General features: G+C 71.2%; 38 protein-coding genes and 2 pseudogenes. 24 read left to right on the top strand and 16 right to left on the bottom strand.

Translation table 11 applies throughout. The features are described from left to right. Positions 1-493: 493 nt before the first annotated feature. Together ACFXDJ_RS25405 and ACFXDJ_RS25400 are read right to left on the bottom strand one after the other, a co-directional pair. A pseudogene (locus ACFXDJ_RS25405) lies at positions 494-1219 on the bottom strand (hypothetical protein); the annotation flags it as partial. A 32-nt stretch (positions 1220-1251) separates the two neighbouring features. Further along, complete coding sequence (locus tag ACFXDJ_RS25400; RefSeq protein ID WP_384663166.1) at positions 1252-1962, bottom strand: hypothetical protein; 711 nt, start codon at positions 1960-1962, stop codon at positions 1252-1254. A gap of 316 nt (positions 1963-2278) precedes the next feature. On the opposite strand from ACFXDJ_RS25400, the gene ACFXDJ_RS25395 reads away from it, so the two are divergent. After that, entirely contained in the window at positions 2279-3109 is an 831-nt protein-coding gene (locus tag ACFXDJ_RS25395) for an SAM-dependent methyltransferase (protein ID WP_384663167.1), read from the top strand. Then, positions 3106-5298: a putative bifunctional diguanylate cyclase/phosphodiesterase gene (locus ACFXDJ_RS25390; protein ID WP_384663169.1), complete on the top strand. Its 2193-nt coding sequence runs from the start codon at positions 3106-3108 to the stop codon at positions 5296-5298. The genes ACFXDJ_RS25395 and ACFXDJ_RS25390 overlap by 4 nt, the downstream gene beginning before the upstream one ends. A 1-nt stretch (position 5299) precedes the next feature. On the opposite strand, the gene ACFXDJ_RS25385 is transcribed toward ACFXDJ_RS25390, so the two are convergent. Continuing rightward, positions 5300-6376: an FAD-dependent monooxygenase gene (locus ACFXDJ_RS25385; protein WP_384663171.1), complete on the bottom strand. Its 1077-nt coding sequence runs from the start codon at positions 6374-6376 to the stop codon at positions 5300-5302. Between the two features lie 135 nt (positions 6377-6511). Here ACFXDJ_RS25385 and ACFXDJ_RS25380 point away from each other — a divergent pair, with 135 nt between their 5' ends. After that, on the top strand, positions 6512-7174 hold the full coding sequence (locus tag ACFXDJ_RS25380) for a TetR/AcrR family transcriptional regulator (protein WP_384850362.1): 663 nt from the start codon (positions 6512-6514) through the stop codon (positions 7172-7174). Next, positions 7171-7485: a hypothetical protein gene (locus tag ACFXDJ_RS25375; protein WP_384652957.1), complete on the top strand. Its 315-nt coding sequence runs from the start codon at positions 7171-7173 to the stop codon at positions 7483-7485. Before ACFXDJ_RS25380 ends, ACFXDJ_RS25375 begins: the two co-directional genes overlap by 4 nt. A 79-nt stretch (positions 7486-7564) precedes the next feature. On the opposite strand, the gene ACFXDJ_RS25370 is transcribed toward ACFXDJ_RS25375, so the two are convergent. Beyond that, positions 7565-8443 carry a LysR family transcriptional regulator gene (locus ACFXDJ_RS25370; RefSeq protein ID WP_384652960.1) on the bottom strand — a complete coding sequence of 293 codons (879 nt, stop codon included), beginning with the start codon at positions 8441-8443 and terminating at the stop codon, positions 7565-7567. A gap of 95 nt (positions 8444-8538) precedes the next feature. On the opposite strand from ACFXDJ_RS25370, the gene ACFXDJ_RS25365 reads away from it, so the two are divergent. The 5 genes from ACFXDJ_RS25365 (at position 8539) to ACFXDJ_RS25345 (ending at position 13314) form a co-directional block, all read left to right on the top strand. Beyond that, the gene (locus ACFXDJ_RS25365; RefSeq protein WP_384652962.1) at positions 8539-9243 is read left to right on the top strand and encodes a succinate dehydrogenase cytochrome b subunit; all 705 of its coding nucleotides are present in this window, start codon (positions 8539-8541) and stop codon (positions 9241-9243) included. A gap of 44 nt (positions 9244-9287) precedes the next feature. Further along, positions 9288-11240: a fumarate reductase/succinate dehydrogenase flavoprotein subunit gene (locus tag ACFXDJ_RS25360; RefSeq protein ID WP_384653010.1), complete on the top strand. Its 1953-nt coding sequence runs from the start codon at positions 9288-9290 to the stop codon at positions 11238-11240. Further along, a complete protein-coding gene (locus ACFXDJ_RS25355) occupies positions 11237-11983 on the top strand; it encodes a succinate dehydrogenase/fumarate reductase iron-sulfur subunit (protein ID WP_384652964.1) in 747 nt (248 codons plus the stop codon). Before ACFXDJ_RS25360 ends, ACFXDJ_RS25355 begins: the two co-directional genes overlap by 4 nt. A gap of 138 nt (positions 11984-12121) precedes the next feature. After that, positions 12122-12853, top strand: a complete 732-nt coding sequence (locus ACFXDJ_RS25350) for a hypothetical protein (RefSeq protein ID WP_384652966.1) — start codon at positions 12122-12124, stop codon at positions 12851-12853. Positions 12854-12942: 89 nt separating this feature from the next. Further along, complete coding sequence (locus tag ACFXDJ_RS25345) at positions 12943-13314, top strand: cupin domain-containing protein (protein ID WP_384652968.1); 372 nt, start codon at positions 12943-12945, stop codon at positions 13312-13314. Here the strand turns inward: ACFXDJ_RS25345 and ACFXDJ_RS25340 are convergent. Continuing rightward, on the bottom strand, positions 13281-14399 hold the full coding sequence (locus ACFXDJ_RS25340; protein ID WP_384652970.1) for an LLM class flavin-dependent oxidoreductase: 1119 nt from the start codon (positions 14397-14399) through the stop codon (positions 13281-13283). The genes ACFXDJ_RS25345 and ACFXDJ_RS25340 overlap by 34 nt on opposite strands. A gap of 88 nt (positions 14400-14487) precedes the next feature. Here ACFXDJ_RS25340 and ACFXDJ_RS25335 point away from each other — a divergent pair, with 88 nt between their 5' ends. Next, positions 14488-14982 (top strand): hypothetical protein, encoded by a 495-nt coding sequence (locus ACFXDJ_RS25335; protein ID WP_384652972.1) that lies wholly within the window; start codon positions 14488-14490, stop codon positions 14980-14982. 141 nt (positions 14983-15123) lie between these two features. On the opposite strand, the gene ACFXDJ_RS25330 is transcribed toward ACFXDJ_RS25335, so the two are convergent. Then, positions 15124-15339, bottom strand: a complete 216-nt coding sequence (locus ACFXDJ_RS25330) for a dodecin (RefSeq protein ID WP_384652974.1) — start codon at positions 15337-15339, stop codon at positions 15124-15126. 165 nt (positions 15340-15504) lie between these two features. Between ACFXDJ_RS25330 and ACFXDJ_RS25325 the strand changes: the two genes are divergently transcribed. From ACFXDJ_RS25325 to ACFXDJ_RS25315, 3 genes and pseudogenes are all read left to right on the top strand, one after another. Next, positions 15505-16764 (top strand): extracellular solute-binding protein, encoded by a 1260-nt coding sequence (locus ACFXDJ_RS25325; RefSeq protein ID WP_384850359.1) that lies wholly within the window; start codon positions 15505-15507, stop codon positions 16762-16764. Positions 16765-16942: 178 nt separating this feature from the next. Further along, positions 16943-17770 (top strand): GNAT family N-acetyltransferase, encoded by an 828-nt coding sequence (locus ACFXDJ_RS25320; protein WP_384652980.1) that lies wholly within the window; start codon positions 16943-16945, stop codon positions 17768-17770. Next, positions 17767-18297 (top strand): annotated as a pseudogene (locus tag ACFXDJ_RS25315) (lysophospholipid acyltransferase family protein); the annotation flags it as partial. The gene ACFXDJ_RS25320 and the pseudogene ACFXDJ_RS25315, both read left to right, overlap by 4 nt. 248 nt (positions 18298-18545) lie before the next feature. On the opposite strand, the gene egtD reads toward ACFXDJ_RS25315, so the two are convergent. Genes egtD through egtA form a run of 4 tightly spaced genes read right to left on the bottom strand, consistent with a single transcriptional unit; the run spans position 18546 to position 23189 of the window. After that, on the bottom strand, positions 18546-19649 hold the full coding sequence (gene egtD, locus ACFXDJ_RS25310) for an L-histidine N(alpha)-methyltransferase (protein WP_384652983.1): 1104 nt from the start codon (positions 19647-19649) through the stop codon (positions 18546-18548). After that, positions 19646-20458 carry an ergothioneine biosynthesis protein EgtC gene (gene egtC / locus ACFXDJ_RS25305; RefSeq protein ID WP_384652986.1) on the bottom strand — a complete coding sequence of 271 codons (813 nt, stop codon included), beginning with the start codon at positions 20456-20458 and terminating at the stop codon, positions 19646-19648. Before egtC ends, egtD begins: the two co-directional genes overlap by 4 nt. Then, the gene (gene egtB, locus ACFXDJ_RS25300; RefSeq protein ID WP_384652988.1) at positions 20458-21777 is read right to left on the bottom strand and encodes an ergothioneine biosynthesis protein EgtB; all 1320 of its coding nucleotides are present in this window, start codon (positions 21775-21777) and stop codon (positions 20458-20460) included. Before egtB ends, egtC begins: the two co-directional genes overlap by 1 nt. Beyond that, positions 21774-23189: an ergothioneine biosynthesis glutamate--cysteine ligase EgtA gene (egtA, locus tag ACFXDJ_RS25295; RefSeq protein WP_384652991.1), complete on the bottom strand. Its 1416-nt coding sequence runs from the start codon at positions 23187-23189 to the stop codon at positions 21774-21776. The genes egtB and egtA overlap by 4 nt, the downstream gene beginning before the upstream one ends. Before the next feature lie 109 nt (positions 23190-23298). Between egtA and ACFXDJ_RS25290 the strand changes: the two genes are divergently transcribed. Next, the gene (locus ACFXDJ_RS25290) at positions 23299-24129 is read left to right on the top strand and encodes a TIGR02452 family protein (RefSeq protein WP_384652994.1); all 831 of its coding nucleotides are present in this window, start codon (positions 23299-23301) and stop codon (positions 24127-24129) included. A 209-nt stretch (positions 24130-24338) separates the two neighbouring features. Then, complete coding sequence (locus tag ACFXDJ_RS25285) at positions 24339-24668, top strand: hypothetical protein (RefSeq protein WP_384652996.1); 330 nt, start codon at positions 24339-24341, stop codon at positions 24666-24668. A gap of 50 nt (positions 24669-24718) precedes the next feature. On the opposite strand, the gene ACFXDJ_RS25280 is transcribed toward ACFXDJ_RS25285, so the two are convergent. After that, positions 24719-25180 carry a type II toxin-antitoxin system PemK/MazF family toxin gene (locus tag ACFXDJ_RS25280; protein ID WP_384652999.1) on the bottom strand — a complete coding sequence of 154 codons (462 nt, stop codon included), beginning with the start codon at positions 25178-25180 and terminating at the stop codon, positions 24719-24721. 1033 nt (positions 25181-26213) lie between these two features. On the opposite strand from ACFXDJ_RS25280, the gene ACFXDJ_RS25275 reads away from it, so the two are divergent. Both ACFXDJ_RS25275 and ACFXDJ_RS25270 read left to right on the top strand, forming a co-directional pair. After that, a complete protein-coding gene (locus tag ACFXDJ_RS25275) occupies positions 26214-36233 on the top strand; it encodes a LamG-like jellyroll fold domain-containing protein (protein ID WP_384850356.1) in 10020 nt (3339 codons plus the stop codon). A 5-nt stretch (positions 36234-36238) separates the two neighbouring features. Continuing rightward, positions 36239-36841 carry an SMI1/KNR4 family protein gene (locus ACFXDJ_RS25270; RefSeq protein WP_384653005.1) on the top strand — a complete coding sequence of 201 codons (603 nt, stop codon included), beginning with the start codon at positions 36239-36241 and terminating at the stop codon, positions 36839-36841. Positions 36842-37263: 422 nt separating this feature from the next. Here the strand turns inward: ACFXDJ_RS25270 and ACFXDJ_RS25265 are convergent, their stop codons facing one another. The 3 genes from ACFXDJ_RS25265 to ACFXDJ_RS25255 all read right to left on the bottom strand — a co-directional run bounded on the left by ACFXDJ_RS25265 (position 37264) and on the right by ACFXDJ_RS25255 (position 39697). Next, entirely contained in the window at positions 37264-37419 is a 156-nt protein-coding gene (locus tag ACFXDJ_RS25265; protein WP_384653007.1) for a hypothetical protein, read from the bottom strand. 246 nt (positions 37420-37665) lie between these two features. Then, on the bottom strand, positions 37666-38361 hold the full coding sequence (locus tag ACFXDJ_RS25260; protein WP_384652953.1) for an alpha/beta fold hydrolase: 696 nt from the start codon (positions 38359-38361) through the stop codon (positions 37666-37668). Between the two features lie 82 nt (positions 38362-38443). Continuing rightward, complete coding sequence (locus ACFXDJ_RS25255; RefSeq protein WP_384652912.1) at positions 38444-39697, bottom strand: MFS transporter; 1254 nt, start codon at positions 39695-39697, stop codon at positions 38444-38446. Positions 39698-40164: 467 nt separating this feature from the next. Here ACFXDJ_RS25255 and ACFXDJ_RS25250 point away from each other — a divergent pair, with 467 nt between their 5' ends. Beyond that, positions 40165-41142, top strand: a complete 978-nt coding sequence (locus ACFXDJ_RS25250; RefSeq protein WP_384652910.1) for a LacI family DNA-binding transcriptional regulator — start codon at positions 40165-40167, stop codon at positions 41140-41142. Between the two features lie 58 nt (positions 41143-41200). On the opposite strand, the gene ACFXDJ_RS25245 is transcribed toward ACFXDJ_RS25250, so the two are convergent. Then, positions 41201-41923 carry a response regulator gene (locus ACFXDJ_RS25245; protein ID WP_384652908.1) on the bottom strand — a complete coding sequence of 241 codons (723 nt, stop codon included), beginning with the start codon at positions 41921-41923 and terminating at the stop codon, positions 41201-41203. Beyond that, entirely contained in the window at positions 41920-42759 is an 840-nt protein-coding gene (locus ACFXDJ_RS25240; RefSeq protein ID WP_384652906.1) for a sensor histidine kinase, read from the bottom strand. Before ACFXDJ_RS25240 ends, ACFXDJ_RS25245 begins: the two co-directional genes overlap by 4 nt. A 150-nt stretch (positions 42760-42909) precedes the next feature. On the opposite strand from ACFXDJ_RS25240, the gene ACFXDJ_RS25235 reads away from it, so the two are divergent. From ACFXDJ_RS25235 to ACFXDJ_RS25210, 6 genes are all read left to right on the top strand, one after another. Continuing rightward, positions 42910-43620: an ABC transporter ATP-binding protein gene (locus ACFXDJ_RS25235; RefSeq protein WP_384652904.1), complete on the top strand. Its 711-nt coding sequence runs from the start codon at positions 42910-42912 to the stop codon at positions 43618-43620. Then, positions 43617-45926, top strand: a complete 2310-nt coding sequence (locus ACFXDJ_RS25230) for an FtsX-like permease family protein (RefSeq protein ID WP_384652902.1) — start codon at positions 43617-43619, stop codon at positions 45924-45926. Before ACFXDJ_RS25235 ends, ACFXDJ_RS25230 begins: the two co-directional genes overlap by 4 nt. A 208-nt stretch (positions 45927-46134) precedes the next feature. Beyond that, positions 46135-47346: a thiolase family protein gene (locus tag ACFXDJ_RS25225; protein ID WP_384652900.1), complete on the top strand. Its 1212-nt coding sequence runs from the start codon at positions 46135-46137 to the stop codon at positions 47344-47346. Positions 47347-47533: 187 nt separating this feature from the next. Further along, entirely contained in the window at positions 47534-48973 is a 1440-nt protein-coding gene (locus tag ACFXDJ_RS25220) for an aldehyde dehydrogenase family protein (protein WP_384850353.1), read from the top strand. A gap of 128 nt (positions 48974-49101) precedes the next feature. Continuing rightward, positions 49102-49527 (top strand): thioredoxin family protein, encoded by a 426-nt coding sequence (locus tag ACFXDJ_RS25215; RefSeq protein ID WP_384652951.1) that lies wholly within the window; start codon positions 49102-49104, stop codon positions 49525-49527. A gap of 40 nt (positions 49528-49567) precedes the next feature. Next, a partial coding sequence (locus ACFXDJ_RS25210; RefSeq protein ID WP_384850350.1) for an FAD-dependent oxidoreductase occupies positions 49568-50408 on the top strand: 841 nt, incomplete at its 3' end.

Here is a 50408-nt window from a genome sequence, read left to right as displayed (position 1 = left end):
GGACTCGGGGCGACCGGCGGTTGGGGTGCGGTGCGGTGCGTGCCGGGCTGCCACTTCAGTGGATGCGGCGGATGTCGCGGCGGCGCAGGGCGTAGCCGAGGCCGACCAGGCCGCCGAGGATGAGCCCCCCGCCGGCGGCTAGCTCCAGGGGCTTCATCCGGGCCACGCTGCCGCCGAGGCCGCCGCGGACACCGAGAGTGGCGCGGCGCGAAGCGCCCGTACCCGTGCCGGTGCCCGCGCTCGTACCCGTACCCGTGCCGGTGGTCGTACGGGGGCGCGTGCCGGTGCCCGCGCTGGAGCCCGTACGGGTTCCGGCGGTGGAGCTGGTGGTGGGTTTCGCGGTGCCGCCGGCGATCGTGAGGTCGGCCGAGCCGGTCTCGCCGCTGCACGTGAAGGAGACGGAGTACTGGGCTCCGCGCCGGGCGTCCCGGTCGACGGTGACCCGTACGGTCTTGCCCCGCTCGATGCTCACGGTGTCGAAGACCCCGGAGGAGGCGGTGGCGGCGACGCCCCGGCCGAACGGGGCGTCGAAGTCCCAGATGAGGAAGAGCAGGAAGGCGATCAGCGCGCTGAACAGGCCGGCGAGCAGGAGCTCCCGGAACGAGCGCCTGATCTGGAGGGTGAAGATCAGCCCCACCGTCACCAGGGCCCCGGCGATCAGCCCGAACCACACCACTCCGGGCATGGTGGCCCCCGCGCTCTGGCCGCGCGCGTTGCGCGCGTCGTCGACCACGGCGACCTGGTCCACGAGCGGCTGGTACGCCTGGCCCTCGTGGTCGGTCTTCGGTTCGTAGTCCGTCACATCACGGCGGATACGTTCCAGCAGCTGCCCGCTCTGGTCGGTGAGATTGCCGCTCTCGGCCATCTCCTTCCATTCGGTGTCCACGACGTAGGTCACGTACGCGTCCACGTCGGAGCGGATCTTCTTGCGCACGTCGGGCGGGTAGACCTCGGAGCGGACGCTGATCTCGTGCAGGGCCTGCGACTCCTGGCGCACGTACTCCTGGGCGGCACCCCGGCCCTCCCAGACGCCGGCGATCGCCAGGCCCAGCACGATCGCGTAGATCACCCCGATCATCATCGTCATGTACTCGATGACGTCCGGGGTTTCGCTGGGGTCGTCGTCGTCGCCGATCCGGCGCTGGTTGAAGAAGGCGATGGACAGGACCACGGCACAGGCGGCCGCCATCGCGATGGACAGGACGAGCCATTCCGACAAGATGACTCCAAATTACGGTCGGGCGGTGATTCCTAGCGCGGGCGCAGCGCGATGATCGCGAGCACCGCGGGGGCCGCGGTCATCAAGGTGAAGGTCACCGGTGAGATGTGGTGTTCGAGCGGTTTGCGGGCCGCCGCGTGGTAACGGGGGCGCGCGACCGCCTTCTTGGGCGCGGCCGCCTGGACCACCACGGGAGGCGGCGGCGGTGGCGGGGCCGGCTTCGCGGGCGCGGGTGCGGGTGCCTGCCGCGCGGGGGGCGGGGCCGGGGGCTTCGGGGCGGGCTTGGGCGGTGGTGGTGGCGGGGGAGGCGGCGGGGTCGGCGCCGGCTTGGGCGGTGGCGGGGGCGCCGGTGGCGGCGGGGTGGGCTTCGGGGTCGGGGTGGGGGTCGGGGTGGGCGTGGGCGGGCACGGCGGTGGCGGGGGAGGCGGTGGGCAGGGGTGGCCGTGGTGATGGCCCCCGCCGTGGTGGCCGCCAGGGTCGTGCTCGTCGCCGTGCTCGTCGCCGTGCTTGTCCCCGCGCCGGTCGCCGTGGCCGGAATCGCCGCGATCTCCGTGATCTCCGCCACCCCGGCTGCCCCCGGCCGGGGCATGGGCGGCGGACGCGACCAGGTTGAAGGCGCTCGCCCCGTCACCGGCGTCGTACGTCGCGTAGGCGCTGCTATCGGCCACGGCCGGTGTGGTCGACAGTGCGGCCCACAGCAGGACCGGGACCGCCAGCAGGCGCCTGGAAGAGGCTCTTTTCACCCGGGGAGCATGGGGTCGCGCGCGCCCGCGCACGCGGCGGTTGGCTTTGGTTCGCCTGAACGGGTGGTGCGTTGACTATGGAGGTTTAAGCCAGCTTCGGAGTGTGTTCGTTCCGTCACCGGCCATTTCCCAAAAGGTATTTGTCGGTTTCGATCAATCGCCGGGCGTCGCCCCGTGCGCCGCTTTGACGTGTGACGAAGAACGGATCGCCAATTTCCGCTTTCGCTCGCTCCGTTGGCCAATGATCAGTACATTCGGCTCGGACAGGAGTCCGACCTCGACCGGACCTCGGCAGGACTACGGCTTGGAGACCCCGATGGAGCGCCCCGCCTGGGCCCCGCCAGGCATCGACATATCGGTGCCCAGCGTGTCCCGCATCTACGATTACTACCTGGGCGGTTCGCACAATTTCGAGGTCGACAGGCAGGCCGCCCGCCGTGCCATGGAATTCCTGCCGGGCCTGCCCAAGATCATGCAGGCCAACCGGGCATTCATGCGCCGGGCCGTCCGCTACGCCGTCGCCCAGGGCGTCACGCAGTTCCTCGACATCGGCTCCGGCATCCCCACCTTCGGCAATGTCCACGAGATCGCCCAGGCCGCCAGCCCCGAGGCGCGCGTGGTCTACGTCGATCACGACCCGGTGGCCGTCGCCCACAGCCAGGCCGTCCTCGAAGGCACCGAGCGGACCGGGGTGGTCGCCGCCGACCTGCGCAAGCCGCAGGAGATCCTGACCGCTCCCGAGACCGGCCGGGTGCTCGACCTGAGCCGCCCGGTGGCCCTGATGCTGGTCGCCGTCCTGCACTTCCTGGAGGACTCGGACGCGCCCTACGCCGCCGTCGCCGAGCTGCGCGACGCGCTGGCCCCCGGAAGCCTCCTGATCCTCACGCACGCCTCGTACGAGGGGATCCCGCTCCCGGAAGAGGTCGCGGGCGGGGCGGTGGGCGTCTACCGGGACATCCGCAACCCCCTGGTCATGCGCTCCGGCGAGCAGATCGAGGGCTTCTTCGAGGGCTTCGACCTGATCGAACCCGGTCTGGTGGCCATGCCCAACTGGCGGCCCGACGGGCCCGAGGGGCCGGAGGGCGGGGCCGTGGACGAGGATCCGTTCGCCTTCTCCGGCTTCGCAGGCGTGGGACGCAAGGCGTGAGAGTGCCGGCACAGACGGCGGGTGGCGCGAGCGCGCCGCAGGGCGGGCTGGAGGACCGGATCGGCCGGTTCGCGACCATCTGGGGGCGGGCGATCTTCCCCGTCACGGCGACCTCGCTCACCCGCACCGAGTTCGAGCGGCACCTCCTGCCGCTCACCCGCGTCCTCGTCGAGGCCCTGTACGCCCGGCCGTTCGACGCCTCCGCGGGCCAGCGGGTCGGGGCGGAGCTCGTCGCCGTCCACTGCACCGACCCGGAGGCACTGGCCGGCACCCTCGGCGTGGTCGAGTCGTACCTGGTGCTGTACTGCGGGCCGGACGGTCCGGGTGCGGAGGGCGCCGAGGGCACCGAGGAGTACCGGTCCCGGTGCGCCCGCCTCCAGCACGCCATCGCGGCCGGCTTCGCCCGCGCGCTGCGCGAGCGCACCCTCACGGAGCAGGAGGCCATCGCCCGTTCCGCGCTCACCGCGCGCATCGACGCCCAGCAGGCGCTGCACGAGAGCGAAGCCCGCTTCCGGGCGGTCTTCGAGGGCGCGGCCATCGGGATCGGCATCGCCGACCTGGAGGGCAACGTCCTGGAGGTCAACGACGCGCTGCTGCAGATGTTCGGCGGCATGGACGGGCACGTCCGGGGCCGCAACGTCAGCGAGTGGAGCCATCCCGAGGACACCCCGCACGTCTGGCGGATGTACGGGGAACTCGTGCGCGGCGAGCGCGAGAGCTACCGCGTCGAGAAGCCGTACTACCGGCACGACGGGACCGTCCTGTGGACCAACCTGACGGTCTCGCTGCTGCGCGACGCCGAGGGCGTGCCGCAGTACCAGCTCGCCCTGATGGAGGACACCACCGAACGACGGCTGCTGAACCTGCGGCTGCGCTACGAGGCCACCCACGACGCCCTGACCGGCCTGCCCAACCGCACGCTGTTCTTCGAGCGGTTGGAGAAGGCCCTGAGCGGGGCCGGGGGCACCCGCTTCGGCCTCTGCTACCTCGACCTCGACGGCTTCAAGGCGGTCAACGACAGCCTCGGCCACTCGGCGGGGGACCGGCTGCTGGTGGAGGTCGCCGACCGGCTGCAGAGCTGCGCGACCGGGCCCGGCGAGGTGGTCGCACGCCTCGGCGGCGACGAGTTCGTCGCGCTGACCACCGGCCCCGACACCGAGGAGAAGGCCACCGAACTCGCGGTCCGGATCCTCTCCGCCCTCTCGGTCCCGATCCGGCTGGAGGGCCGGGAGCTGACCGTCCGCGGCAGCATCGGCATCGTCGAGGGCCCGGCGCGCGAGCGCACCCCGGCGGAGGTGCTGCGCAGCGCCGACATCACCATGTACCGGGCCAAGGCGGCCGGCGGCAACCGCTTCGAGTTCGCCGACGCCGAGGCCGACGCGCGCGCCATCACCCGTCACGGCCTGACCAACGCCCTGCCGGCGGCGCTGGAACGCGGCGAGTTCTTCATCGAGTACCAGCCGCTGGTGCACATGCACGACGGCAGCGTGCACGGTGCGGAGGCGCTGGTCCGCTGGTCGCACCCGCAGCACGGGGTGCTGGGCCCGGACCGCTTCATACCGCTCGCCGAACGGACCGGGCTGATCGTGCCGCTCGGCCGCTGGGTCCTGGAAGAATCGGTCCGCCAAGCCCGCAACTGGCAGCACCAGCAGGGCGGCGCCACCCTGCGGATCAACGTCAACCTGTCGCCGACCCAGCTGCACCACCCCGGCCTGGTCGCCGACACGGTCCGGGTCCTGGAGTCCTCGGGCCTGGCCCCGGGCACGCTGTGCCTGGAGGTCACCGAGTCGGCCCTGATCGGTGCCGACGACGAGCTCCTCGAACCGCTGCGCCGACTCGCCGCCCTGGGCGTGGACATCGCCCTCGACGACTTCGGCACGGGCTACTCGAACCTGGCCAACCTCCGCCGCCTGCCCGTCAGCGTCCTGAAACTGGACCGCTCCTTCACCAAGGGGATGCAGCAGCACCCGGCCAACCCGGTCGACGTCAAGATCGTGGAGGGCATCGTCGCCCTGGCCCACAGCCTCGAACTCGCCGTCACGGTCGAAGGCGTGGAAACCGGCGCCCAGGCCGCCCAGCTCCGCGCGCTCGGCTGCGACACCGCGCAGGGGTGGTACTACGCCCGCCCCGGCGCACCGGACCGCATCCACACCCTGTCGCTCTCCGACGCCGTCCCGACGGCTTTCTGAGTCACCCCCGGCCCGCCTCCGTCCCGCGGCCGGGGGTGCGCACGGCCGCCAGCACGCGCTCGTGCCGCTCCGCCGTGTCCGCCAGCACCGAGGCGACGGCAGGCAGCCGCTCGGCCTCGTACGCGTCCAGTACGTCGGGGGCGCCGGCCCCGCCCGGGCCGCCGAGGGCGGTGGCCAGGGTCCGGGCGAGGGCTGCCGCGTCCTCGACCCCGGTGTTGATCCCCAGCCCGCCGGCTATCGGATGGACGTGCGCGGCGTCCCCGGCGAGGAAGACCCGGCCTTCGCGGAGCCGGGCGGCCATGCGGACGTTGACCCGCCAGACCGAGAGCCAGCCCGCCTCCGCGAGCCGGATCCCCGGCATCCGCGCATGGCGGTCGAAGAGCCGCTGGAAGCTCTCCACCGAAGGCGGCAGGGGCTCCCCCCGCTCGTCCCGCTCGGGAGAGGACTGGAGCTGGAAGGTGTCCGTCCCCGGCATCGGGCACAGCAGTATCCCGCCGCCCTCCGAGGTGAACCACTGGTGCCAGAAGTCCCGGCTCAGCCCCGGCGCCCGCACGTCCCCGATCACCATCGACTCCTCCGGCGCGCTGTACCCCTCGAAGGGGATCCCCAGTAGCCGCCGGGTGGTGCTGCGGCCCCCGTCGCACCCCGCGAGATGGCGGGCCCGGATGACGGTGCCGTCCGACAGCTCCGCGTCGACTCCGGCCCCGTCCTGCGAGATCGCGGCGAGCCCGGTCCCGTACTCGACCCGAACGCCCAGCTCGGCGAGGCGTTCGCGCAGTGCCGCTTCGACCTGCCACTGACCGATGAGCAGCCCGTCGTCGATGACGGTGTCGCTGATGTGCGCTCCGTCGAAGTACTTGCGCAGCACGGTCTCCCGCCGGCCGACGGATGCCAGACGCTCCGTCAGCCCCAGTTCCCCGAAGGCCGCCAGGCTGCCCGGGGTGAGCCCTTTGCCGCGGGATTCGCGGTGCGGCGCCGACCGCTCCTCGATGACCCGCACGCCGATGCCGCGGCGGGCCAGGTCGCAGGCCAGCGTCAGTCCGGTGGGGCCGGAGCCCGCGATCAGTACGTCGGTCATCGGATGTCCTCTCGTTGTCGATGTCTCAAGGAAAGCGGCTCCAGACCAAAAACGCAACCCGGTCACGAAAATTACTCGGTCACTCGTTCGTGTTATTCTGGGTCCATGGAGACAGAACCCATGGAGACTGAGCCCATGGAAAACGTGACGGGCCTGCGCGAGAGCAAGAAGCTCCGTACGCGCCGCCAGCTGGCGGCCACGGCGCTGGAGCTCTTCCTGGAGCGGGGCTTCGACGCCGTCTCCGTGGCCGACGTCGCGGCGGCCGCCGAGGTCTCCAAGCCCACGCTGTTCCGGTACTTCCCCAGCAAGGAAGACCTGCTCCTGGACCGGTTCGCCGACCACCAGGACGAGGCGGCCCGCATCGTGCGCGACCGGCCCGCCGGCCAGACCCCGGTGGCGGCGGTGCGCGCCCACTTCCTGGCGGCCCTCGCCGAGCGGGATCCGATCACCGGGCTCTGCGACCACCCGAACGTCCTCGCCTTCCAGCGGCTGCTCTACTCCACCGCCAGCCTGAAATCCCGGATGGCCCACTACACCGGCCGCGAGGTGGAGCTGCTCGCCGCCGTGCTCGAAGCCGAAGCGGTCGACCCGCTCACCGCCCGGCTGGCGGCCATGCACCTGGTGGCGACCCGTCACGAGCTGGGGAAGGAAAACTGGCGCCGCCTCGACTCCGGCCGGAGCGCGGACGAGCTCCACCCGGCGGCCGCGTCCGAGGCCGACCGCGCCTTCGCGATGCTGGCCGACGGCCTCGACGGGGTTCTCGCGCCCGCGCCCGAGCCCGCGAGCGACGCCCGATGAGCGCGAAGAAGTGGCAGCCGTCCTACGCCCAGCCCGAATCGCTCACCCTGCCCGCCCGGGCCGGTGAATGGCGGACCAGCATCGTGACCGACCGGCGGGCGATCATGTGCGGGCGGCTTCGGTCGGTACCCGGCGACGCCGATCCCGAGGAGGCGCGGCAGACCGCCGCCGAGATGGTGCGGGGCCTCTGCCGGGAGTTCCACGACGTGGAGGTCACGGTGACCTGGGAGGAGCCCGGCGCGCCGGACGGATGGTGGGCCCGGATCGCCGCGGTGGGCGGCGCGGAGGCAGGTGCGCCCGCAGTCTCGTAGGCGCCAGCGCGCGCAGGCCCGCCGGCCTGTCGTCGGCCTCGGAGCCCGCGAGTCTGTGGGTGCCCGCGGCCCGCACGGGTCAGCCCAGCAGGATGCGCTTCAGTTCGCGGGCCGCGCGCGGTGGTGCCACGTCCGTGCGGTGGGCCAGGGCGACCGTGCGGCGCAGGGGGGAGCCGGCCAGGGCGGTGGCGCGCAGTCCGGGGCCCGCGTGGTCCACCACCATCGCCGGGACCACCGCGATGCCGAGTCCCGCACGGACGAAGCCCAGTACCGCGTCCATCTCGCCGCCCTCCACCGTGAACACCGGCTCGAAGCCCGCCGCCCGGCAGGCCGCCACCGTCAGGTCCCGCAGGTCGTAGCCGTGCCGGAACATCACCATCGGCTCGTCGCGCAGCGCGGACACCGTGAGCGGGCCGCCGCCCGCCGGGGGCGGGAGGGCTGCCGAGGAGACCACCACCAGGTCCTCCGTCAGCAGCTCCACCGTGGTCAGGGCCGGAGCCGAGGGCGGCAGGGGCAGGGCGATCAGTGCGAGGTCCAGGGACCCGCGCGCGAGTTCCCGTACGAGGTCCAGCGAACCGCTCTCCTCGATCAGCAGCTCGATCCCCGGATGGGCGGTGTGGAAGGCCCGCAGCACGTCGGGCAGCATGCCGGTGCACACGCTCGGGGTGGCCCCCAGCCGGACCCGGCCCCGCCGCAGCTGCGCCAGCTCCTGCACCTCCAGCCTCGCGGTGTCCGCGTCCGCGAGGATCCGCCGGGCCAGTGGCAGCAGGGTCTCGCCGGCGTCGGTGAGCGCGATGTTCCCGCGCGCCCGGCTGAAGAGTTCGGCTCCCAGTTCCCGTTCGAGCGCCTTGATCTGCTGCGACAGGGACGGCTGGGCCACGTGTTCGCGCTCCGCCGCCCGCGTGAAGTGGCGGGTCTCGGCGACGGCGACGAAGTAGACGAGCTGCTGGAACTGCATCGCCCCAGGATACCGGGGTGCATAGGCGCTCTCTATCGACTTGAGCTCCACCATGTCTTGGACCTTTCGGGACCTTCGTCCCTACGGTCTGTGTCATGGCTTTGGCAACCCGGACGGATCGACGGCCGTCCACCACGCGCACGCTCTGGGACTCCTCCGTCGGCAAGAAGTCCGTGATGGCCGTCTCCGGCCTGATCATGCTCGGCTACCTCGTCGTGCACATGCTCGGCAACCTCAAGATCTTCTTCGGGCCGGAGGAGTTCAACGGTTACGCCCACTGGCTGCGCACCCTCGGCTCGCCCTTCCTCCACCACGAGTGGGCCCTGTGGATCGTCCGCATCGCCCTCCTCGCCGCCGTCGTCGCGCACGGGGTCTGCGCCTACCAGCTCAGCCGCCGGGACATCAAGGCCCGCCCGGTGAAGTACGCCCACAAGCGCCGCCGCGCGAGCTACGCCACCCGCACCATGCGCTGGGGCGGCGTCATCCTCGCCCTCTTCATCGTCTGGCACCTGCTCGACCTCACCACGCTCACCGTCAACGAGCGCGCCTGGGCGGGCCATCCGTACGAGAACGTCCTCGCCACCTTCTCCACCTGGTACGGCAACGCCATCTACATCGTGGCGATGGCGGCCCTCGGCCTGCACGTCCGGCACGGCTTCTGGAGCGCTGCCCAGACCCTCGGAGCGGGCAGCGCCCGGCGGGAGCGGACGCTCAAGTTCCTGGCCAACGCCCTCGCCCTCGTCCTCTTCGCGGGCTTCGTGTCCGTACCCGTCGCCGTCATGACCGGAGTGGTGAGCTGACCATGAGCGAGACCATGAGCGAGAACGAGAACGAGAACGAAAGCATGAGCGCGTCCTACGCCGACTACACCACCGGCGAGCCGATCGCCGACGACAAGGCCCCCGAAGGCCCCATCGCCGAACGCTGGGACCGCCGCCGCTTCGAGGCCAAGCTCGTCAACCCGGCCAACCGGCGCAAGCACACCGTGATCGTCGTCGGAACCGGCCTGGCCGGCGGCGCGGCGGGTGCCACCCTCGCCGAACAGGGCTACCACGTGGTCCAGTTCTGCTTCTCCGACTCCCCGCGCCGCGCCCACTCCATCGCCGCGCAGGGCGGCATCAACGCCGCCAAGAACTACCGCAACGACGGCGACTCCGTACACCGCCTCTTCTACGACACCGTCAAGGGCGGCGACTTCCGCGCCCGCGAGTCCAACGTCCACCGCCTCGCGCAGATTTCCGTCGAGATCATCGACCAGTGCGTGGCCCAGGGCGTCCCCTTCGCCCGCGAGTACGGCGGCCTCCTCGACACCCGCTCCTTCGGCGGAGTCCAGGTCTCCCGCACCTTCTACGCCCGCGGCCAGACCGGACAGCAACTGCTGCTCGGCGCCTACCAGGCGCTCTCGCGGCAGATCGCCGCCGGCAACGTCGAGATGCACGCCCGCACCGAGATGCTCGATCTGATAACCGTCGACGGCGTGGCCCGCGGGATCGTCGCCCGCGACCTGGTCACCGGCAAGATCGACACGTACTACGCGGACGCCGTGGTGCTCGCGAGCGGCGGATACGGCAACGTCTTCTACCTCTCCACCAACGCCATGAACTCCAACGCCACCGCGGTCTGGCGGGCGCACCGGCGCGGTGCCTACTTCGCCAACCCCTGCTTCACCCAGATCCACCCCACCTGCATCCCGCGCACCGGAGACCACCAGTCGAAGCTGACCCTGATGAGCGAGTCGCTGCGCAACGACGGCCGCATCTGGGTCCCCAAGGCCAAGGGCGACGACCGCCCCGCCGCCGAGATCCCCGAGGCGGAGCGCGACTACTACCTGGAGCGGATCTACCCCTCCTTCGGAAACCTCGTCCCCCGCGACATCGCCTCCCGCGCCGCCAAGAACGTCTGCGACGAGGGCCGCGGCGTGGGCCCCGGCGGGCAGGGCGTCTACCTCGACTTCGCCGACGCCATCCGCCGGATGGGCAAGGACAGCGTCGCGGAGAAGTACGGCAACCTCTTCGAGATGTACGAGCGGATCACCGCGGAGAACCCGTACGAAGTCCCCATGCGGATCTACCCCGCCGTGCACTACACGATGGGTGGACTGTGGGTCGACTACGACCTCCAGACCACCGTCCCCGGCCTGTTCGCGATCGGCGAGGCCAACTTCTCCGACCACGGGGCCAACCGGCTCGGCGCCTCCGCGCTCATGCAGGGGCTCGGCGACGGCTACTTCGTGCTCCCGTCCACCATCAACGACTACCTGGCCCGCAATCCGCACCGGGAAACCGTCGACGACACGCATCCCGAGGCTGCGGCCGCCGTCCGCGAGACCCGCGACTGCCTCGCGAAGCTGCTCGCGGTCGACGGGGACCGCACCCCCGACTCCTTCCACCGCGAGATCGGTGAACTGATGTGGGAGTACTGCGGGATGGCCCGCACCGACGCGGGGCTGCGCAAGGCGCTCGCCCGGATCCCCGAGATCCGGGAGGAGTTCTGGCGGCGAGTCAAGGTCCCCGGCAGCGGGACGGAGTTCAACCAGTCGCTGGAGAAGGCCAATCGCGTCATCGACTACCTGGAACTCGCCGAGCTGATGTGCCTCGACGCGCTCCACCGCGCCGAGTCCTGCGGCGGACACTTCCGCGAGGAGTCCCAGACCCCGGACGGCGAAGCCGCCCGCCGCGACGAGGAGTTCGGGTACGCCGCCGCCTGGCAGTACACCGGAACCGGCGTCGCCCCCGTCCTGCACAAGGAAGAACTCGTCTTCGAGTACGTCCACCCCACCCAGCGGAGCTACGCATGAAGCTCACCCTGCGCGTCTGGCGCCAGCGCAACGCCGACGCCCCCGGCGCGATGGCCTCGTACGAGGTCGACGGCATCTCGAAGGACATGTCCTTCCTGGAAATGCTCGACACCCTCAACGAGGACCTCACCCTGCGCGGCGAGGACCCGGTCGCCTTCGACCACGACTGCCGCGAGGGCATCTGCGGCGCGTGCAGCCTCGTCATCAACGGAGACGCCCACGGGCCGGAGCGCACCACCACCTGCCAGCTCCACATGCGCGCCTTCGCCGACGGCGACACCATCGACGTCGAACCCTGGCGGGCCTCGGCCTTCCCCGTGGTCAAGGACCTCGTCGTCGACCGGGGCGCCTTCGACCGGATCATCCAGTCGGGCGGCTACATCACCGCCCCGACCGGCGCCGCCCCCGAGGCGCACGCCACGGCCGTTCCCAAGCCGGACGCCGACTACGCCTTCGAGCACGCCGAGTGCATCGGCTGCGGGGCGTGCGTGGCGGCCTGCCCCAACGGCTCCGCGATGCTCTTCACCTCTGCCAAGATCAACCACCTGAACGTGCTCCCGCAGGGCTCCCCGGAACGCGAGACCCGCGTACTGGACATGGTGGCCACGATGGACGCGGAGGGGTTCGGCGGCTGCACGCTGACCGGGGAGTGCGCGACGGCCTGCCCCAAGGGGATACCGCTGCCGTCGATCGCCGCCATGAACAAGGAGTGGTTGAGGGCGGTCCGCAAGGGCCCGCGCTGAGCCGCGCGCTTCACGGGCGCCGGTCGTCAGCCGGTTGTCAGCCGGTCGTCCGCCGGTCCTCCGCCGATCGGATGATCGGCGCGGTGCCCGCCGTGCCGTGACCGGGCGCCCTCCCGGACATGGGTGACAGTGGGCTCCATGCCCCTGGGTCGTGGTCGTGTTCGTGTCCGAGAACTGGTGCCGGACGCCGCGGGCCGGGCGGGAACGCCCTGGCCCGGCCCGGCCCCCGCCGGGTCCGGCCCGCGCCGCCGCACCGTACTGGCCGCGGCCCTCGCCCCGCTGGCGGCGGTGGCGGTGGCCGGCTGCGCCGCGGAGGAGCGGGCTCGCCCCCCGCGCCCCGGACCCGAGGCGGCCAAGGACGCCCTGGTCATGGTCATCCGGCACGCGGAGAAACCGTACGCGGGGGACACCGGCGAGGACGAAGAGGGCAACGAGGACCCCGGATTCCTCGCGGTGCGGGGATGGCGCCGGGCCCAGGAACTGCCCTCCCTGTTCGGGCCCACCCGTGGCGCCGTCCTGCCCCGGCCCGAGGCCGTCTTCGCCGTCGGCGGCAACGCGGCAGCGCCCGCGCGGTGCCGCCAGACCGTGGAGACGCTGGCCACCGCGCTCCACACGAGCGTCCGTACCGAGTTCGCCGTCGGAGCCGAGCCGGCCCTGGCCCGCGCGGTGCTGGCGGCCCGGATGCCCGTACTCGTCTGCTGGGAGCACACCGGCATGCCCCGCCTGATCCGGGGCCTCGGAGCGCAGGGGGTCCTCGGACTGCCCGCCGCCTGGCCCGACCGCTACGACCTGGTGTGGATGTTCACGCGCAGACAGGGGGTCTGGAGCTTCCGGGAACTGCCGCAGCACCTGCTGCCCGGGGACGCGTAGGTACCGCCGGGTAGGAGGAGGCATCGCGGAGTGCGGGCGTACGCTGAGAAGTGGACTCGGGGCAGTCGTGCGCCGGGAGGTAGACGATCATGTCTGGAATCGTGCACCGCGGCTTCGATTCCGCGGACGAGACGCGCCAGTTCGAGGATGGCAAGGGCAGGCTCGATCTGCTCAACACCGCCCACGGACCGGTGGGGCGCGCCGTGTTCGAGCCCGGATGGCAGTGGTCGCAGCACATCAAGCCCATAGCGGGAACCGACAGCTGCGAGGCCGCGCACGTCGGCTACGTCGTCAGCGGCCGCATGAAGATCGTCATGGACGACGGCGACAGCGTCGAGGCGGGGTCCGGGGACTTCATCCAGATCGACCCCGGCCACGACGCCTGGGTGCTCGGAGACGAGCCGTGCGTGGTCCTCGACTGGCAGGGCTACGGGGACTTCGCCAAGCCGGCCGGTTCCTGAGCCTCAGCAGGGTTCCAGACAGCGTCTCGAAGTTGTACCGGGCCCGGCGCATTCGGGGCACGGGAGTCCGCGGGGCCGGTGTGATCGGTGAGGCCCGTGAGGCGGGCGAGTCGGGCGAGTCGGCCGAACGAGTCGAGCAGCGCGGTCCGGTCGTACGTGGACGTGGTGACGAGCAGTTCGTCCGCCCCGGTCAGCTCCGCGACGGCGGACAGCTCGGCCGCGACCTGCTCCTCCGTGCCGTGGACGTGCCCGGCGAGGGCCCCCTCGTACAGCTCCCGCTCCTTCGGGGTCATGGTGAGGGCCTCGATCTCCTCGGCCGGGCGGAGCGGCGGGAAACTCCCCCGCGTGCGCGATCGCGCCAGCGCCCACGCCTCCGGGATCAGGATCCGGCGGGCGGCTTCGGGGGTGGCCGCGACCGCGACCGTCCCGGAGGCGATCACGTACGGCTCTGCGCCCCAGGGGGAGGGGCGGAACTCCTCGCGGTACCCCTCGATGATCTCCACCACCCGCGCGCGGGCCCGTAGGTCGCCGACCACCAGCGGAAGCCCCGCCCGGGCCGCGATACCGGCGCCCTCGCCCGTGGCCAGCACGTAGGGCGGGATCCGCAGGCCCTCCGCCGGGCGGGCGTGCACCTCGCGGTGCGCCCGCTGGGTGCCGTCCAGCCAGCCCAGCAGTTCCGCGAGCTGCTCCTCGAACCGGTCGGCGTCCCCGGTGCCGCGGCCCAGCGCCCGCCGGATCCCGCCCGTGAAGCCGACCGAGCGGCCGAGCCCCATGTCGATCCGGCCGGGGAAGAGCGATTCCAGGACTCCGAACTGCTCCGCGACGACCAGCGGCTGGTGGTTGGGCAGCATCACCCCGCCGGTGCCGACCCGGATCCGGCCGGTCGCCCCGGCGACGGCGGCGGCGAGCACAGTGGGCGCGGAACCGGCGACTCCGGGCACGCTGTGGTGCTCGGAGACCCAGAACCGGTGGTAGCCGAGCCGCTCGGCGGCGCGCGCCAGCTCCACGGTGTCCCGCAGGGCCTCGGGGGCGGGATGCCCCTCGCGGGTGCGGGACCGGTCGAGTATCGAGAGTTTCCGGATCACGTAGGGGTCAACGTACGGGGAGCTCCAGGATTCCCCGGGTTCCCCGGGTGGCGTCGGCCCGATGGCGGACGCTGCTTAGGCTGGCCGGGTGACCGAGACTCAGAACCGGCGGCCCCTGGCCGTCTTCGACATCGACAACACCCTGGCCGACACCGGCCACCGCCAGCAGTTCCTGGAGCGCCGGCCCCGCGACTGGGTCGGCTTCTTCGGCGCGGCCCCGGCCGATCCGCCGCTCGCCCGGGGGATCGCGCTCGCGGTGGAGAGCGCGGCCGACTGTGAGGTCGTCTACCTGACCGGCCGACCGGAGCGGTGCCGCGCGGACACGGCCGACTGGCTGGCCCGGCACGGGCTGCCCGAGGGGCGGCTGTGGATGCGCGGGAACCAGGACCGGCGGCCCGCCAGGACGACCAAGCTGGAGGTGCTCCGGCGGATCTCGCGGGGCCGTGAGGTACGGATGCTCGTGGACGACGACGAACTGGTCTGCCAGGCGGCGCGCGCGGAGGGGTTCCGCGTGGTCCTGGCGGACTGGGCCGCGGAGGCGCCCGAGCTCAAGGACGCGCAGGAGGGCGAGGGCCGCACCTGAGCACCCGGCCGGTCAAGACCGTGTAGGCCCGGGCAAGGCCGCCTAGGCCGGGGCAAGGCCGCCTAGGCCCGGGCAAGGCCGCGTAGGCCGGGCAAGGCCGAGTAGGGCCGGGCGGGGACGGAAGGGCCGCGTACGGGGTCTTCAGTCCTCGCCGTCGAGCCGGAAGCCGAGCTTCAGCCCCACCTGGTAGTGCGCGATCTCGCCGTTCTCGATGTGGCCCCTGATCTGCGTCACTTCCAGCCAGTCCAGCCCGCGCAGGGTCTCGCCCGCGCGGGCGACCCCGTTGCGGATGGCCTGGTCGATGCCTTCGTGGGACGTGCCGACGATCTCGGTCACCCGGTACGTGTGATTGGACATGGACGTCTCCCGACACTGGGTGGCTGTTGCCTTGTTCTACGGTGCCCCAGTAAGTCCGGGTCCGCGAACTTTGCGTGAACAATCCACAGCCCAACCCTCTTGACCCACCCATTGGTCTATGCCAATTTCAAGCCATCTGAGATCCATCCCCAGAAGGTGACCTTCGTGAAGATGCGCTTCCTTGCCGTGTCCACCGCACTCGTGGCTGCGACCGCCCTCACCGGGTGCAGTCTGGCCGGATCGGCGGGCGGTCCGCAGAAGGTGACGCTCTGGCTGATGAAGGGGAGCGCGTCGGACGAGTTCATCGCCAAGTTCACCACCTCCTTCGAGAAGGAGAACCCGGGGGTCGACCTCGAAGTCAAGATCCAGGAGTGGACGGGCATAGGCGAGAAGGTCAACGCCGTGCTGGCCGGCAAGAGCAAGGAGAGCGCCGACGTCATCGAGGTCGGCAACACCCAGGTCGCCCGGTACGTCGAAACCGGTGGCGTCGACGAACTCACCCTGGAAGCACTGCGCGAGTGGGACGGCAAGGACTGGCTGAAGGGCCTCGCCGACCCCGGCAGCGTCAACGGCGCCCAGTTCGGCGTCCCTTGGTACGCGGCCAACCGTGTGGTGATCTACAACAAGGACCTGTTCGCGAACGCGGGGATCAAGGCGCCGATCAAGACGCGCCAGGAGTGGATCCAGGCGACCCAGAAGCTCGACAAGGGGAGCCAGCAGGGCATTTACCTCGCCGGACAGAACTGGTACGTGCTCTCCGGCTTCATCTGGGACGAGGGCGGCGAGCTCGCGGTCGAGACGAGCGGCCAGTGGGTCGGCACGCTGGACGACGAGAAGGCGATGGCGGGCATGGAGTTCTACAAGCAGCTCCAGGCCCTCGGCAAGGGCCCGAAGGACGCCGACGAGGAGACGCCCCCGCAGTCCGAGGTCTTCGCCCGCGGCGGGGTAGCTCAGATCATCGCCCCGCCCGGCCAGGCCGCCGCGATCGAGGCCGCCAACCCGGCGCTCAAGGGCAAGATCGGCTTCTTCCCGATCCCCGGCAAGACCGCCGAGAAGCCTGGCGCCGTCTTCACCGGCGGCTCCGACCTGATCATTCCCGAGCGGACGAAGCAGCGGAAGAACGCCGTCAACGTCATCTCGGCCCTGGTCAGCGAGAAGTGGCAGACCGAGCTGGCCACCACGATGAGCTACGTACCCAACAAGACCACCCTCGCGCACGTGGTCGAGGGCAACGAGGGCGCCGCCGCGATGGCCCCCGGCGCCGCCCAGGGCCGCGCCACCCCGAAGTCCGCCCGCTGGGCCGAGGTCGAGGCGAAGAACCCGATCAAGCCGTTCATGACGGCGGTCCTGACCGGTCAGGACCCCAAGGAGGCCGCGAAGGCGGCCTCCGCGACCATCAGCAAGGTCCTCAGCGCCGACCGCTGACCCGGGGCGCTGCCGGTCCCCGGCGGGTCGGCGGGCTCCTGGACCGCCGAGTTCAGCGTTCGCACATCCAAGTGCCGCGAAGCGGTCATGTCGAATCCAGTCCTGCACGGAAGAAGTAAAGAAGCCAGGCCACACAACCTGTCGGGCCTGGCTCTCCGTGTCCGGATCAGGAGCCGCCATGACCATCGCCCCCCTGTCCCCGTCCGCCCTTCCCCCCACTTCCGCCCCCGCCGTCTCCCGGGCGGCCTCCCCGACCGCCGCGACCACGGCCGCGACCGCGCCCCGGTACGCCGTACGCCTCGCCCGCGACGAGGACGAGGTCCGCGCCGCCCAGCGGCTGCGCCACCAGGTCTTCGCGGGCGAGCTCGGCGCCCGCCTCGACGGCCCCGAGCCGGGCCTGGACTCCGATGCCTTCGACGCCTACTGCGATCACCTCCTCGTCGTCGACGAGGAGACCGGGCAGGTCGTCGGCACCTACCGGCTGCTGCCCCCCGAGCGCGCCGCCGTCGCCGGACGCCTCTACTCCGAGGGGGAGTTCGACCTCTCCGCCCTCGCGCCCATCCGCCCCGACCTGGTCGAGGTCGGGCGGTCCTGCGTCCACCCCGACCACCGCAACGGCGCCGTCATCGCCCTGATCTGGGCCGGCCTCGCCCGCTACATGGACCGCTCCGGACACAACTGGCTGGCCGGCTGCTGCTCGGTTCCGCTGGCCGACGGCGGGGTCCTCGCCGCCGCCACCCGCGAGAACGTGCTCACCCGAAACCTCGCGCCCGCCGAGTACCGGGTGACCCCGCACCTCCCCTGGAACCCGGAGGGCATCACCTTCCCCGGCCGCATGGAACTGCCGCCGCTGCTGCGGGGCTACCTGCGCCTCGGCGCCTGGGTCTGCGGCGAGCCCGCCCTCGACGCCGAGTTCGGCTGCGCCGACCTCTACGTCCTGCTCTCGCTGCGCCGCACCAACCCGCGCTACCTCAAGCACTTCCTCTCGCTCGCCCCGGGCGCATGAGCGTCTGGCTCCCCACCTCGCCCTGTACGCCCGAGGCCTGCGCCGGCCACGAGGGCCGCACCGCGAGCGTGCCGCACGCGGTCCTGCGGCTCGGCGCCGCCGTCGCCCTGATCCTGCTCGGGATCCTGGGCGCCCCGCCGACGCGCCTGCTGCCGGAGCGGCCCCGGCACGTGGTGGTCCGTACCTGGGCAACCGCGCTGCTGGGCGCCTTCGGCCTACGGATCACCGTGCACGGGAGCCCCGGCGCGGGCGGTGGCCGGCTGATCGTCGCCAACCACATCTCCTGGCTCGACATCCCCCTCGTCGCGGCCGTCCTGCCCTCCCGGATGCTGGCCAAGAGCGACATCCGGAACTGGCCCGTGCTCGGCCCGCTCTCCCGGCAGGCCGGGACCCTGTTCATCGAACGCGACCGGATCCGCGCGCTGCCCGCCACCGTCGACGCCATGGCGCGCGCCCTGCGCGCGGGCGACCGCGTCGCCGTCTACCCCGAGGGATCCACCTGGTGCGGGCGGGCCCAAGGGCCCTTCCGGCGGGCCGCGTTCCAGGCCGCGCTGGACGCGCGGGTGCCCGTACAGCCCGTACGGATCGCCTACCTGCTCGACGACGGGGAGCGGGCCGGGGAACCGGCCGGGGCGCCCGCCTTCGTCGGGGACGATCCGCTGACCGCCTCCCTGTGGCGGATCGCGCGGGCCCGCGGGGTACGGGCCGAGGTGTGGCTGCTGCCGCGGATCCCGCCGGGCCGGTACGAGGACCGGCGGGATCTCGCGGCCGCGGCTCAGGCCGCGGTACTCGGGCGGCCGGACCCGGAGCCGGAGCCCCGACCGGAGTCGCCCGTGCCCTCGGAGCCTTCCGAGACGTCCAGGTCACCGGCCCGGCCGCTGCTGCCGGGCGTACCCTCCCAGCCGTCGGCGCCGATGCCGTCGGCCACCGACAGGGACAGGGCGAAGCGACCCGCCGCATCCGTCCACCAGTGCGTCAGTTCCAGTCCGGCGGACGCGAGTTCCTTCCGGACCCCCTCCTGACGGAACTTCGCGGAGATCTCCGTCAGGATCTCCTCGCCCTCCTCGAACGACACCTCCAGATCCAGTGACCGGACCTTCACCAGCGCCTGCGCCCGAGCCCGCAGCCGCATCTCGATCCACTCGTGCTCACGGTTCCACACCGCCACGTGCGCGAAGTCGGCGGTGTGGAAATCGGCGCCCAACTCCCGGTCGATGACGGTCAGTACGTTCTTGTTGAACTCGGCCGTCACCCCCTGGGCGTCGTCGTACGCCGCCACCAGTACGGCCTCGTCCTTCACCAGGTCCGTCCCCATCAGCAGCGCGTCACCGGGCGAGAGCATCGCCCGTACGTCCGCCAGGAACACGGCACGCTCCGGCGGCAGGAGATTGCCGATCGTGCCGCCCAGGAACACCACCAGCCGGGGTCCGGGCACTTCGGGCAGCTGGAGCGGCTTCGTGAAGTCGGCCAGCAACGCGTGTACCCGCAGGCCCGGATGCTCGGCCAGCAGTGCCTCGGCCGCTCCGGTCAGTGCGCTCTCGCTCACGTCCACCGGTACGTACGTGTCCAGCGCGGGCATGGCCTCGATCAGGTGCCGGGTCTTCTCCGAGGAGCCGGATCCCAGCTCCACCAGGGTGCGGGCGCCGCTCACCGAAGCGATCTCCTGGGCCCGCTCCAGGAGGATCTCCCGCTCGGCGCGCGTCGGGTAGTACTCGGGCAACCGGGTTATCTCCTCGAAGAGTTCACTGCCCCGAGCGTCGTAGAACCACTTTGGCGGCAGGGTCTTCGGGGACTGGCTCAGCCCGTGCAGCACGTCCTTGCGCAGCGCCGCGTCGGCGGCGTCCTCGTCGAGCGTGCGGGTCAGCCGGAAGTCGTTCACGGGCCTTCGTCTCCTTGGTGCGGGGTGCTCGTGGGGGTCTCCTCCAGGGGGCCCTTCCAGGGTTCCTTCAAGGAGAAGAGTTCGATTCGGGTACGGGTGGCGGTCAGCAGGGTCCGGTCGGGCACCTCGGTCCAGCGCGGGTCGTCGTCGTAGGGCTCCGAAGCCACCACCGTGCGCTGCGCCGCCGCGTCGGCCAGGTACCAGAGGGAGTCCCCCCAGGCCGTCGCCGCGATCGCCCGGCCGTCGGTCAGCAGCAGGTTCAGCCGGGAGCCGGGCGCGGCCTCGGCCAGCTCCCGCACCGGTGCGGCGAGCGCCGCGCCGAGGGCGTCACCCTTGCGCAGCCGGTGCAGGACCAGCGCCCAGAGCAGCGCCGAATCGGTCCGGGCGGCCAGCGAGAGCAGTTCCTGGGGCGCCAGCGAGGCCGCGACGGGGGCCGCCGCGTCGGGCCAGTCCCGTACCGACCCGTTGTGGCTGAACAGCCACGGCCCCTCCGCGAACGGCGCGGCCGCGGCCTCCCCGTCCGCCCCGGCGCGCGTGGCGTCCCGTACGGCGGCCAGCACGGCACCGCTGCGGACCACGCGCGCGAGATCGGCGAAGGTCAGGTCGCCCCAGATCGGCCCGGCCCGCCGGTAGCGGGCCGGCACCGGATCGCCCTCGGCGTACCAGCCGATGCCGAAACCGTCGGCGTTGACGGTGCCGTGGCGCTGGTGGCGCGGAGCCCAGGACTGACGCACCAGGGAGTGCTCGGGTTCGCTCAGCAGCCTCCCCAGGGTCACCGGCGGGCCCAGATAGGCGAAATGACGGCACATCAGGCACCGTCCGCCGACCGCGCGGTCCGGAATCCCGAGAAGATCTGTCGGCGAACCGGCAGGTCCCAGTTGCGGAAGGTGCCCCGGCAGGCCACCGGATCCACGGCGAACGAGCCCCCGCGCAGGACCTTGTGCTCGGGCCCGAAGAACACTTCCGAGTACTCGCGGTACGGGAACGCCCGGAACCCGGGATAGGGCAGGAAGTCGGAGGAGGTCCACTCCCAGACGTCGCCGATGAGCTGGTGCACCCCGAGCGGGGAGGCCCCGGCCGGGTAGCTGCCCGCGCGGGCCGGCCGCAGATGGCGCTGGCCGAGGTTGGCGTGGGCCGGGGTCGGGTCCGCGTCTCCCCACGGATAGCGGGTGGAGCGGCCCGTCACCGGATCGTGGCGGGCGGCCTTCTCCCACTCCGCCTCGGTGGGCAGCCGGCGCCCCGCCCAGCGGGCGTACGCGTCGGCCTCGTACCAGCTGACGTGCAGCACCGGCTCGTCCCCGGGCACCGGCTCGGTCACCCCGAACCGGCGGCGCAGCCACGTGTCGCCCTCGCGGCGCCAGAAGAGCGGGGCCTCGATGCCGTGCTTGCGGATCTGCTCCCAGCCCTCCGGGGCCCACCACCGCCGGCTCCGGTATCCGCCGTCCGCGATGAAGACCTGGTACGCGGAGTTGGTCACCGGCACGGTGTCGATCCAGAACTCCTCCGTCTCCCGGACGTGCGCGGGCCGTTCGTTGTCCAACGACCACGGTTCGGCGGAGGTGCCCATCGTGAACGGGCCACCGGGTACGAGGACTTCGGCCGCGAGCGGCGCCGGTCCCCGCGGGGGATCCGGGTCGGGCGCCGTCAGCACCGGGGCGCCCCGCCTGAGCTGATGGGTGATCAGCATCGTTTCGTCGTGCTGCTGTTCGTGCTGGGCGATCATTCCGAAGACATAGCCGCCGTCCAGCAGGGCCGTGCCCTCCAGCGGAGTGCGCTCCAGCAGGTCGAAGACGCGGCCGCGCACCTCCGCCGCGTACCGGCGGGCCTCGTCCGGGCCCAGCAGCGGCAACTTCGGTCTCTCCGACCGGGGATGCTCGAAGGCGTCATAGAGCGGGTCTATCTCGGGGTGCATGGACTCGCGGCCGGCCACATTGCGCAGCAGCCAGAGCTCCTCCATGTTCCCGATGTGTGCGAGGTCCCAGACCAGCGGGGACATCAGGGGGGAGTGCTGGGCGGTCAGGTCCTCGTCGGAGACGGCGCTCGCGTCGGTGAGCCCGGCCGTACGGACCCGCGCGGCGGTCAGTGCGGCTGCGGCCCGCTCGCGCAGGAGCTCCGGTTCGGTGGTCATGAGCGTGCTTCCTCGCCGGTCGGCTGTGGATGGGGATGCGGCCGGGCCTGCGGCCGGCGGTGGGTCTGCTGCTGAGGTGTTCCGTCGTCGGCCGGACATCGGCCGCGCTTGACGTAGCGGTCGCCGAACTCGGCCACCGCGTCCGCCACTCGGGTGCTCGCACCCAGTCGGGGCAGCGCCTCGGACGCGGCCCGGAAGCAGGCGCGAGCGGCGGACCGCAGCTCCGGATCGGCGAGTCCGTGCTGCGCGGCGCTGCGCCACAGCGGATTGCGCGGGGCGGGCTGGGTGCCGTAGGCATCGGCGAGCGCCTTCACCACCCGGTACGCGGTCTCCGTGGCCTCCGGGTCGTCGAACAGCGCGTGCGCGACGGCCACCGGGACCAGCCAGCCGTCTTCGCCGGGCTGGGCGTCGATCATCCGCAGCTCCAGATGGCCGCGGGGGCGCACCGGCGGGAACAGCGTGGTCAGGTGGTACTCCAGATCCGCGGCGGTGGGCGGCCGCAGTCCGCCTCCGGACTGCGGCCCGCCGCCGGAGGACCGCTCGCCGCCGGAACGCAGCCAGTCGCGGAAGGTGAGCCCGCGCGGCACGGTCCAGGAGGCGCCCTCGGCTGCTTCGGCGCCGTTGCCGGACGGCCGCACGCACATGACCTCGGTGTCCAGCGCCTGCCGGGTCCAGGCGCCGCGCGGCTCCGCCTCCAGTACGGGAGCGAGCGCGCGCCGGGGGTCGATGTCGCTCCAGACGCCCTGGCGGGCGCAGCGCCAGCCGGCGTACGGGCCTTCGTGCGCGGGGGAGTTGGCGAAGGCGGCGACCAGCACCGCGCCGAGGAGATGGGCCAGCCGCCAGCGGCGGCCGTGCCCGAGCGGCCCCGGCTCCTCCTGCCCGGCGTCCACGCACACCTGGACCGAAGCGGAGGCGCACATCATGGCTCGACCGGCGGGTCCGGTGCGGTCGAAGTAGCTCTCCATCGCCTCGTAGCGCGGGCTGCTCAGCATCCGGCGGTACGGGCGGCGCGGGTCCTGGCCGAGGCCGCGCAGGACCAGCCCCTGATCGCGCAGGGCTCCCCGTACGGCGGTCAGATCGGCCTGGAGGCCGTCCACGCACCCGGTGAGGGTGGTGGCGGGGGCCGAGCTCAGCTCCAGCTGGCCGCCGGGCTCGACGGTGACGCGGGAGCCGAGGGGCAGGGCGCGGGCCGCGTCGTGCGCGGCGGCCAGCCGCTCGGCGGACACGGGCAGGCCGGGGCGTTCGGCGTCGAACACCAGCCATTCGAGCTCGGCGCCGAGGAGGCGGGGCGGGCCGGTCTTGAAACAGATGCCGTGGATCAGGTCCTCGGCGGCGGATTCGGTCAGGTTGCCGGGGCGGGCCGGCTGCTCGGGCGGGCGCTCGGGTGATTGCTGGACGGAGTCCTGGGGCATGGAGGGGCCCTCGTCTCGTGTCGTCGGTTGTGACATCACCCGTGCCTACCCGTCCCTCGGGTCACAAACTCCCTTGCCGCTTCTTGCCGGGAGCGTTAAAGATCACAGCATGAGCAGCAGGTTGGCTGAAATAGCGCGAGACAACGCGGCGATCTTGGCGTCCGGTGGGTACCGGACGCGGTCGGGGCGGCAGGTGGCGCTCGCCGCCGCCGTGGCGAAGGCCAAGGCAGGAACCAGAATATATGGACCAAACCGGGTGATTCCAGGCGAGCCGGTTCCCGGGAAGACCGGCAGGACCGTCGTGGAGGTCACGGGGGAGAGCAGCACGGCCGCGGCCCGCAGGCTCGCGGCGGACCGCCCGGAGGAGACCTCGGTGGCGGTCCTGAACTTCGCCTCGGCCCGCAATCCCGGGGGCGGCTACGTCCGCGGGGCCAAAGCCCAGGAGGAGGCGCTCTGCCGCGCCTCGGCCCTTTACGAGACCCTCCTGGAGGCCCCGGAGTACTACGAGATCCACCGGGCCGAGGTCAGCACCTTCTACACCGACCGGGTGATTCACTCACCCGGGGTCCCCGTCTTCCGCGACGACCGGGGCGAGCTGATGGAGACCCCCTTCCGGGCAGGCTTCCTCACCTCCCCGGCCCCCAACGCGGGCACGATCCGCCGCCAGGAGCCGGAGCGCGAGCCCGAGATCCCCGCCGCCCTCGCACGCCGGGCGGAGCTGGTGCTGGAGGTGGCCGCGCTGCACGGGTACCGGGACCTGGTGCTCGGGGCGTGGGGGTGCGGGGTCTTCCGGAACGACCCGGCCCAGGTGGCGGAGGCCTTCAGGGGGCTGCTGGCCGGTCGGTTCGCGGGGGTGTTCGAACGGGTGGTGTTCGGGATCCTGGACCGCGAGCCGGAGACGCGGGAGGCCTTCGAGAGGGTGTTGGCGGGGCTCGTGTGACGACGGGGGCGTCGACGGGCGGCGCGGCAGGGGCGCAGCCAGGGCGCGGTCGGGGGCGCGAGGGGCGCGGGTCCGCCGCGACAGTGCCCCTCGCTACCCGCATTCGGGTGACGGCCGCCGCGAGGCCTGTGACGCACCACGGGCGGACTCGACACTGGTTGTGACCGGGCCTGACTGTCGGTGACATCGAGGGGAGTCCCATGAGGGCGATGAAGCGCACGGCAAGGAACGCAGTACGGACGGCCGTGGCGATAGGAGCGGCCCTGACCCTGTTCACGGGGTTGTCGACCAGCGCCCAGGCGGCCGGGGGCGAGTTCAGGTACGTCAATGTGAACGAGGACGATTTCACCCTCGAAAACCCCACGAGCGGCGAGTGCTACCTGCTGCTGAGCGGCGCGAAACGCGCGGAGAACGCGACCAACGCGCGGGCCTCCCTGTTCACGGAGCGCGGCTGCGAGGGAGGGGCCGCGCTGGTGATGCGGCCCGGGACCTCGGCGAACTTCGGAGCGAGCGTTCCGCACAGCGTCCGGTTCGGCTGAAGGACGGCGGCCGGGGCAAGGACTTCGCGGGCCTGCCCCGGCCCGGCGGGCTACCGCCAGCCGTACCGCTCGCGCAGCCGGTCGACCACCAGCTGGAACCGCCCCCGGTCCAGCGCGCACGCTTCGCGCCGCATGCCGTCCTCGTGTACGCGCAGCACCCGGTCCACGTCCACCCAGGACTCCCGGCCGGCGCCGTCCCAGGGCCCGGTCCCGATCGGAACCCATTCCCGGTCGTGGTCGTGCCGCTTGCTGGACAACTGCACGGCCAGCAGCGTGCCGGCCGCTTCCCGCGCGACGACCAGCACCGGCCGGTCCTTTCCGCGCCCGTCGTTCTCCTCGAAGGGAACCCACGTCCACACGATTTCACCCGGGTCGGGATCCCCGTCGTGGACGGGGGCGTACGAGGTCTGCACCGGCCCGATGGCGTGCGGATCGGCCTCGGCGGTCGCGGTGTGCCCATCGCGGCCGGGCTGTTCGACGTGACCGTTGCTGTGATGCGAAAGTGCCGTCATTTGGGGGAGATTACTGGGTTTTCAGGCCCCTGTCGCACCGCTGGGCGCAGCAGTTTGATCTCCGCTGGGCGTGCACTTCGCGAAGGTTCTGGGCGCTCTCGCAGTGCTGCGGGCACAGCCTAGCCCGCTCCCGACTGGCCTGAGTGGCGGCGGCAACCGCAGGTCCTCGGAGCGCGCCGTGGCGACCCGGTGTCCGATCTTGCCGAGGCCGCCGGAAGCGGGGCCGTGTCACCGCCAATGTTAAGAGTCTCTTTCCGGCCGGAGAACAGCAAGGTTCGACAAATGTTCAGACCAGGAATAGACCGTCATTTCACCTCGTGATCTGCGTCACGCGAGGTGCGGCTCCCGCTAGGGAATTGGATACGGTCCGTCAGTAAATGGATCCATCTGACGGGCGCGGCTTCAGAAGGCCGACGGAAACCGAGTCTGTGTAACTGTTGTGTGTTGGCTGTGAGTACGGATAGGAATGGCCCCCTCTTGGCCGTTCTTGTGGGGGAGCTCCGTGCGCATCGCGCGTCCGTTCGTCATTGTCATCGCTTTCGTCATGGCCGTGTTGGCCGGGACGGAGCAGGCGGCGCTGGCCGCGAATCAGTGGGCTGTCGCCAAGAAGGGTCCTGGCGCGGGGGAACGCCCCGCACAAGGCTGGGGTTCGGCGCGTGGGCGCAGCCATGATGCCGAGGGCAGTGCGACCGGCGCCTCTGTGCGCGGTGGGCGCAGCGGTGCGCAGAAGGCGCCGGGTGAATTGCCGACTGATGGTGGTTCGTCCCGGATTAATCTAGGCGTTGAGCCGAAGCCGCCGGCTTCGGCGCCGTTCACAGCGGTCCCCGCTCCCGCGGTTCCGAAGCCGAAGGGGTTCGACTCCAAGACCAGTGCCGAGGTGCCCGGGGAGCGCGCGGAGCGTGCTCGTACGTTCGTCAACAAGGACGGCACCTACACGACCCGTTTCTACAATGAGCCGGTCAACTTCCGTTCCTCTGATGGGAAATGGAATCCGATCGACACGCGGTTGGCCAAGCCCGTAGGCGCGCGGACGATGAGTACTGCCGACGCGGGCTGGGAGGCGCAGTCCACGCAGGATTCGGTGTACTTCGCCGAATACGCGGACGCGGAATCACTGGCCCGTCTCGGCGTGAGTGATGTCGCGTCGATCGGCTATGGGATCGAGGGCGCCGCCCACTCCGCGGGCAAGGTCGACGGCAGTGTCATCACCTATCCCGAGGTTCGCAAGTCGTCCGATGTGGTGCTGATAGCGGGCAGTGACTCCGTCAAGGAGACGTTGACCCTCAAGGACAAGTCCGCGCCCACTCAGTGGCGCTTCCCCCTGGCGCTCAACGGCTTGACCGCGAAGCTCGACGGCTTGGGCGGGATTGCCTTCACCGATGCCGCGGGAAAGCAGCAGGGCTGGATGCCCGCGGGCTGGATGGAAGACTCGAACCGCGCTGAGAACTCCAACGAGGGCGTCATCTCCTCCGGCGTCACGTACTCGCTGGAGAACTCGGGCGACCGCCAGATTCTTGTTGTCACCCTGGACGCGGCTTGGCTTTCGGCGTCCGAGCGGGTCTTCCCGGTGAAGGTGGACCCGTCGGTGACGGGCGTGTCGTCCACCTCGGGCACGTTCGTCGAGTCTCCGTACAACCAGAACTTCGCCAGCGACACCAACATCAAGGTCGGTACGTACGACGGAGGTGGCCACAAGGCGGCCGGTTTCCTGAAGTTCGACGGGCTGAACAGCGGTGCGCTGAAGAACGGGTACGTGGTCGCCGCGAGCCTGTCGCTGTACAACACGTGGTCCTTGTCGTGCACCGCCCGTCCCGTGACCGTGCACCAGATCACCTCGAACTGGTCGGAATCCAGCACTTCCGCCTGGCCGGGTCCGGCGACCGGTCCTGCGTTGGGTTCGAAGAGCTTCGCGCATGCCTGGCGCCCGTCGGGGACCAACACCTGGGCCTGCGATCCGGCTTGGGAGGGCATCCCGCTCGGTTCCGATGGCCGTCAGCTGGTGGACGACTGGACGCACGACCGCAAGCCGAACTACGGCCTTGCGGTCAAGGCTTCGGATTCCGACTCGATGAGCTGGAAGCAGTTCGGCTCGGACAATTATCCCGGCGGGGCCCCGAGCCTGGACGTGACGTGGACGAAGTATGGAGCGGCGTACCAGCTGGGCGGGTTCATCCAGCCGCCGACGTCGACTTCCGAGGGCAAGTTCAAGGTCACCGTCACCAATCAGGGCCAGCAGACCTGGCCCAAGGGCGGCAACCTCAAGCTCCGCTATGACCTGTTCGACGTCAACGGCAACCTGATCAACCGTAGCGACTGGAACAAGGTCCGCTGGACGGACATGCCGCAGGATGTCCCCCCGGGCGGCTCAGCGACCCTTGACGCCGCGATCGCTCCGCTGACTCCCGCGACGTACACGCTGGTGTGGACGATGGACGACTACTCGGTCAGCAGCTTCGTCGAACAAGGTGTGCCCGGTGCCAGCGTCAGGTTCGACGCCGTCAACATTCCGCCCTACCTCACGGGCGCGTCCCCACCGAGCGGTTCCCTCAGCGACACCCTCACACCGACCTTGTGGATCGCCGCAGCCGACAAGGACCGTTATCCCAGCGCCCTTACGTACCTGTTCGAGGTGTGCGAGGTCGACGGCCAGGACACGCGTAAGAACTGCCGCAAGTCCCCGTCGGGCACCTCGCAGAGCTGGGCTGTGCCCGCCGGCTGGCTGAACTGGTCCAAGACGTACGCGTGGTACGGGTACGCCAACGACGGCCAGGACCAGTCGGCCCAGACACAGCCGTCGATGCTGACCCCCCAGGTTCCGCAGCCGGTGATCACCTCACACCTCGGCGGCGCGGACAACGGTCGCGGCTTCGGCGACCGTGCGGGTAACTATGCAACGGCAGCGACCGACGCTGCCGTGCCGGTGGTCGGCCCGGAGCTCGCGGTCACCCGGACGTACAACTCGCAAGACCCTCGTCAGGGCAATGCCTTCGGTGCCGGCTGGGCGACGCGCTGGGACATGCGGGCCACGGCGGAGGCTGACGGAAACGTCGTCGTCACCCTCGCGGGCGGCAGCCAGATCCGCTTCGGCCGCAACAACGACGGCACCTACAGCGCACCCTCCGGCTCCATGGGCGTGCTGACTTCGGTCGCCGGCGGAGGTTGGACGCTGCGTGACGCGAGCGGCGCCCTGTACACCTTCGACACCGCCGGACTGCTGAAGAAGACCACGGACGGCAACGGCCGCGAGCAGCTCCTCACCTACACGGGCGGGCTGCTGACGAAGGCGACGGACGCGCTCTCCAAGCGTGCGCTCACCTTCACCTGGAGCGTGGGCCGCGTCAGCTCGGTCACCACCGACGCCGTCGGCCCCGGATCTCCGGCGCTCACCTGGACGTACACGTACAGCAACGGCCGGCTGACCAAGGTCTGCCCGCCGACCTCTACCACCGCGTGCACGGCGTACGAGTACACGGCCGGGTCGCAGTACCGAAGCACGGTCCTGGATGCCAATCCGGTCTCCTACTGGCGATTGAACGAGAGCGAGGGCGAGAGCGCGGCGAGCGAGGCGGTCTCGCGCACCGGCCTGAACGCGGGCCGCTACCGCGACGTCGGGCTCGGCCTCCCGGGCGTCCTGACGGGGACGGGCAACAAAGCGGCCTCGTTCAACGGCACCAATTCCTACGTGGAGCTCCCGGAAGCCGCTCTGTCCGCCTCGAAGATCCTGACCGTGGAACTCTGGTTCAAGACGGTCAAGCCCGGCGTCCTCGTCGGCTTCCAGGACAAGCGGATCACCGACGGCAAACCGAACATGTGGGACCCGGCCCTGGTCATCGACACGGCCGGCAAGCTCCGCGGTGGTTTCGAACTGGCCAACGAATGGAAGGACCCGATTTCCTCGACGGCCGTGGTCACCGACGGTGCGTGGCACCATGCGGCCCTCACGAGCAGCGGTACCGGCGAAACCCTCTACCTCGACGGGCAGGCCGTCGGTTCCCGCACCGGGACCGTGGACCACACCACCAAGACGTTCGCCTACCTCGGCGCCGGCTTCTCCAGCGTGGCATGGGACGGCGACACCTCCCAGGGGGTCCGCTACTTCAACGGCAGCATGGACGAAGTCGCCGTCTACCACCGGGCCCTGGACGCCGGTACGCTCCGGGCCCACTACGACGCACGCACCGGAACCTCCAAGCTGACCAAGTTCACCCTGCCATCGGGCCGGACCGGCGCCCAAGTCACGTACGACAGCGACACCGAACGCGCCACCCAGGTCACCGACGAATCGGGCGGCACCTGGCAGATCTCCGCGCCCCAGTACGCTGCGGGCTCCCAGGCCTACACCAACGCCGTCCGAGCGACCGGCCCCGTCAACTACTGGCGTCTGGGCGATACCAGTGGCGCGGCCGCCGCCGATGAAATATCCAGCGGCGGCAACGGGTCCTACCGTGACGGCGTCACCCTCGGTGCGGTCGGCGCGTTCCTGGACGGCGACGACGGATCGATCACCCTGGACGGCGCCAAGGGTGCCGTCCAGGTCCCAGCCGAGCCCCTCAGTGGCACGCCCTCGATCTCGATCGAAATGTGGTTCCGGACTGACAAGCCGTCCGGCGTGCTCGTAGGCCTCCAGAACACGGCTCTGGGAACCCAACCCGCGATGTACAACCCGAGTCTCGTCATCGATGCAGAAGGAAAGCTCCGAGGGCACTTGTGGGACGGCTCTTCCTTGGGAGCCGTCATCAGCTCCGGCAAGGTGACCGACAACACCTGGCACCACGTGGTCCTCACTGGAGGCCCGTCCGGTCAGACGATGTACCTCGACGGGCTGAAGACCGGCTCCAAGGCCGGAGTGGTCAAGCCGGAAACCCTCGCCTACGCCTTCCTCGGCGCCGGCCATGCCAATGAGAACTGGGACGGTCAGGCCGCCGGAGTCCGCTATTTCTCCGGCCAGCTCGACGAGGCCGCGTTCTATGGCAAGGAACTGGACGCCAAGACGGTCGCGGACCACTTCAAGGCCCGCACCCGCCTGGTCGCCGGAAGCGGCGACCAGTACCAGGGCGCCATCATGGCGGACGCTCCGGTCAGTTACTGGCAGCTGGACGAGGCCAGCGGTACCCGCGTCACCAACAGGATCGCCGCGACCGGCGGCAACGGCACCTACACCAAGGCAAAGCTGGGCAGCACCGGCGCCTTCGGCTTCGGCGACCGCACGGCGGCCGAATTCACCGGCGATGGCTACGCCCAGCTCCCGGGCGCCGGGATCATCCCCGACACCGACCTCTCCGTCGAGCTCTGGTTCAACACCACCAAGCCGGGTGTGCTCCTCAGCGACGTGGACCAGCCCCTGCCCGACACGCCCCTCGACTGGGCCCCCGTCCTCTACGTCGGGTCCGACAACAAACTGCACGGTCAGTTCTTCTCAGGGACCGGTCTCAGCAACACCTCACCCGCCACGGTGACGGACAACCAGTGGCACCACGCCGTCGTCACGGCCCAGGGCTCCACCCAGACCCTCTACCTCGACGGCGCCCAGGTGGCCCAGGCCACCAACTCGCCCGTCAACCACGAGCGCAGCAAGTACACCTACATCGGGGCCGGCTACGCCAAGAACTGGCCTGCCTCCCCAGGCGACCTCAGCTACTTCACCGGCCAGATCGATGAGGTCGCCGTCTACCCGAATCCCCTAACGGGTGAGCAGATCGCCAAGCACTACAACGCCCGCACCCGGGCCTCGGGCTCTTCCCTCACCTCGACCGTGACCGTCACGGACCCGACGGGAGCCAAGAGCAGCAGCACCTACGACGCCGTGCGCGGCCAGCGCCGCACCGCCTCCACGAACGCGGACGGCGGTGTGACGACCTACGCCTACGACACCGGCGGGTTCCTCCACACGGTCACCGACCCCAACGGGCACGCCACCGTCACGGGCCACGACGAGCGCGGCAACACCGTCTCGGCGACCACCTGCCGCGACGACGACTCGTGCTGGACCGGGTTCACCGACTACTACTACAACGCCGCCGACCCCCTGGACCCGCGAAACGGCAAGCCCACTGCCACCCGCGACGCACGCTCCACCGGCGCGGCCGACAACCGCTACCGGACGTCCACCTCGTACACGCCGCTCGGCCTGACCGACACCGTGACCCTCGCCGACGGCCGCACCTCGGCCACCACCTACACCACGGGCAGCGAGCCCGCAGTCGGCGGCGGCAGCACCCCCGCAGGCTTGGTCGCGACGAACAAGAGCGCCGGCGGGATGACCGTCACGTACGCCTACTTCGCCAGTGGCGACCTGGCCAAGTCGACGACCCCCTCCGGCCTCGCCACCACGTACACCTACGACGGCCTCGGCCGCAAACTCACCGAGACCCAGACCTCCGACGCCACCCCGGCCGGCGTCACGACGACCTACACCTACAACGCCATGTCCCGCGTCGCATCCGAGACGGGCCCCGGCGTCAAGAACGAGATCACCGGAACCACACACACCGCCACGGTGAACCGCACCTACGACACCGACGGCCTGCTCCTGACCGAGTCCACCCAGGACACCACCGGCGGCGACACCGCGCGGACGACCACCTACCAGTACAACGCCCAAGGCCTCAACGAGAAGACCACCGACCCGGCCGGCAACGAAACCCTCTTCACACACGACTCCCTCGGACGAGTGACACAGGAGACGGACCCGGCGGGCAACGTCGTCACCCACTCCTTCACCAAGCGCGGCAACCTGGCCGAGTCCGTCCTGAAGAACTGGACCGGCGACCCCTCCGGTCAGACCCGCGACCTCGTCCTGGTTTCCAACGCCTACGACCCGGCCGGCCGCCTCGCCTCGACAACGGACGCGATGGGCGCCACCACCGCCTACACGTACTTCGACGACGGTCTGAAAGCCAAGACGACAGCCAAGGCCGTGACCCAGGCCGACGGCACCAAGCACGACATCGTCCTGGAGTCCAACGACTACGACGGCGCGGGCCACATCACCAGCCAGACAACCGGAGGCGGCCGCACGACGGTGACCAGCACGGTCGACGCCACCGGACGCACCACACGCACCGTCCTCGACCCCAACGGCCTCAACCGGGTCACGACGACGGCCTACGACGGCGACGACCGGGTCACCGAGTCGACACAGTCCATCGACGCCACCGGCAAGAAGGTGACCGCCACCACCGAGTACGACACGGCGGGCAACCCCAAGAAGACGACCGTCACCGACGGCACCACCACCCGTACCACCTCGTCCACCTTCGACCAGCGGGGCCTGGCGCTCACCGCGGTCAGCCCGCGCGGCAACACCACCACCAGCCGCTACGACGAACTCGGCCGACTGGTCGAGCAGACCGCCCCGCAGGTACAGGCCGAAGAGAACGGCGCCGCGGCGACCACCGTCACACCCAAGACCCTCACCGGCTACAACACCTTTGCCGAGGCCACGGACGCGCGCGACGCCCGAGGCATGGTGATCCGTACCGAGACCGACAAGCTGGGCCGCCCCACCGCGGTCACGCTGCCCGACTACACCCCGCCCGGCGGCACCAAGATCACCGCCGTCGCCCGCACGACGTACGACCAGCTCGGCCACCCGGCCTCAACCACCGACCCTCTGGGCCGCGCCACGTACTTCACGTACGACCAGCTCGGCAACGTGGCTACCAAGACGGACCCGGCACTCGGCGGCACCACAGCCTTGCAAGCACCGGGAACCGCCACCCTCAACGGCACCAACACAGCCCTCTCCGGTGGCGGCGTCAGCACCTACACCTGGACACCCACCAAGCTGCCCCTGTCCGCGACCGACCCGACCGGCGCCCGCACCGAGTCCACCTACGACGAACTCGGCCGCAAGCTGACCGCGACCACCGTCGAACGCAAACCCACACTCCAGAACCTGGTATCCCGCTACACCTGGGACGACGCGAACAACCAGACCGCGTCCACCACCCCCGCCGGTCGCCGGACCACCGCCACACACAACACGGCCGGCGAAGTCCTGACCGTCACCGACCCCCTGGGCGGCATCACCAAGTCGGCCTACGACGGCCTCGGCCGCACCACCGAGACCACCGACGCCACAAACCGCAAGACCACCACCGCCTACGACCTCCTGGGCAAGCCCACCGCCGTCACCGACTTCGGCGCGGGGACCACCGCACTGCGTACGGTCTCCTCCGAATACGACGCCGACGGCAACACGACGGCCTCCACGTCCGCAACCGGCGCCCGTCGGACCTACACCTACGACGCACTCGGCCGCATGACGAAGCAGATCGAGCCGATCAGTGCTACGGACTCGATCACGACCACCTTCGGCTACGACGCGGCGGGCAACCGCACGCGCTTGACGGACGGCCGCGGCAAGGCCACCTACTACACCTTCACCCCATGGGGTCTGCCGGAGTCGACGATCGAACCGGCCACAACCCAGCACTGGAACCCGGACGTCCGCACCTGGACCACCACGTACGACGCCGCAGGACAGCCGGTCACCGAACTCCTGCCCGGCAACGTCAAGCGCCAGCGCACCTACGACGCCCTCGGCCGCCTCACCAACGAGACCGGCAGCGGCACGGCGGTCGCGACGCGACCCCGCACCCTCTCCTACGACCTCGTCGGCCGTATGACGGGCTCCGGCACGGACGGCGTCCTGGCCGCCAACACGTACACCTACAACGACCGCGGCCAGCTGCTGAACGCCGACGGCCCGTCAGGCAAGTCCGCCTACACCTACGACGCCGACGGCAAGATGACATCCCGCGCCGACGCGGCCGGCACGACCGCGTTCACCTACGACACGGGCGGCCGACTCGACACCACCACCGACCCCCTGACCGGCACCCAGGTACGGAATGGCTACGACGCGGCGGGCCGGCCCACGCTGGAGCAGTACGCCCGCCCCGGCACTGGTGGCACGTACACGATCAGCGCGAACCGGACCTACACCTACGACGACCTCGGCCGCCTCACCAAGGACACCGTCGCCCGCACAGCAGGGGGCGACGTCCAGGGCCAGGCCTACGACTACGACCTCGCCGACCAGCTGGTGAAGAAGACCACCACAGGCACCGCGGGCGCGGCCGCCAACACCTACACCTACGACCTCGCCGGCCGCATGACGTCCTGGAACGACGGGACCACCAACACCCCCTACGAGTGGGACAAGTCCGGCAACCTCACCAAGCGCGGCGCCCTCACAGGCACCTATGACTCGCGCAACCGCCTCGAAACCTGGGGCAGCAAAACCTACGCATACAGCGCCCGAGGCACCGAAAAGACCGTCACCGACTCCGCGGACGCCAACGCCACACAGCAAATCCAGACCGACGCCTTCGAACGCACCGTCACCAACGGCGCCAGCACCTTCACCTACGACAGCCTCGACCGCGTCCTGACCCACAACGCAAGCCCCTTCACCTACGACGGTGGCTCCAACAACCTGGTCACCGACGCCACCACCAGCTACACCCGCACCCCCGGCGGCTCCATCCTCTCCACCGCCACGACCGCCCAAAACGGCACCGCCCGCCTCGCCGTCACCGACCAGCACAGCGACCTCGTCGCCAGCCTGGCCCCCGACGGCACCACCCTCGCCGGCTCCCGCACCTACGACCCCTTCGGCAAAACCACCGCCACCAGCGGCACCAACCCCAACATCGGCTACCAGTCCGGCTGGACCGACCCCACCAGCGGTGAAATCAACATGGCCGCCCGCTGGTACCAGCCCGGCATCGGCAGCTTCACCAGCCGCGACACATACCAACTCGACCCGGACCCCTCCGTCCAGGCGAACCGCTACACCTACGCCAACGCAAGCCCGCTGAACGGCACCGATCCCACCGGCCACTTCATCGATAACGGAACCGGTCGTTACGCATCCCCCAGGGCGGCCGTCAGCCTCGCGCCGGTGCACCCGAAGGCCCCAAGCTTCAGCTGGGGAGCCCTAGGCCGCCGGGCTGGTGGCAGGCTGCTCGGGATTGTGGGCCTCGTGGTAGGCATCGTCGCCGATGCCGAAACCCTCGGCTACAACTCGTGCGAGAACGCGCCGCAGGGCTGCGGCTACCTCAACCCCCAGCCTGATTTCCGTGGCGGAGGCAGCTACTGCGAAATGTGGCCCTGGATGCCGGTGTGCCAAACCAGAGGCAGGCCCCCGGTTGGGGTGGACGACCCGGAGGGCGATGGAGGCGGTGGCGGTGGCGGCGGAGGAGGCGGTGGAGGAGGCGGTGGCGGCAGCCGGTGCGGTCGCCGATGCTTCCCGCCCCCGCCCCCGATCATCCAGAACCCCAACAAGGGGAAGCACCCGGTCCCGGCGCCGACACGCGACCTGGAAATCGATACCGCGGCCATCCGCGACGCTGCGTGGACCCTTGGAGACGGCTGGCTGATGGTCGTCAGTGCACGGAATCTGCTTCAAATGCTGCAAGGTGGCACTAATTTTGTCCCGGAAATTCTGCCAGCTCCTACCGACGTATTCGGCGGGAAGAATAATGGTAGAGATCGCAGTGATGATAAGTGTGACGACGGTCCAGGGGTAAGTGCGACCGGGCATGCGGTATACCTGCCGCGCGAACGTTACTACGATGACCATGAGGGCAGTTATCAGTGTCGGGCGACCGGAGTGTACGGTCTGCTGGATATGAGCGACTACAATAAGGGGCGCAAATATCCGGGGACGAACACTAACTCTTCCACGAAGCCGCCAGGAATGAATGAAATCGAGAGTCAGGGGCATACTGCCGCGAATGGCCATCTGATACCTGCCGCAGCAAAGGGTTCCGGGATTGATCTCCGAAACCTGGTCGCAGAGTACGAGAAGACCAATACTCCATATTTGAACCATGGTGTTGAATCTGAGATCAGAAATGCGATAAAGTCGGGGGCGTCGCTCTCTATTTCTGTAACGCCTCATTATGATGACGATGACTCGGGAATCCCGACGCGTATCGAGTACAATTACGGGGTTCCTGGGGCGTGGGCGAAGCACTGTGTGATACACCAGTCTCCGACGGGTGGTACTACTACGGGCAGTGCTGACTGTCCAAGGAGGTAAGTGTCGTGAGTGGCGAGTACCTGCCAAGGGTGATGGCTGTGCTGGGTGCTGAGACTGGGCGGCGTTCAGAGCCGGCGGAATGGCTGAAGATTGAAAGCGATCTCGGCTTCGCGTTGCCCGACGACTATAAGGCTCTGGTTGACGCCTACGCTCCGGTCAAGTTGAACGGGCATCTCGTGCTAAATCACCCGGCAACGCCGCGATGGAATCTAGGGGAGTACATTCGCGATACATCTCGTGCATGGTCTGAAGTCCCTTGGGGTGAAGATGTGGATGGGGATCCTCGGATTGTTCTCAATCTGGATGAGCTCGAATTCGGGACCCTGCGCGGGTTGACGCCTATCGCGTCTGCGGATAGTGGGCAGACGGTATTCCTGGCGGCGGATCCGAAGGGGCTTCGCCCCCTCTTGTTCATCGAGGATGGCGACGGGGAGTTCTTTGAGTATTCGATGAGCTTCTCGGAATGGCTGTATAGGTATTTGGCGGGTGAAGATATGGCAGGGCCAAATTCTTCATATTTCTATCCTGGGCCGGTCGAGTTGGAGTCACGGCCTATGTCTCAAGGTGGTGAAGTCGTGCGCTGGTATGGGCCTGATCGTGGAGTTTAATCGCTCTCAATATCAGACTTGCGGCATCGTGGGCTCGGTCGTGAAGTCGGCTCCTCAGGTCCAGGCCGTTGCGCTCAATTTGTATCCCTGCAGGTGCGGCCGGGGGATGGGAGCGGCCACTGGCCGGGCCAGGCCTCATCGTGTGGGGCTGCGTCCGAGGAACGCACGGCGCGCTCGGCCGGCTAGCCGCTTGGCTTGGTCGGTGCGGGCGGCGACGATCGTCACCCGGTAGGTGATGTGGGCGCCCTCGGAGGCGTCCGAGAGCGGCGCTCAGTCCACGAAGCCACCCAGTGGGTAGAGGACGCCGTACGGCAGCTGCGCCGGTTTGCTGTCGACCAGCGGGAGCGCCCCGACCGCACAGGGCCGACCGGTTGCCGTGGTCAGCATCGTGCGCACGGCAGGCATCACGGGGGCGCGGTTGATCACTCGGTGTCCCGGGTGAAGTTGGCGGCGGTCGGTCCCTCGATGCTGAGGACTTCGTGCCGGCACAGCCCGAGCGCGTCCCACTCGCTCAGGCCCGGGGTGGTGATGACCGACAGGGAGCGTTCGCCGTCCACGTCCAGGACCTCCGCCACCACCACGGCACGGGACGGGATGCCCGCTCGTGCCCGCCCAGGACCTCGGTCAACACGGCCTCCACGTCGGTGGCCAGACCACTCACAGGGCACGCTCCACCGCAGCACCGAGACTCCGGGCGACGACCGGCTCGGACGCCCCCACAGCAGGCCCGACGTGGGGAAAGGGGCTGTGCATACCGCCGGCCGGCCGGGGTGGGGCGGGAGCCCCCCGGCCGGCCGTCGCGTCCCCCGAGGCGCTGCCGCTTCCTAGACCCACCCGTCGAGGGAGGCCATGAAGCCGTCGAAGTCGTCCCGGTGGATGGTGTGCCCGGCTCCCGCCACCGAACGTACCTCGAAGCCGCGTTCCCGGAGGACCGCCGCCCGCTCCTCGGAGATCAGGAAGCTGGGGCCCGCCAGTTGCACGAGCGAGGGGACCACCGGCGCGGCCGGTAGCAGGTCGGCGCCCATCAGCGGAGCGAGGGAGAGCGCGGTCGCCTCGTCCCAGACGGCCAGGGTCTCCAGCTCGATGTCGACGTCGGCCTCGTCCCAGCGCGGGTTCATCGCCTGGATCTGCTCCTTGGGCGCGGACTTGAACCGGGCGAACATCTCCGGGGTGAAGCCCGGTTCGGGGGCGGCCAGGTGCCATGCGGGGTCGGAGAACACGGCCCGCTTCGGCTTCAGGCGGTCGACGGCGAGCGAGAGGGTCAGGCCGCCGAGGGAGTGTCCGATGGCGAGCTCGGCGCCGGCCGGCAGGGTCTCCACCACGTCGTCGGCGAAGATTTCGGGGCCGTACTCGCCCCGGCCGCTGGCCCCGTGGCCGCGCAGGTCCACGGCGATGGCGCGGTAGCCGCGCTCGGCGAGGGCGGGACCGACCCGGCGCCAGGTCCGGTGGTCGGCCATGATCCCGTGGATCAGGAGGGCGACGCGGTCGCCTTCGCCCCAGGTGTGGGTGTGGAGCTGCACTGTGGTGCCTTTCATCGTCAACGGCATGGTGTACGAGGTGGGTTCGGTGACCGGGGCGAAAGCCCGATCCGAAGGAGACGGGCTAGCGGACGCTGCGGATCGGCTTGACGGCCAGCGCGCCCGCGACCGCGAGTACGGCGGCCACGATGAACAGGGCGGTGTAGCCGCCGCTCACCGACACGATCACCGAGGCGATGAACGGCGCGACGATCTGCGGGCCGGCATTGGCGATGTTGAGCACGCCCATGTCGCGGGCCGCGTCCTCCGCCTTCGGTAGGACCATCGTCACCAGGGCGGTGTCCACGGCCATGTAGCAGCCGAAGGCCAGGCCGTTGATCACGGCGAAGGCCAGCATGGCCGTCCAGCTGGTCGACAGGGCGGGGATCACCAGCGCGATGGCGGACAGCAGTGCGGAGGCGCCGACGAAGAGCTTGCGGCGGTCGTACTTGTCCGAGAGCCAGCCGCCCAGGACGGTGGAGACCACCATCGCCACGCTGGTCAGCGGCATCAGGACGGCCACGGCCGACTCGGGCTTCATGCCCTCGGGCAGGACGGTGTGGTCCTGGAGGATGTACAGCTGGTAGCCGCTCACCGCGAAGTACCCGAGGACGAGCAGCGCCCGCCCGATGAACGCCCAGCGGAAGTCGTGGTCCTTGAGGGCGCTCGTGAAGGCGGCGAGCTGCTGCTTGACCGGCATCGGGGCCCGCGCCGGCAGCCGCTGCTCACGGGTGCAGGCGATGAACAGGACGGCGGCGCCCGCGACGAGCGCGCCGAAGATCAGGTACCCGGTGCGGTAGTCGTCCGAGCAGGCCGCGCCGATCAGGGCGCCGATGGTGGAGCCAAACGGCAGGCCGAGGCCGACGGCCGCGGAGGCCTTGCCGCGGGCGTTCATCGGGACGCGGTCGGGGACCACGGAGGTGATGGCGGCCTGGTAGATGTTCATGACGGCCTGGCCGAGGCACCAGGCGATGGTGATCAGCAGGATCGTGTCCGCGGCGCCGAGCAGCAGCATCGCCGGTATCGCGGCGAGCCCACCGCCCAGGATCCAGGGATTGCGCCGCCCGCTGCGGTCGGACAGGGCGCCCGCGACCGGGTTGAAGACCGTGGCGAAGATCGCGGAGACCCCCGCGATCAGGCCGAAGTTGGCGACCTTGTTCGCCGCGTCGATGTCTTCGACCTGGAGTGCGAGCAGTACGCCGGCGACGCCGATGTAGAGCGCGTACATGGCGCTGTTGCCGAGGAGCAGCAAGGGGAGCAGGCCGCGTCCGGGAGCGGACTTGGCGGAGGCGTCGGTGGTGGCTGCGGCGGTGCCGGTGCCGGGGGAGGAAAGGGCCACGGTGCCCTCCTGGGCAGTTTTCGAGGGGGCTGAGGGGTGGGGGAGGAGTGCCTGAAGGTGTGGGAGGGGTACGGGAGGCGGTACGGGGAGGAGTGCTCGCCGCCCCGTCACGACGGCGGGGGTGCGACGGAACGCGGCGGGGCGGCGGCACGACTGGGCACGTCACAGCACGTGCGGAGACACCTCTGGTGAAGCTGGGGTGACGCCTTGGTTACACGTGTCAGTGAATCGTGTAACCACTGTGTAGCATTCGTTTCCGGCCATCCGCTAGCCCCTGGGCACAACCGGTCTGGAAAGATGCGACGGCAATGTCTCAGTCATCGAAGCCGCCCAAGTCGCCGTCACCGGCCGCACCGGCCGCACCGGACCCGTCACCGGCCGCACCGGACCCGTCACCGGCCGCACCGGCCCCGACTCAGCCCGCGCCGACTCAGCCCGCGCCGAGTCCGTCGGTGCCGAGTCCGCCCGTGCCGACCAGCGCCGACGTGGCCCGGCTCGCCGGCGTTTCGCGCGCGACGGTCTCGTACGTCCTGAACAACGCGGAAGCCGTACGCATCAGCGAGCCGACCCGCCGCAAGGTGCGCGAAGCCGCCGAGGAGCTCGGCTACGTCCCGCACGCGGCCGCCCGCAGCCTGCGCGCCGGGCACACGCGCATCGTGCTGCTGCCCACCTCGCACGTGCCGATCGGCCCGCTCTACAGCAACTTCCTCAACGAGTTGCAGTGGGCGCTGCGCCGCCTCGACTACACGGTGGTCCAGTACGGCAGCCTCGGCCTGACGGGCGACGAGGCCGCGCGGGCCTGGGCGGAGTTGCGGCCGGTCGCGGTGATCTCGCTCGGCGAGATCACGCTGTCCGCGCACAACGTCGCCACCCTCAAGCGGGCCGGGGCGCGCGCGGTGATAACGATGGGACCGGTGACCGTCCCCGGAGCGCACGCGCTGGTCATGGACCAGGCGGAGGTCGGCGCACGGGCGGCGGAACACCTGGTGGAGCGCGGCCGGCGCCGGATCGGCGTGATCGTGCCGGAGGAGGAAGGGCTGGAGCTCTTCTCCGCGCCCCGGCTGGCCGGCGCCCGGTCGGTGGCCGGAGCCGAGGTCGTGGCCCTGCCGATGGCCTACTCGGAGGAGTCCGCGGCGGCGCTCGCGGAGCGGTGGACCGGGCTCGGCCTGGACGCGGTGTTCGCGTACAACGACGAGTACGCGATGCTGCTGATGCGGGCGTTCCAGGACACGGGGCTGCGGGTGCCGCAGGACGTGGCCGTCATCGGCGCGGACGATCTGCTGATCGGGCGGCTGCTGAGGCCGAGGCTGAGCACGGTGCAGATCGAGATGCCGACGGGCGAGCGGCTGGCGGGGCTGGTGGACCAGGCAGTACGGGAGCCTTCGGCCGTGGTGCGGCGGCACGACCTGATGGCGGCGGTGGCGCTGCCGCGCGAGTCGACCTGACGGGACGCCCCGGCCGACTCCCTGCGCGGCCTGCGGTCCGGGGCCCGGGGTTCGCGGGCTATCGGCCCTGATCGCCGGTGGCGTCGGCCGACTCGCCCGGTGAGACGAGTCCCGTCTCATAGGCGAGGACTACGGCCTGGGCCCGGTCGCGCAAGGTCAGTTTGCCGAAGATCCGGGCCACGTGCGTCTTCACCGTCGCCTCGCTGAGGGTCAGCTCCCTCGCCAGTTCGGCATTGGAGAGCCCCCGGCCCATCAGCGTCAGCACCTCCAGCTCGCGCGGTGTCAGTACGGCCAGGTCCCGGTGCACGGCCGGGGTTGCGGGGCCCGGCCCGGCCGGGGGAGCGCCGGGCGCGAAGCGCTCCACGAGGCGGCGGGTGATCGAGGGCGCGAGCAGGGCGTCACCGGTGTCGACCAGGCGGACGGCTGCGGCCAGGTGCGCGGGGGTGACGTCCTTGAGCAGGAATCCGCTGGCTCCGGCGGCCAGGGCCGCGTAGACGTAGCGGTCCAGGTCGAAGGTGGTCAGCATGATCACCCGGCAGTCCGGGGCGTGCGCGAGGACCCGGCGGGCGGCTTCCAGGCCGTCCATGACGGGCATCCGGATGTCCATCAGCACGACGTCGGGCCGCAGTTCGCGTACGAGGGCCACGGCCTCGGCCCCGTCGGCGGCCTCGCCCACCACGTCGATGCCGCGGGCGGTCAGGATCATGCGGAAGCCGGTGCGGACCAGTTCCTGGTCATCGGCGATCACGACGCGGGGGCCGGGCGTGGCGTTCGCCGTCACGGCCGGTCCAGCGGTATCCGGGCGCGGACGCGGTAGCCGCCGCCGAGGCGGCGACGGGCGTCCAGGTCGCCGCCGTAGACGGTGACCCGCTCCCGCAGGCCGAGCAGCCCGCGTCCGGTGCCGTCCGCCCGGCCCCCCGTCGCCCCGCTCCGCACCGGACGGCTGCCCGACAGGACGCTCGGGCCGCCGTTCAGCACCTCGACCCGCAGGTAGTGGTCCGCGTACCGCACCGTCACCTCGGCCTTCGCTCCGTCCCCGTGTTTGAGGGCATTGGTCAGGGCCTCCTGGATGATCCGGTAGGCGGTGACGTCGATCCCGGTCGGCAGCGGGCGCGGCTCGCCCGAGACGCGCATCTCCACGGGCAGGCCGGCGAAGGCGATGCGGTCGATCAGCGGGCCGATCCGGCTCAGGCTCGGCTGCGGAGACAGGTCCATCCCGTAGGGCTCGTCCTCGCCGTTCTGCGCGGGTGCGAGCAGCCCGAGCAGGTGCCGCAGCTCGGTCATCGTGTTCCGCCCGGCAGTCTCGACGGCGCTCATCGCCGCCGCGGCCTCCTCCGGCATCGTGGCCAGCACCTCGCGGGCCGCCCCGGCCTGGACCACCATGAGGCTCACGTTGTGGCTGACGATGTCGTGGAGGTCGGCCGCGATCCTGGCCCGCTCGGCGTCGACGGCGGTCTGCGCCGCGCTCTCGCGCTCCCGCTCCAGCAGCCAGCCGCGCTCCTCGATGGCCGCCCGGTGCAGCCGTCGGGCCCGGGCCAACGCCACGCCGAGACACCCGACGGCGCCAACTGCCGCCGCCAGGGCGATGATCAGCCAGATCGTCCCGGATCCCCACACGTGATCATCTTCGCAGCTCCGCGGAGTGTTCGCCATCAGCCCCGTACGCAGCCCTCGCACGCAGCCCCGTACATCTCCAGGATGACCCGACCGGACGGATACATCGAGGGGGTGACGCCGCGTCCGCGGACTCCGGCCTAGGTTCGAGCCATGACGAATGATCACAGCGGTGAACGGCAAGTGGTGGTGCGGCTGGACGGCGTGCACAAGGAGTACGGAGACGCGAAGGCCCTGGACGGACTGTCGTTGGAGATCAGGGCGGGGGACGCGGTCGCCGTGATGGGGCCCTCGGGCTGCGGCAAGTCCACCCTGCTCAACATGGTGGCCGGCCTGGACCGGCCGACCTCGGGCACGGTCGAGGTGCAGGGTCATGACCTCGGGGGGCTGAGCGAGACCGGCCTGGCCCTGTTCCGGCGGCGCAACGTCGGCATGATCTTCCAGTTCTTCAACCTCATCGACGATCTGCCCGTCCTGGACAATGTGGCGCTGGCCGCGCAGCTGACCGGCACCCCGACCCGGCAGGCGCGCCGCCGGGCCCTGGAGCTCCTCGACGAACTCGGTGTCGCCGGACGCCGGAACAACTATCCGGCGACGCTCAGCGGCGGCGAGCGCCAACGGGTCGCCGTGGCAAGGGCGCTGATGAACCGTCCGGCGCTGCTGCTGGCCGACGAACCGACCGGCGCCCTCGACAGCCGTTCCGGGGAACAGGTGATGGACCTGCTGATCGACCTGAACCAGATCGGCCAGACCCTGCTGATCGTCACGCACGACCCTCAGCTGGCCACCCGCTGCGCCAGTCGGCTGGTCGAAGTCGCCGACGGCCGGGTCGCCCGCGAAAGCGCCCTGGAGGCGGCCGCGTGAGCGCCGTGTGGAGGGCCTCGCGCGCGGCCGTGAAGCGCCGCCGGGTCCAGACCTTCGTCATCGGACTCGTCGTCCTGTGCTCCACCGCCACCGTCCTGCTCGCGCTGGGGCTGCTGAGCGCCGCCTCGGGCCCCTTCGACAAGGCGTACGCGAAGCAGCGCGGGGCCCATACGGTGGCGGCCTTCGACACCACCAAGGTCTCGACAGAGCAACTGGCGCGCACCGCCCGGCAGCCCGGGGTGGAGGCCGCGGCCGGGCCCTTCGGGCAGGCCGTCCTGGACATCCCCAAGGGCTGGCTCTGGATGGCGGGCGGCACCCTGACGGTGGTGGGCCGGGCCGACCCGGCGGGTCCCGTGGACCGGATCGATCTGCTGGAGGGCCACTGGGCCACCGCGCCCGGGGAGATCGTCGTCAACTGGTCGGTCCAGGGCTCGCCCGGCACGGCGCTGCTGGGCACCGAACTGGAGGTCCCCGGGGGACAGACGCTGACCGTCGTCGGATTCGCCGCGAGCATGAGCAAGTCGGCGAGCGCCTGGGTCTCGCCGGAGCAGATGGCCGCGCTGCACCCGACCTCCGCCCAGATGCTCTACCGGTTCACGGACGCCTCGACGGAGGCCCGGCTGAGCGCCGGCCTCGCCGGGGCCACCGCGGGGCTGCCGGAGGGATCGCTCACCGGCGCGCAGACCTACCTCACCCTCAAGCAGGCCTTCTCCGCACTCGCCGACTCCTACCTCCCGTTCATGACGCTCTTCGGCGTCCTCGGGCTGCTGGTCTCCGTCCTGATCGTCGGCAACGTGGTCAGCGGGGCCGTCGTCTCCGGATACCGGCACATCGGGGTGCTCAAGGCCCTCGGCTTCACACCGAACCAGGTCGTCTCCGTCTACCTGATCATGCTCTCCGTGCCCGCCGTCGTGGGCTGCGTACTGGGCACCCTGCTGGGCAACGTGCTCGTCGGGCCGATCATGAAGGTCGCGTTCACCGGCATCGACGTGGGCCGGGCCTCGGTCGGAGACATCAGCCCGTGGGTGTCCGTGGTCTGCCTCGTGGGCATGCCCGCGCTGGTCCTGCTGGCCGCGCTGGTCCCCGCCCTGCGGGCCCACCGGCTGCCCGCCGCGCAGGCGATCAGCGCGGGCGGCGCGCCGCGGACCGGGCGCGGGCTGCGCGTCCAGCGGATGCTCGGCGCCACCAGGCTGCCGCGACCGGTCAGCCTGGGTCTGGGCCAGCCGTTCGCCCGGCCCGGCCGCACCCTGCTGACCATGGCGGCCATCGTCCTCGGGGTCACCACCGTGACCCTGTCGACCGGACTGACCAGCACCATGCTGGCCTTCGGCAACGCCGGGCGGGAAGACGGAGGCGCCAGGATCCAGGTGACGGCGGGGGGTCCGGGCAACGACCGGACGCCTCCCCGGCTCAGTGACCAGCAGATCGAGGAGCGGCTCCGCTCCCTTCCGGGCGCGCAGGGGGTACGGGCCCGCGCGCTGGCGCAGGCGAACATGACGGGGCAGAGCCAGCCCGTCTTCGCCGACTTCTACCGCGGGGACGATTCCTCGTACGCCCACACGATCGTCAGGGGCCGTGCGCCGGCGGCGGCGGGCGAGATCGTGGCCGGGCCGTCGTTCCTGACCCAGCGCGGGCTGAAGATCGGCGACCGGTTCGCTCTGGAGCTGAACGGCAGGCAGGTCACCGTGACCGTCGTGGGCCAGGTCATCGAAGGCAACGCCAGGGCCGTGGAGGCCGGCTGGCAGACCCTGGCCCAACTCGCACCGGGCACCGGGGCCAGCGAGTACACGGTGCGGCTCGCCCCGGGCGCCGACGCGCGTGCCTACGCCGAGGCGGTCGAGGCGCTCGACCCGGGCCTGAGCGCGTCGGTGGCGGATTCGGGGAACGCCGGCATCACCACGGTCGTTACCTTCTCGACGGTGTTCACGGTGCTGCTGACCCTCGTCGCCTCGCTCGGCGTCTTCAACACGGTCCTGCTGAACACGCGCGAGCGGCGCCGGGACCTGGGCATGCTCAAGTCGATCGGAATGACCCCCCGGCAGGTGGTGGTGATGACGGTGACCTCGGTCGCCGCGCTGGGCGCGGTCGGCGGGCTCCTCGGCATCCCGCTGGGGATCGCGGCGCACCGCTTCGTCGTGGACAACGTAGGGGTGGTCGACTTCCCGGAGTCCATGAAGGACGTGTGGCACGCGCCGCAGCTGGCCGGGATGCTCCTGGCGGGCGTGGCGATCGCGGTCCTCGGCGCCCTGATCCCGGCCCGGTCGGCGGCCCGGATGACGATCGCCTCGGTGCTGCACACCGAGTAGCCCGCCTGTCCGGGGCCTCGTACCCAGGCCGGGGTCCGCGTTTCCCGGCCGGAGGGGCGCGGGCCCGGCCGGAGGGGCGTTGACATGGGGGGACGGGCGGACGGAGACTTCGGGCGCGCCCCACCGGGCGCGGGCGGGGCGTGCGCCGGGCCGGACAACGGCGTCGGTGAGGGCGCGCCGCCACTCTCGCTCGCCCAGGAGGGACTCCATGAGCATCCGTACCGTCCGCGACGTCTACGTCGTCGACGCCGTCCGCACCCCGATCGGCAAGTTCGGCGGGGCCCTCGCCGGGGTCCGGCCCGATGATCTGGCCGCCCACGTGGTGCGCGCGCTCGTGGACCGTACGCCCGCGCTCGACCCGGCCCGCATCGACGACGTGGTCTTCGGCGACGCCAACGGCGCGGGCGAGGACAACCGCGACGTGGCCCGCATGGCGGTGCTGCTCGCGGGGCTGCCCGTGAGCGTGCCCGGGGTCACCGTCAACCGGCTCTGCGGGTCCGGGCTCGAAGCCGTCATCCAGGCGGCCCGCGCCATCGCGCTCGACGACGCCTCCGTCGCCATCGCGGGCGGGGTCGAGTCGATGAGTCGGGCCCCCTGGGTGGTGCAGAAGCCCGAGCGCGGCTTCCCCGCCGGGCACCAGCAGATGTGGTCCACCACCCTCGGCTGGCGGATGACCAACCCCCGCATGCCCGCCGAGTGGACCGGTTCCCTCGGTGAGGGCGCCGAACTCGTCGCCGACAAGCACGGCATCACCCGCGAGGCGCAGGACGCCTTCGCGCTGGAGAGCCACCGCAAGGCGGCGGCGGCCTGGGCCGCCGGGCAGTACGACGCCGAGGTCGTGCCGTGGGCCGGGGTGGTCGCCGGGGTGGACCTCGTACGGGACGAGTGCATCCGGGAGGGGTCCACGCCCGAGGCGCTGGCGCGGCTGAAGCCCGCCTTCCGGAAGGACGGCACCGGCACGGTCACCGCCGGGAACGCCTCTCCGCTCAACGACGGCGCCGCCGCACTGCTGTTGACCGACGAGGCCGGCCTCGCCGCCACCGGGCGGGAGCCGCTGGCGCGGATCAGCGCGTCCGCGGTCACCGGGATCGAGCCCCAGCTCTTCGGTCTGGGACCGGTGGACGCCGTCGAGCGTGCGCTCGCCAAGGCGGGCCGGGGGTTCGGGGACCTGGCCGCCTTCGAGCTCAACGAGGCTTTCGCGGCGCAGGCGTTGGGCTGTCTCGCCAACTGGCCCGACTTGGACCCCGCGTTGGTCAATCCGCGCGGCGGGGCCATCGCCATCGGCCACCCGCTCGGCGCCTCGGGGGCCCGGCTGGCGGGCTCGATCGCGCATCAGCTCGCGGCGGCCGGTTCGGGTACCGGTGTGGCGGCGCTGTGCATCGGCGTGGGGCAGGGCATCGCTCTCGTTCTGGAGCGCTGATCCGCGGGGGAACCGTTCCAGTGGCGCCACTGGCACCATCGGCTCCGCCGGCGATCATTTTCGGTCATAGGTGGGCTGCAACCATGCGCCGAGCAGAGGGAACCGGTGTCTCGGGGGCGGGGTGATGGCACGATGGCGCGTGCTGCCGCCCCCCGCCCCGCCCACCCGCACCCGGAGGCCCCGCGCCATGCCGCTTCTCGATCCGACGCTCTGGCAGGACGGACCCACGCTCACCGGCGGTACCGCCCCCGTGGTCGAACCCGCCACCGGACAGACCCTCGCCACCATCGACCTGGCGGCCCCGGCCGACGTGACGGAGGCCGCCGTACGGGCCCACGCGGCGCAGCGCGACTGGGCGCGGGCCACCCACCTGGAGCGGGCGGCCGTGCTGCGCCGCGCCGGGGACCTGTTCGCCGCCCACCCCGACGAACTGCGGGACTGGCTGGTGCGGGAGTCCGGGTCGATACCCGGCAAGGCCGACTTCGAGCTGCACGTCGCCGCGCAGGAGTGCTACGAGGCCGCGGCGCTGGCCTCGCGCCCGGCCGGCCAGGTGCTGCCGAGCGAGGCCCCGCGGCTGTCCTTCACCCGCCGCGAACCGGTCGGCGTGGTGGGGGTGGTGGCGCCCTTCAACGCCCCGCTGATCCTCGCGATCCGCTCGGTGGCACCCGCGCTGGCGCTGGGCAACGCGGTGCTCCTCAAGCCGGACCGTCGCACCGCCGTGTGCGGCGGTCTGCTGCTCGCCGCCGTCCTCGCGGCGGCCGGCCTGCCGGCCGGGCTGTTGCACGTCCTGCCCGGTGGCGCGGACACGGGTGCGGCGGTGGTCGCCGACCCCCGGGTACGCGTGGTGTCGTTCACCGGATCCACTGCGAGCGGCCGGGCCGTGGGGGAACTGGCGGGCCGTCACCTCACCCGCGCACACCTGGAGTTGGGCGGGAACTCGGCGCTCGTCGTGCTCCGAGACGCCGACGTGGAAGCGGCCGTGGCGCAGGCCTCCTGGGGTTCCTTCTTCCACCAGGGCCAGATCTGCATGACGGCGGGCCGGCACCTGGTGCACGCCTCGCTCTACGACGAGTACGTCGAGCGGCTGGCCGCGCGGGCCGAGGAGCTCGCGGTCGGAGACCCGTACCGCGAGCAGGTGCACCTGGGGCCGCTGATCGACCGGTCCCAGCTCGGCCGGGTCCACGGCCTGGTGGAGGCCAGTACCGCGCAGGGCGCCAAGCTCGTCGCCGGAGGCACCCACCGGGACCTCTTCTACCGGCCCACCGTGCTCGCGGGCGTCGGCGACGACACCCCCGCCTACGCCGAGGAGGTCTTCGGCCCGGTGGCCCCCGTACGGTCCTTCGCGACGGAGGACGAGGCCGTACGGCTGGCCTCGGCCGGCCCCTACGGGCTCGCCCTCGGGATCGTGACCGCCGACGCGGCGCGCGGCCTGGACCTGGCGGGCCGGATCCCGACCGGGATCGCGCACATCAACGACCAGACGGTGAACGACGAGGCGGTGGCCCCCTTCGGCGGCGTCGGCGCCTCGGGCACCGGCGCACGCTTCGGCGGCGAGGCGAACCTGGACGCGTTCACCGAGCTGCGCTGGACCACGGTCCGCGCCACGCCCGGCGCGCACGGGTTCTAGGCCGTCGCGTTCCGATCGCTTTCGCATCCTGCCCGACCTGGACGAACGCGAACGCCCCGGGCGGAATGCCTGGGGCGTTCCGTTCGTTCACGGAGCACAAGAAGTGCAGCAATCAGGAGGTCTGGACAATCGTGGCTACTGTCGAACTCACCAAGGAGAACTTCGACCAGACGGTGAGCGAGAACTCATTCGTGCTGATCGACTTCTGGGCGGGCTGGTGCCGCCCCTGCCTGCAGTTCGCCCCGGTCTACGAGAAGGCCGCCGAGGCCAACCCCGACCTGGTCTTCGCCAAGGTGGACACCGAGGCGCAGCAGGAACTGGCGGCGGCCTTCCAGATCAGCTCGATCCCGACCCTGATGATCGTCCGCGACCAGGTGGCGATCTTCGCCCAGCCCGGCGCGCTTCCGGAAGCGGCCCTGACGGACCTCATCGGCCAGGCCCGCGCCCTGGACATGGACGAGGTGCGCGCCAAGATCGCCGCGGAGCAGAAGGCCGCGGAGGGCAACGGCGCAGCGGGCACCGGCGCCCCGGAGTCCGGCACGCCGGACGCCTGAGTGCGTGACGGGCCCTCGCCCTGCGGTGAGACTGGCCCGTATGACTGAAGCGGTGGAGTACGACGTAGTGGTGCTCGGCGGGGGACCGGCCGGCGAGAACATCGTGGACCGGACCCGCGCCGCCGGGCTGAGCACGGCCCTGGTCGAGAGCGAGCTGGTGGGCGGCGAGTGCTCGTACTGGGCCTGCGTGCCCAGCAAGGCGCTGCTGCGCCCGGCGCTCGCCCGGGCCGACGCGCGCCGGGTGCCGGGTCTCGCGGGAGCCGTGGCCGGCCCGCTGGACGCCGAGGCGGTGTTCGCGCACCGGGACTACTGGACCGGCAGCTGGAAGGACGACGGCCAGATCGACTGGCTGGAGTCGGTCGGCGCCCACGTGTACCGGGGGCACGGGCGGCTCTACGGAGTCCGGAAGGTCGCCGTCACCAGCCCCGAGGGGGAGCACCACGTGCTCTCCGCCCGGCACGCCGTGGTGGTGGCGACCGGCACCCGGGCCGTGATCCCCGATGTGCCCGGCCTGGTGGACGCCCGGCCGTGGACCAGCCGCGAGGCGACCTCCGCCCAGGCGGCGCCGGGCCGGCTGCTGATCGTCGGCGGCTCGGTCGTGGCCGCCGAGATGGCCACCGCCTGGCAGGCGCTGGGCTCCGAGGTGACCGTGCTCGTACGGGGCTCCGGGCTGCTGCCGCGCATGGAGCCGTTCGCCGGGGAGCTGGTGGCCGAGGCCCTGCGCGAGGCGGGCGCGAAGGTCCGTACGGGGGTCGCGGGGGGGGGCGGGGGTGGGGGGGGGGGGCGCCGGCCCCGCCCAGGGGGGGGGGAAGGGGGGGAGTCGCAGGAGGGCGACGAGATGGTGATTGCGACCGCCCGCGCGCCCCCCACCCAGAGCAACC

Origin of the sequence: Streptomyces sp. NPDC059443 (assembly GCF_042750105.1) — a bacterium.
Classification (GTDB): Bacteria; Actinomycetota; Actinomycetes; order Streptomycetales; family Streptomycetaceae; genus Streptomyces.
The sequence above is the reverse complement of the archived record's forward strand: the minus strand, read 5'-3'. Positions and strand labels throughout refer to the sequence as shown.

Coding starts and splice junctions, on each gene's coding strand:
- ACFXDJ_RS25395 (WP_384663167.1), top strand. CDS start 2,279: ATGGAGCGCCCCGCCTGGGCCCCGCCAGGCATCGACATATCGGTGCCC.
- ACFXDJ_RS25385 (WP_384663171.1), bottom strand. CDS start 6,376: ATGACCGACGTACTGATCGCGGGCTCCGGCCCCACCGGACTGACGCTG.
- ACFXDJ_RS25380 (WP_384850362.1), top strand. CDS start 6,512: ATGGAAAACGTGACGGGCCTGCGCGAGAGCAAGAAGCTCCGTACGCGC.
- ACFXDJ_RS25375 (WP_384652957.1), top strand. CDS start 7,171: ATGAGCGCGAAGAAGTGGCAGCCGTCCTACGCCCAGCCCGAATCGCTC.
- ACFXDJ_RS25370 (WP_384652960.1), bottom strand. CDS start 8,443: ATGCAGTTCCAGCAGCTCGTCTACTTCGTCGCCGTCGCCGAGACCCGC.
- ACFXDJ_RS25365 (WP_384652962.1), top strand. CDS start 8,539: ATGGCTTTGGCAACCCGGACGGATCGACGGCCGTCCACCACGCGCACG.
- ACFXDJ_RS25360 (WP_384653010.1), top strand. CDS start 9,288: ATGAGCGCGTCCTACGCCGACTACACCACCGGCGAGCCGATCGCCGAC.
- ACFXDJ_RS25355 (WP_384652964.1), top strand. CDS start 11,237: ATGAAGCTCACCCTGCGCGTCTGGCGCCAGCGCAACGCCGACGCCCCC.
- ACFXDJ_RS25350 (WP_384652966.1), top strand. CDS start 12,122: ATGCCCCTGGGTCGTGGTCGTGTTCGTGTCCGAGAACTGGTGCCGGAC.
- ACFXDJ_RS25345 (WP_384652968.1), top strand. CDS start 12,943: ATGTCTGGAATCGTGCACCGCGGCTTCGATTCCGCGGACGAGACGCGC.
- ACFXDJ_RS25330 (WP_384652974.1), bottom strand. CDS start 15,339: ATGTCCAATCACACGTACCGGGTGACCGAGATCGTCGGCACGTCCCAC.
- ACFXDJ_RS25320 (WP_384652980.1), top strand. CDS start 16,943: ATGACCATCGCCCCCCTGTCCCCGTCCGCCCTTCCCCCCACTTCCGCC.
- egtC (WP_384652986.1), bottom strand. CDS start 20,458: ATGTGCCGTCATTTCGCCTATCTGGGCCCGCCGGTGACCCTGGGGAGG.
- egtB (WP_384652988.1), bottom strand. CDS start 21,777: ATGACCACCGAACCGGAGCTCCTGCGCGAGCGGGCCGCAGCCGCACTG.
- egtA (WP_384652991.1), bottom strand. CDS start 23,189: ATGCCCCAGGACTCCGTCCAGCAATCACCCGAGCGCCCGCCCGAGCAG.
- ACFXDJ_RS25290 (WP_384652994.1), top strand. CDS start 23,299: ATGAGCAGCAGGTTGGCTGAAATAGCGCGAGACAACGCGGCGATCTTG.
- ACFXDJ_RS25285 (WP_384652996.1), top strand. CDS start 24,339: ATGAAGCGCACGGCAAGGAACGCAGTACGGACGGCCGTGGCGATAGGA.
- ACFXDJ_RS25280 (WP_384652999.1), bottom strand. CDS start 25,180: ATGACGGCACTTTCGCATCACAGCAACGGTCACGTCGAACAGCCCGGC.
- ACFXDJ_RS25275 (WP_384850356.1), top strand. CDS start 26,214: ATGAGTACTGCCGACGCGGGCTGGGAGGCGCAGTCCACGCAGGATTCG.
- ACFXDJ_RS25235 (WP_384652904.1), top strand. CDS start 42,910: ATGACGAATGATCACAGCGGTGAACGGCAAGTGGTGGTGCGGCTGGAC.
- ACFXDJ_RS25225 (WP_384652900.1), top strand. CDS start 46,135: ATGAGCATCCGTACCGTCCGCGACGTCTACGTCGTCGACGCCGTCCGC.
- ACFXDJ_RS25220 (WP_384850353.1), top strand. CDS start 47,534: ATGCCGCTTCTCGATCCGACGCTCTGGCAGGACGGACCCACGCTCACC.